This is a genomic window from Uliginosibacterium paludis (assembly GCF_039631355.1).
Lineage (GTDB): Bacteria > Pseudomonadota > Gammaproteobacteria > Burkholderiales > Rhodocyclaceae > Uliginosibacterium > Uliginosibacterium paludis.
Genome location: NZ_JBDIVF010000002.1, coordinates 730,160 through 786,173, shown reverse-complemented (window position 1 = coordinate 786,173; position 56,014 = coordinate 730,160). Strand labels below are relative to the sequence as shown.

Annotated in this window: 50 protein-coding genes and 1 riboswitch (2 of these 51 cut by a window edge); of the genes, 18 read left to right on the top strand and 32 right to left on the bottom strand. The window is 65.3% G+C overall.

From position 1 onward, the window contains the following. Positions 1–990: the 5' portion of an alpha/beta hydrolase family protein gene (locus tag ABDB87_RS08670; RefSeq protein WP_345925991.1), read on the bottom strand. It extends 240 nt beyond the left edge of the window; the window shows 990 of its 1,230 coding nt (coding positions 1–990); the start codon lies at positions 988–990; the stop codon falls past the left edge of the window. Between the two features lie 181 nt (positions 991–1,171). Here ABDB87_RS08670 and ABDB87_RS08665 point away from each other — a divergent pair, with 181 nt between their 5' ends. After that, complete coding sequence (locus ABDB87_RS08665; protein WP_345925989.1) at positions 1,172–1,609, top strand: DUF2214 family protein; 438 nt, start codon at positions 1,172–1,174, stop codon at positions 1,607–1,609. 4 nt (positions 1,610–1,613) lie between these two features. Here ABDB87_RS08665 and ABDB87_RS08660 read toward each other — a convergent pair whose 3' ends face one another. After that, positions 1,614–1,976, bottom strand: coding sequence for a CoA-binding protein (locus ABDB87_RS08660; RefSeq protein ID WP_345925987.1), 363 nt, complete (start codon positions 1,974–1,976; stop codon positions 1,614–1,616). A gap of 109 nt (positions 1,977–2,085) precedes the next feature. On the opposite strand from ABDB87_RS08660, the gene ABDB87_RS08655 reads away from it, so the two are divergent. Further along, entirely contained in the window at positions 2,086–2,784 is a 699-nt protein-coding gene (locus ABDB87_RS08655; protein ID WP_345925985.1) for a 5'-methylthioadenosine/adenosylhomocysteine nucleosidase, read from the top strand. 63 nt (positions 2,785–2,847) lie between these two features. Further along, positions 2,848–3,234, top strand: a complete 387-nt coding sequence (locus ABDB87_RS08650; protein ID WP_345925983.1) for a cupin domain-containing protein — start codon at positions 2,848–2,850, stop codon at positions 3,232–3,234. A gap of 39 nt (positions 3,235–3,273) precedes the next feature. Here ABDB87_RS08650 and ABDB87_RS08645 read toward each other — a convergent pair whose 3' ends face one another. Then, on the bottom strand, positions 3,274–7,395 hold the full coding sequence (locus ABDB87_RS08645; RefSeq protein ID WP_345925981.1) for a PAS domain-containing protein: 4,122 nt from the start codon (positions 7,393–7,395) through the stop codon (positions 3,274–3,276). A 143-nt stretch (positions 7,396–7,538) separates the two neighbouring features. Then, positions 7,539–8,276, bottom strand: a complete 738-nt coding sequence (locus ABDB87_RS08640; protein WP_345925979.1) for an FKBP-type peptidyl-prolyl cis-trans isomerase — start codon at positions 8,274–8,276, stop codon at positions 7,539–7,541. Positions 8,277–8,478: 202 nt separating this feature from the next. On the opposite strand from ABDB87_RS08640, the gene ABDB87_RS08635 reads away from it, so the two are divergent. The 3 genes from ABDB87_RS08635 to ABDB87_RS08625 are packed head-to-tail and all read left to right on the top strand — an operon-like array spanning position 8,479 to position 10,143. Next, positions 8,479–8,793, top strand: coding sequence for a YbjQ family protein (locus ABDB87_RS08635; protein WP_345925977.1), 315 nt, complete (start codon positions 8,479–8,481; stop codon positions 8,791–8,793). A gap of 31 nt (positions 8,794–8,824) precedes the next feature. Next, entirely contained in the window at positions 8,825–9,286 is a 462-nt protein-coding gene (locus tag ABDB87_RS08630) for a YbjQ family protein (RefSeq protein ID WP_345925975.1), read from the top strand. Continuing rightward, positions 9,283–10,143 carry a M48 family metallopeptidase gene (locus ABDB87_RS08625; RefSeq protein WP_345925974.1) on the top strand — a complete coding sequence of 287 codons (861 nt, stop codon included), beginning with the start codon at positions 9,283–9,285 and terminating at the stop codon, positions 10,141–10,143. The genes ABDB87_RS08630 and ABDB87_RS08625 overlap by 4 nt, the downstream gene beginning before the upstream one ends. An 81-nt stretch (positions 10,144–10,224) precedes the next feature. Here ABDB87_RS08625 and ABDB87_RS08620 read toward each other — a convergent pair whose 3' ends face one another. The 6 genes from ABDB87_RS08620 to ABDB87_RS08595 are packed head-to-tail and all read right to left on the bottom strand — an operon-like array spanning position 10,225 to position 16,399. Further along, positions 10,225–11,511, bottom strand: coding sequence for a sulfate adenylyltransferase subunit 1 (locus ABDB87_RS08620; RefSeq protein WP_345925973.1), 1,287 nt, complete (start codon positions 11,509–11,511; stop codon positions 10,225–10,227). Positions 11,512–11,551: 40 nt separating this feature from the next. Next, entirely contained in the window at positions 11,552–12,487 is a 936-nt protein-coding gene (cysD, locus tag ABDB87_RS08615) for a sulfate adenylyltransferase subunit CysD (RefSeq protein ID WP_345925971.1), read from the bottom strand. A gap of 45 nt (positions 12,488–12,532) precedes the next feature. Then, positions 12,533–13,291, bottom strand: coding sequence for a phosphoadenylyl-sulfate reductase (locus tag ABDB87_RS08610; protein ID WP_345925970.1), 759 nt, complete (start codon positions 13,289–13,291; stop codon positions 12,533–12,535). A 1-nt stretch (position 13,292) separates the two neighbouring features. Beyond that, a complete protein-coding gene (locus tag ABDB87_RS08605) occupies positions 13,293–13,910 on the bottom strand; it encodes a DUF934 domain-containing protein (protein WP_345925968.1) in 618 nt (205 codons plus the stop codon). A gap of 3 nt (positions 13,911–13,913) precedes the next feature. Then, a complete protein-coding gene (locus ABDB87_RS08600) occupies positions 13,914–15,596 on the bottom strand; it encodes a nitrite/sulfite reductase (protein ID WP_345925967.1) in 1,683 nt (560 codons plus the stop codon). 20 nt (positions 15,597–15,616) lie between these two features. Further along, positions 15,617–16,399 carry a sulfite exporter TauE/SafE family protein gene (locus tag ABDB87_RS08595; protein WP_345925966.1) on the bottom strand — a complete coding sequence of 261 codons (783 nt, stop codon included), beginning with the start codon at positions 16,397–16,399 and terminating at the stop codon, positions 15,617–15,619. 144 nt (positions 16,400–16,543) lie between these two features. On the opposite strand from ABDB87_RS08595, the gene cysB reads away from it, so the two are divergent. Beyond that, a complete protein-coding gene (gene cysB / locus ABDB87_RS08590; RefSeq protein ID WP_345925964.1) occupies positions 16,544–17,488 on the top strand; it encodes an HTH-type transcriptional regulator CysB in 945 nt (314 codons plus the stop codon). A gap of 108 nt (positions 17,489–17,596) precedes the next feature. Next, a complete protein-coding gene (locus ABDB87_RS08585) occupies positions 17,597–19,006 on the top strand; it encodes an EAL and HDOD domain-containing protein (protein ID WP_345925962.1) in 1,410 nt (469 codons plus the stop codon). A 74-nt stretch (positions 19,007–19,080) separates the two neighbouring features. Here the strand turns inward: ABDB87_RS08585 and ABDB87_RS08580 are convergent, their stop codons facing one another. Continuing rightward, positions 19,081–20,313, bottom strand: coding sequence for a phosphoglycerate kinase (locus tag ABDB87_RS08580; protein WP_345925960.1), 1,233 nt, complete (start codon positions 20,311–20,313; stop codon positions 19,081–19,083). Positions 20,314–20,490: 177 nt separating this feature from the next. After that, positions 20,491–20,573: riboswitch (cyclic di-GMP riboswitch) on the top strand. 77 nt (positions 20,574–20,650) lie between these two features. Between ABDB87_RS08580 and ABDB87_RS08575 the strand changes: the two genes are divergently transcribed. Next, positions 20,651–22,942, top strand: coding sequence for a S8 family peptidase (locus ABDB87_RS08575; protein WP_345925958.1), 2,292 nt, complete (start codon positions 20,651–20,653; stop codon positions 22,940–22,942). A 66-nt stretch (positions 22,943–23,008) separates the two neighbouring features. Here ABDB87_RS08575 and ABDB87_RS08570 read toward each other — a convergent pair whose 3' ends face one another. From ABDB87_RS08570 to ABDB87_RS08550, 5 genes are read right to left on the bottom strand one after another with little or no spacing between them, the layout of a single operon-like run. Then, a complete protein-coding gene (locus ABDB87_RS08570) occupies positions 23,009–24,283 on the bottom strand; it encodes a dihydroorotase (RefSeq protein ID WP_345925956.1) in 1,275 nt (424 codons plus the stop codon). 4 nt (positions 24,284–24,287) lie between these two features. Beyond that, positions 24,288–25,250 carry an aspartate carbamoyltransferase catalytic subunit gene (locus ABDB87_RS08565; RefSeq protein WP_345925954.1) on the bottom strand — a complete coding sequence of 321 codons (963 nt, stop codon included), beginning with the start codon at positions 25,248–25,250 and terminating at the stop codon, positions 24,288–24,290. Further along, positions 25,243–25,743 (bottom strand): bifunctional pyr operon transcriptional regulator/uracil phosphoribosyltransferase PyrR, encoded by a 501-nt coding sequence (gene pyrR, locus ABDB87_RS08560; RefSeq protein WP_345925952.1) that lies wholly within the window; start codon positions 25,741–25,743, stop codon positions 25,243–25,245. The genes ABDB87_RS08565 and pyrR overlap by 8 nt, the downstream gene beginning before the upstream one ends. Then, the gene (gene ruvX / locus ABDB87_RS08555) at positions 25,730–26,158 is read right to left on the bottom strand and encodes a Holliday junction resolvase RuvX (RefSeq protein ID WP_345925950.1); all 429 of its coding nucleotides are present in this window, start codon (positions 26,156–26,158) and stop codon (positions 25,730–25,732) included. The genes pyrR and ruvX overlap by 14 nt, the downstream gene beginning before the upstream one ends. Before the next feature lie 5 nt (positions 26,159–26,163). Next, positions 26,164–26,733, bottom strand: a complete 570-nt coding sequence (locus tag ABDB87_RS08550; RefSeq protein WP_345925948.1) for a YqgE/AlgH family protein — start codon at positions 26,731–26,733, stop codon at positions 26,164–26,166. A 152-nt stretch (positions 26,734–26,885) separates the two neighbouring features. On the opposite strand from ABDB87_RS08550, the gene ABDB87_RS08545 reads away from it, so the two are divergent. Continuing rightward, positions 26,886–28,322: a cryptochrome/photolyase family protein gene (locus tag ABDB87_RS08545; RefSeq protein WP_345925946.1), complete on the top strand. Its 1,437-nt coding sequence runs from the start codon at positions 26,886–26,888 to the stop codon at positions 28,320–28,322. 194 nt (positions 28,323–28,516) lie between these two features. Continuing rightward, positions 28,517–30,637, top strand: a complete 2,121-nt coding sequence (locus ABDB87_RS08540) for a pectate lyase family protein (protein ID WP_345925944.1) — start codon at positions 28,517–28,519, stop codon at positions 30,635–30,637. Between the two features lie 65 nt (positions 30,638–30,702). On the opposite strand, the gene ABDB87_RS08535 is transcribed toward ABDB87_RS08540, so the two are convergent. Together ABDB87_RS08535 and ABDB87_RS08530 are read right to left on the bottom strand one after the other, a co-directional pair. After that, entirely contained in the window at positions 30,703–31,899 is a 1,197-nt protein-coding gene (locus tag ABDB87_RS08535; protein ID WP_345925942.1) for an NnrS family protein, read from the bottom strand. Between the two features lie 149 nt (positions 31,900–32,048). After that, positions 32,049–32,354 (bottom strand): high-potential iron-sulfur protein, encoded by a 306-nt coding sequence (locus tag ABDB87_RS08530; protein WP_345925940.1) that lies wholly within the window; start codon positions 32,352–32,354, stop codon positions 32,049–32,051. A 142-nt stretch (positions 32,355–32,496) separates the two neighbouring features. Between ABDB87_RS08530 and ABDB87_RS08525 the strand changes: the two genes are divergently transcribed. Further along, positions 32,497–32,943 (top strand): GNAT family N-acetyltransferase, encoded by a 447-nt coding sequence (locus tag ABDB87_RS08525; protein ID WP_345925938.1) that lies wholly within the window; start codon positions 32,497–32,499, stop codon positions 32,941–32,943. Here ABDB87_RS08525 and ABDB87_RS08520 read toward each other — a convergent pair whose 3' ends face one another. Continuing rightward, positions 32,944–33,606: an HAD family hydrolase gene (locus ABDB87_RS08520; RefSeq protein WP_345925936.1), complete on the bottom strand. Its 663-nt coding sequence runs from the start codon at positions 33,604–33,606 to the stop codon at positions 32,944–32,946. Between the two features lie 210 nt (positions 33,607–33,816). On the opposite strand from ABDB87_RS08520, the gene ABDB87_RS08515 reads away from it, so the two are divergent. Next, complete coding sequence (locus ABDB87_RS08515; protein WP_345925934.1) at positions 33,817–35,442, top strand: pectate lyase family protein; 1,626 nt, start codon at positions 33,817–33,819, stop codon at positions 35,440–35,442. Between the two features lie 74 nt (positions 35,443–35,516). On the opposite strand, the gene rng is transcribed toward ABDB87_RS08515, so the two are convergent. After that, on the bottom strand, positions 35,517–36,971 hold the full coding sequence (gene rng / locus ABDB87_RS08510; RefSeq protein ID WP_345925933.1) for a ribonuclease G: 1,455 nt from the start codon (positions 36,969–36,971) through the stop codon (positions 35,517–35,519). Between the two features lie 116 nt (positions 36,972–37,087). Here rng and ABDB87_RS08505 point away from each other — a divergent pair, with 116 nt between their 5' ends. Together ABDB87_RS08505 and ABDB87_RS08500 are read left to right on the top strand one after the other, a co-directional pair. Continuing rightward, positions 37,088–38,266 (top strand): BaiN/RdsA family NAD(P)/FAD-dependent oxidoreductase, encoded by a 1,179-nt coding sequence (locus ABDB87_RS08505; protein WP_345925932.1) that lies wholly within the window; start codon positions 37,088–37,090, stop codon positions 38,264–38,266. Positions 38,267–38,541: 275 nt separating this feature from the next. After that, complete coding sequence (locus ABDB87_RS08500; RefSeq protein ID WP_345925930.1) at positions 38,542–40,077, top strand: pectate lyase family protein; 1,536 nt, start codon at positions 38,542–38,544, stop codon at positions 40,075–40,077. Positions 40,078–40,120: 43 nt separating this feature from the next. On the opposite strand, the gene ABDB87_RS08495 is transcribed toward ABDB87_RS08500, so the two are convergent. Then, the gene (locus ABDB87_RS08495) at positions 40,121–41,035 is read right to left on the bottom strand and encodes a LysR family transcriptional regulator (RefSeq protein WP_345925929.1); all 915 of its coding nucleotides are present in this window, start codon (positions 41,033–41,035) and stop codon (positions 40,121–40,123) included. A gap of 87 nt (positions 41,036–41,122) precedes the next feature. On the opposite strand from ABDB87_RS08495, the gene ABDB87_RS08490 reads away from it, so the two are divergent. Beyond that, entirely contained in the window at positions 41,123–42,112 is a 990-nt protein-coding gene (locus ABDB87_RS08490) for a sodium-dependent bicarbonate transport family permease (RefSeq protein WP_345925928.1), read from the top strand. Here the strand turns inward: ABDB87_RS08490 and ABDB87_RS08485 are convergent, their stop codons facing one another. Then, a complete protein-coding gene (locus ABDB87_RS08485; RefSeq protein ID WP_345926070.1) occupies positions 42,113–44,023 on the bottom strand; it encodes an ATP-binding cassette domain-containing protein in 1,911 nt (636 codons plus the stop codon). Positions 44,024–44,088: 65 nt separating this feature from the next. Here ABDB87_RS08485 and ABDB87_RS08480 point away from each other — a divergent pair, with 65 nt between their 5' ends. Next, positions 44,089–44,787 carry a hypothetical protein gene (locus ABDB87_RS08480; RefSeq protein ID WP_345925927.1) on the top strand — a complete coding sequence of 233 codons (699 nt, stop codon included), beginning with the start codon at positions 44,089–44,091 and terminating at the stop codon, positions 44,785–44,787. A gap of 71 nt (positions 44,788–44,858) precedes the next feature. On the opposite strand, the gene ABDB87_RS08475 is transcribed toward ABDB87_RS08480, so the two are convergent. The 10 genes from ABDB87_RS08475 to speB all read right to left on the bottom strand — a co-directional run bounded on the left by ABDB87_RS08475 (position 44,859) and on the right by speB (position 55,778). Further along, positions 44,859–45,671 carry a formate dehydrogenase accessory protein FdhE gene (locus tag ABDB87_RS08475; RefSeq protein WP_345925925.1) on the bottom strand — a complete coding sequence of 271 codons (813 nt, stop codon included), beginning with the start codon at positions 45,669–45,671 and terminating at the stop codon, positions 44,859–44,861. Positions 45,672–45,704: 33 nt separating this feature from the next. Then, a complete protein-coding gene (fdhD, locus tag ABDB87_RS08470) occupies positions 45,705–46,598 on the bottom strand; it encodes a formate dehydrogenase accessory sulfurtransferase FdhD (RefSeq protein WP_345925923.1) in 894 nt (297 codons plus the stop codon). A gap of 5 nt (positions 46,599–46,603) precedes the next feature. After that, positions 46,604–47,224 (bottom strand): formate dehydrogenase subunit gamma, encoded by a 621-nt coding sequence (locus tag ABDB87_RS08465; RefSeq protein WP_345925921.1) that lies wholly within the window; start codon positions 47,222–47,224, stop codon positions 46,604–46,606. Beyond that, positions 47,221–48,135, bottom strand: a complete 915-nt coding sequence (gene fdxH, locus ABDB87_RS08460) for a formate dehydrogenase subunit beta (protein WP_345925918.1) — start codon at positions 48,133–48,135, stop codon at positions 47,221–47,223. Before fdxH ends, ABDB87_RS08465 begins: the two co-directional genes overlap by 4 nt. A 10-nt stretch (positions 48,136–48,145) precedes the next feature. Next, positions 48,146–51,202 (bottom strand): formate dehydrogenase-N subunit alpha, encoded by a 3,057-nt coding sequence (fdnG, locus tag ABDB87_RS08455; protein WP_345926067.1) that lies wholly within the window; start codon positions 51,200–51,202, stop codon positions 48,146–48,148. 415 nt (positions 51,203–51,617) lie between these two features. Next, positions 51,618–52,406, bottom strand: coding sequence for an amino acid ABC transporter ATP-binding protein (locus ABDB87_RS08450; protein WP_345925916.1), 789 nt, complete (start codon positions 52,404–52,406; stop codon positions 51,618–51,620). Then, positions 52,403–53,056 carry an amino acid ABC transporter permease gene (locus ABDB87_RS08445; RefSeq protein WP_345925914.1) on the bottom strand — a complete coding sequence of 218 codons (654 nt, stop codon included), beginning with the start codon at positions 53,054–53,056 and terminating at the stop codon, positions 52,403–52,405. Before ABDB87_RS08445 ends, ABDB87_RS08450 begins: the two co-directional genes overlap by 4 nt. 11 nt (positions 53,057–53,067) lie before the next feature. Then, a complete protein-coding gene (locus ABDB87_RS08440) occupies positions 53,068–53,727 on the bottom strand; it encodes an amino acid ABC transporter permease (protein ID WP_345925913.1) in 660 nt (219 codons plus the stop codon). A 134-nt stretch (positions 53,728–53,861) separates the two neighbouring features. After that, entirely contained in the window at positions 53,862–54,710 is an 849-nt protein-coding gene (locus tag ABDB87_RS08435) for a transporter substrate-binding domain-containing protein (RefSeq protein WP_345925911.1), read from the bottom strand. Between the two features lie 96 nt (positions 54,711–54,806). Further along, a complete protein-coding gene (gene speB / locus ABDB87_RS08430; RefSeq protein WP_345925909.1) occupies positions 54,807–55,778 on the bottom strand; it encodes an agmatinase in 972 nt (323 codons plus the stop codon). A gap of 177 nt (positions 55,779–55,955) precedes the next feature. On the opposite strand from speB, the gene ABDB87_RS08425 reads away from it, so the two are divergent. Then, positions 55,956–56,014 carry the 5' end (the start) of a LysR family transcriptional regulator gene (locus ABDB87_RS08425; protein ID WP_345925907.1) on the top strand. The gene runs 859 nt beyond the window's last position, so only the first 59 of its 918 coding nucleotides appear in the window; its start codon is at positions 55,956–55,958; the stop codon falls past the right edge of the window.

The following is a 56,014-nucleotide window of genomic DNA, read 5'->3' as shown; positions in this document are numbered from 1 at the left end:
TCCCATGCCGCCTCCCGGTCCGCCGCCCATGCCACCGCCGGGACCACCGCCCCGGCCGCCGGGCCCGCCTCGGGACGAGGACTTGCCCTCCTCCGGCGGCTTGCGTGTCTCGCCCGCAAAACCAGCCCCCATGCCCTGACCACCCCCCACGACGGCATGCGAAGCCCAGCTGAGCTGGAGCAGGTATTTGTCGCCGGCCGGCAGGTTGTCGAACACCTGGCGGCGCAGGGCAGGCTGAGTCACGAAATCGAAACCGTCGACATCCTCCGCACTGCTGACGGCCAGGACCGGCACCCGCATCTCCGCATAGCGCGTCGCGAAGCTTTCACCGCCGGATTCCGCGTGGGGACTCAGCAGGATCAGCCCTCGCACCGACGCCGGCAGCGTGCGCCCGGCGACGCCCGGCCAATGCTCACCCGCAGCGGCCTGAACCGTCTGCGCGCCGATGTCGAAGCCGGCCAGGATCATGTTGCCGGTATCGATCCGGGCCAGGAGATCGACGGGCAGGCCTTCGCCGAGCTCACCTGCCTTCAGTTGCCGGAGCAGGGCGTCAAGCACACCGAGGCGCTGCCCGAGACGCTCCGCCGAATAGGCGCGGGCCGCGATTTCGCGCCCCTTGCGGCCGTCTCCCGCCCCGGCCATGACCGCCGGGCCATCGGCACTGGCCTGCACGGCCAGCACGGCGTGCCCGGCCTCGGCCCAGTGTTGCATCAGCGGACCGGCCGCATCGGCGGGCGCGCCCAGTCCCGCCAGGAAGAGCACCAGCGGATAGCGCCCCGGCATGCCCGGCACGCGCAGCACCAGTTCAAGGCGGTTGTCTCCGAGCTGCAGCGTGCTGCGGCGGAGCTCCACCGCATTCATCTGCGCCGACTCATAACCGGGATTGCGCGGCGGGGTAGCGCGGGCAGCGGGCTCGGGCGGCCGGGCGGCGCAGGCGCCGAGCAGGAGGCACAGCACGAACGACAGGGAGCGGAAGGCGGAAAAGGACATGGCAGCGGCACGGAAAACGATCCGCTCATTCTTGTCGCAAGGACTGTGAGCTGCGCTCAGCCGGGATTAAAACCGGGTCAAGACCGCCCGGCCGCAGAGTCTGTCAGCCCCTTTTTCGCCATGCCATACTGCACGGATTGCGGCCGACCCTGAGTGCTGCCTGAACACGGAGACCCGCGCCATGACAGATCTGCTTGTCCGCTATGCCCACTTCCTCGCGATCCTGATCCTCACCGGCGTGCTGTTTGCCGAGCATCTGCTGCTGCGCGATGAAATGAGCGCTGCCGAAATCCGCAGGCTTGCGCGCATCGACCGTTTCTATGGTCTGGCCGCGGCGGGGGTGCTGGCCGCCGGCCTCACGCTCTGGATGTCCGGCGCCAAGCCGGCCGCGTTCTATACCGCCAACCCGGTCTTCCATGCCAAGCTGGGGCTGTTTGCGCTCGCGGCGCTGATTTCGATCCACCCGACGGTCTTCCTCATCCGGCAAAGCCGGCTCGAAGCGCAGGTCGTGCGGGTGCCGCGCAGCGTGAGACAGGCCGTCCGCCTCGAGCTGGCCATTCTCATCCTGCTGCCCTTGCTGGCGGTATTGATGGCCCACGGCGTGGGCCTGCGAGGCTGAATCCTCAGAACTGCCCGGTCCGCAGCAGCACCAGGGTGCAGGCTTCCAGATGGGGAATGCCGGCAGCGTCCAGCCGGGCGTAGGCTTCCGGATTCTCGGTGCCGGGATTGAAGATCACGCGCCGGGGGGCGAGCGCCACAATGGCGTCGAGCAGCTCGGCCTGACGCGCCGGCCCTACATACATCGTGACCGTATCAACCTTCTCGGCCAGATCAGCCGGGCTCGCGACCGCCCTCCGGCCTTCGACCTCGCTGAGCGCCGGAGCCACCGGAAAGGTCTGGTGTCCGTATTCCGCCAGCATTTTCATGGCCTTGTTGGAATAGCGCTCGGGGTTGTTGCTGGCGCCGATGACTGCGACCTTTTCCATGTGCGACCTCCTGCGGTGAGCCAGGAACCAGCATGCCACGGCTCGCGCCCCGCGACCAGTCCGGATGCGCGATACTGCGGGGTTTCACGGAACGATACGGGGCACCGCCATGATCATCATCCTGGGCGCGATGGAAAACGAGATCGAGAGTTTTCTCGGCGCACTCGAAGAAACCAGCACGCATGAGTGGAACGGTTTTGCCCGGCACCGCGGCAGGCTCGGCGGGCATGAGGTGCTGATCAGTCGCAGCGGTGTCGGCAAGGTGATGGCCGCCATGGTGACGCAGAACCTGATCGACACCTGGAAGCCCCGCGCCCTGCTCTTCACCGGCATTGCCGGCAGCCTGCGCGAAACGATCGACATCGGTGACACTCTGCTCGGTCGCGATCTGGTCCAGCACGACATGGACACCTCCGGACTGGGCATTCCGCGCGGCCAGATTCCCTTCACCGATTACCGCTTCCTGCCCGCCGATCCGGCCTTGCTGGCGATTGCGCAAACCTACCGGCCGCCACAAGGCCAACTGCACAGCGGGCGGATCTGCACCGGCGACCAGTTCATTACCCATCGCGATCTCGACAGCCATCGCTACCTCTTCGACGAACTCGACGGCGACGGGGTCGAAATGGAAGGCGCGGCGGTCGCTCAGGTCTGCGCCCTCAACCGGCTGCCCTGCCTGGTCGCACGCACGATCTCCGACCGCGCCGATGGCAAGGCCGCTGAAAGTTTCGCAGCCTTCCTGCCGCGCGCCAGCCTCAACAGCCTGTCGCTGGTGCGCCACATCCTGGCCGCACTGCCGACGGCCTGAGCCCGGACCACCGCATCACGACACACGGGCTAACATGTAGCCCCTTTGCATGAGGAGTCATCCATGAGCAGCTTCACCAAGGTCACCCTTTTCACCGATACCGACGGCCGCGCCCGCTTCCGCGAAGAAAGCATCGCGCTGGACCAGGGCAATCCGCCGGCAGTGTGCCTCTCCGCTATTTCGCCAGCCAGCGGCGTGCAGTTCCGCGAAAGCCCGGTCGGTTTCCGTGCGCCGGTTCACTGCACCGGCGCCCCGCAATGGCTGTTCGTGCTCTCGGGTGCCATGGAGATCGGTCTGCTCGACGGCACGAGCCGCGTCTTCAAGGCGGGCGAGCATTTCTTCTCGGCCGACACGCTGCCGGAAGGCGCCACCTTCGATCCGGCCATTCACGGGCACTGGAGCCGTCAGCTCGGTGACGAGCCGCTGGTCACGCTCTTCGTGAAGGCCTGATCGCCACCACCGCCACGGCGCCGATGGCTGCCGTGGCGCTCAGTCCGCCAGCCCAGCCGGCAGGCGGACCACGAACTCGGCGCCGCCGCCCATGCGGTTGCGCGCATAGATGAGACCATGGTGCGCGCTGACGATTTCACGGCAGATCGCCAGGCCCAGCCCGGTGCCGCCGGCGCCGCTGCGGGTGTGGCTGCTCTGCACGAACTTGTTGAACACCGATTCGAGTTCGTCATCCGGAATGCCCGGCCCGCGATCGGAGACACGCAGTTCCAGTGCCATGCCGTGACCCGGCATGCCGGCGCGACCGGATTCCATCCGCGCTACGTCGAGCTCGATGCGTACCTCGCCCGCCTGCTGCGAGAACTTGAGCGCGTTGGAGAGCAGGTTGCGCACCACCTGGGCGAACAGCTTGGCATCCACGATCGCCATGGCCGGCGAAGGCCCCGCAACCTTCACCGCAATGCCGGTGTTGGCGGCAAGCGCCTCGAACTCATCGACCACCTGCTGTACCAGCGGGAAGACATCACGCCGGGCAAGACTCATCTCCATGCGGCCGGATTCGAGCTTGGCCAGGTCGAGCAGGTCGTCGAGCAGCCCCATGAGCCGCTCGCCGCTGGCCACGATGCGGCTGAAATAGCCCTGCAGGCGTTCCGGCGTGGCCGAGTCGCTGCGCTCGACGCCCAGCCGTGCAAAGCTCAGGATGCCGTGCATCGGCGTGCGCAATTCATGTGACATATTGGTCAGGAACAGCGACTTGGCAGCGTTGGCCCGCTCGGCTTCGTCCTTGGCGGCCGAGAGCCGCATCTCGGCCAGGCGCCAGGGCGTAACATCGAAGTTGGCGCCCACGATCACTGGCCGGCCCTCGTCATCCAGACAGCTGCCCTTGGCGATCACGCGGTAGCGCGGGTGCCCGGTGACCGGATGCGGACGGAATTCTTCCTTGAGCACCGAGTGGCCCGCCAGCACTTCGGCATCTTCGGCAAACACGATGCCGGACGTCACCGGATTCACCGCCGAAGGCCGGCCGATCAGGTGCTCGCGCGGCATGCCGCGATCCTTCGCGAACGCGGTATTCACCATCAGATAGCAGCTCTTCGCATCCTTCACGTAAACCGGCTGCGGGATCACGTCGATCAGGCGCTGCACATACTGCTGGATACGTTCGCGACGCGCCGTTTCCCGGCTCAGGGCCTCGGCCAGCTGGCGTTCGGCCAGGCGCCAGGGCGTCACGTCGAACACCGAGACCACGATCACGGCGCGGCCGGCCGCGTCTTCGCAGGAGGCCTTGGAAATGACGCGATAGCGATCCTCACCCGAGACCGGATGCGGCTTGTGTTCTTCCTTGACCACCATTTCGCCGCCGGCCAGCACTTCGCGATCCTCGTCCAGGCTGAGGATGGCCCCCTTCGGGTCACCCCGGCAGATATGCACCGAGGGCATGCCCTCGAGCTCGGTCTTGCTCAGCTTGCGGTCCCGCGCAAAGGCATCGTTGACGAGCAGGAAACGGCTCTGCGCATCCTTCACATACACCGGGTAGGGAATCACGTCGATCAGGCGCTGGATGTAGCGCTGGGTCAGTTCGTGATTGTGCTGCTCGCGCTCCAGCGCCTCGGTCAGCTCACGCTCGGCCTGCAGCCAGCGCGTGATGTTGAAGTTGGCGACCACGATGACCGGATTGCCCTCCGCATCGAGACAGCTGCCCTTGGAGACCAGACGATGGCGCTCGGGCCCGGCCGGGCCATCGAGCCGGTGCTCTTCCTTGATGATGACTTCGCCCGCCAGCACGGCGGCATCTTCCTCCTGCACGAGCCGGACGAGGTCGGGGTTGGAATCCTTGACCCAGGCATAGGAGTGCAGGCCGATCAGATCCTCGCGTGCCCGGCCCAGCTCGCGCAGGTGAGCGTCGTTGACGAGCAGGAAACGGCTCTGCGCATCCTTCACATAGACCGGCTGGGGAATCAGGTCGATCAGTTGCTGGACGAAGGCCTGGGTGCGCTCGCGCCGGGCCACCTCGCGATCGAGGGCTTCCTTGAGCTCGCGCTCGGCCTGGTACCAGCGGGTCACGTCGAAGCTCGCGACCACGATCACCGGTCGGCCATCGGCGTCCAGACAGGCACCCTTGCTGACCACGCGATGACGCTCCTTGCCGGTGAGCAGCCAGGGGCGGTGGTCTTCCTTGAGGATGCGGGCACCGGCCAGCACCTCGAGGTCTTCCTTGCGCACCATGTCACCGACATCCGGCTCGTTCTCGCCCACCCGGGCGATCGAGTCCATGCCGGGAATCGAGGCCTTGGGCTGGCGGAAGTCCCGCGCGAAGGCGTCATTGACCATGAGATAGCGACTGTCGGCCGACTTCACATAGACCGGCTCGGGAATCATGTCGATCAGGCGCTGGAAGAAATCCTGGGTGCGCTCGCGCCTCAGGGTTTCGCGCTCGAAGGCCTGCTGCAGACGTTCCTGGGCATGCTGAAGATCGGTCACGTCGGTCAGCACCACCAGGAGCACGCGCTCGCCGTTGGCGCCACGACCGGTGACCTTGTGAGTGAGGAAGTGACGGGGCCCGGCCACGCCGTTGCGGAGCACGAACTCGCCCTGGATCTGGCTGCCATCGGGCTTGGCGAGCAAGGCCAGCTCGTCGCGGTTGATCGGCGCGGCCTCTTCCTCGCCGATCAGGTCAGCCAGCGAGCGGCCGGTGAAATCCCCCACCTGCGGCACAAGCGCCAGCGCCGCGCGATTGACCATCAGGTAGCGCAGGGCTTCATCCTTGACCAGCACGGGGTTGGGCATGGCCTCGAACATGGTCTGGAGGAAGTCGCGCGTCCGGGCCACCGCCCGCTCGGCCTGCCGCCAAGGCGTCACATCGAAATTGGAGCCGACGATCACCGGCTGGCCATCGGCATCCAGGCAGGCACCCTTGCTGATGAGCCGGAAGCGCTCTTCGCCGGTGTACATGTGCGGCAGGCATTCTTCCTTGCTGATCGTCTCGCCGGCCAGCACGCGCTGGTCCTCGTCGCTGATGCGCCGCGCCAGTTCGCGGTCCGGTGCAAAACCATGCGAGGAATGGCCGACCAGCTCGTCGCGGCTGCGCCGGCGCTCGCGGCAGAAGGCGTCATTGACCAGCAGGTAATTGCTCTGCGCGTCCTTCACGTACACCGGCTGCGGAATCATGTCGATCAGCCGCTGCACATAGGCCTGCACGCGTGCGCTGCGCGCCTGTTCGCGCTCCAGGGCACGCTGCAGCGCGCGCTCGGCATCCCGCCAGCGCGACAGGTCAAAGCAGGCTCCCACGATCACCGGCTTGCCGCTCATGCCTTCGCAGGCGCCCTTGCTGAGCAGCATGTCGCGCCAGGGCTCGAGTTCGGGCAGATCCACATGCACTTCGCGCGTGAGGCATTGCCCGGCGAGTACGGCGCGATCCTCGCCGTCATCCAGCACATGTACCGGCGAAGGCGGCAATTCCGCCGGCATGCGGCCGGTCACCGCATGCATCGGCACGCCCAGCGCCCGCGCGTGGGCCTGGTTCGCCATCAGGTAATGGCCCTCGGCATCACGCACGAACACCGGATGCGGAATCACGTCGATCAGGCTCTGCACGAAGCGCCGGCTGCGGGCCAGGGCCTCGATCTGTGCCTGCGCGGCACCGGCCTCGCGGCTGCAATCGCTCAGCAACAGCAGGATCTGCGGCCGGCGAGCGGCGCCATCGAGCAGCTGCCCACGCAGCGCATACAGGGCCGGCGCATGGCCCGGACGCTCGAGCCAGACCTGCTCTTCTTCCGGCGCCCTGCCCGCCAGCAGCGCCGCGCACAGACGCTCGCGTGCCGGCGTCCAGTCAGGCGGCAGGACTTCGCTGGCCGGCGCGTCGAGCAGGGTGTGGCGTGGCCGGCCCAGCAGCGCCGCGAAACGCTCGTTGCAGGCACTCAGACGGCCGCACGCCGTCTGCACCAGATAGGGCAGCTCGCCCAGCGCCAGGGCAGCATGGGCCTGCGCCAGCTCGCGACGCAGGTTCAGGCAATACCGCAGCAACAGGGCCGGCAGCGGCAGCGCCGCCGCGAGCACGCTGCAAACGGGATCCAGTCCGTGTGCCCGTCCGGCGCTGAAAATCACCAGTGCGGCAGCCGCAGCTGCCCACCACGCCGCAAGTCGATGCTCACGCCCCATCATTGCCTGTCCGCACTTGAAATGTTCGCCACCAGCTTACCGTGTCGGCCCCCTGCCGCAACTGTGCAAAACCCGCCTTCCAAACGCATGACGCAAAAAAGCCGCCCGAAGGCGGCTTCCTTGCAACACCGTTACAACACTGGTGCTTACTTCTTGCTGCTGTCCTTGGAGGCGGCAGCCTTGGCAGCCGGCTTGGCGGCGGCGGGCTTCGGCGCTTCCGGCTTGGTCACTTCGAGGAGCTCCACCTCGAAAGCCAGCGTGGCGGACGGCGGAATCGGACCGCCCGGGGTGCCCTGGTCGCCATAGGCGATGGCCGGCGGGCAGATCAGCTTGGCCTTGCCGCCCACCTTCATCTTGGCGACACCTTCGGTCCAGCACTTGATCACGCCACCAAGCGGGAACTGGGCCGGCTCGTTGCGGGAATAGGAGGAATCGAACTCCTTGCCGTCAGGCAGGGTGCCGCGATAGTGCACCTTGACGATATCGGTCGCAGCGGGCGACGCGCCGGTGCCTTCCTTGACCGGGATGTAGATCAGGCCGGAAGCGGTCTTCACCGCGCCCTTTTCCTGCGCAGCCTTGTCGGCGAAGGCCTTGCCTTCAGCCTTGGTCTTCTCGGCGCGCACGGCGGCACGGGCCTGGGCCAGCTGCTGGATCTTGGGACCGTAGGTTTCCATCTCGACGGCAGACTTGGTGCCGGAAGCGGCGTCGGTCATGCCCTTCTTGATGAATTCCAGCTCGGCCGGCGTGGCATTGAAGGAATTGGACACCTGCTGACCCAGCACGGTACCGAGCGCGTAGAAGGTTTTCTGCTCGTCGGTCATGTCGGCCGCGAATACCGCCGGCACCAGCACGATGCTTGCCAGCGCGAAAGCGAATTTTTTCATCGATCTTCCTTTGACTGTTTGAGTCCGCGCCCGAAGACGACGCGGAGGGCCTTGAAGCATACGGCATTCGGACCTCAAAGGCTGCAAGGCGGTGCGAACGTTTGTCGGCCACCCGCTCGCGAACCGGGTTTCCGGTCCGGAAACCCCTCCACTGGCTTTACAATTCTTCACATCCTTACCCTGCCCCTCTCTGGAGACCTGCATGCTCATCAGCAACATGGAAATCGTTCCCGGCAAGACCGTGGTGAAACATCTCGGCCTGGTTCAGGGCAGCACCGTCCGCGCCAAGCATATCGGCCGCGATCTGATGGCGAGCCTGAAGAACATCGTCGGTGGCGAGCTCAAGGGTTACACCGAACTGCTCGAAGATGCACGCCGGGAGGCCGTCGAGCGGATGACCGCGCAGGCCGAATCCATCGGCGCCAACGCGGTGCTGAACGTGCGCTTCTCCACCTCTTCCGTCGCCCAGGGTGCGGCCGAGCTCTTTGCCTACGGCACCGCCGTGGTGCTGGAATGAGCCGCCTCACACCCCTTGCCGGAGGCATGCGATGACCGGGCAGATTCTCAACCTCATCCTTTTCCTCGTCCTGCTGCTGGTGGGTTTCATCGCCGGCAGGCTGGCCGAATCCAGCCACTACCGCTCGATCCGCGCGCGTGAAAAAGCCCTGGCGAAGATCCTCGTCTTCTCGGAGCGCCTGCCGCCACCGATGCATCCGGCGCCCGCAAGCCGGCTGGTCAGCGGCTCGGCCGTGATCTCGGTGGATTACTTCAAGCGCTTCGTCGCCGGCCTGCGCATGATTTTCGGTGGTCGCCTCGGCAGCTACGAAACCCTGCTCGATCGCGCCCGCCGCGAAGCCGTGTTGCGGATGAAGGAAGAGGCTATGCGCAAGGGCGCCATCCAGGTCTGCAACGTTAAGTTCGCCACCTGCCCGATTTCGTCCGGCACCAAAGACGGCGTGAAATGCGTCGAGGTGCTGGCCTACGGCACCGCGCTGATCCCCCGCCGATGAGCCTGCAGGGCGGAGCGGACCCGCGCTACAGCAATCCCGAGCTCCCGGAAGGCATCAACGCGTCGGAAGAACATCCGCTGCGTGAATTCGCCTGGCTCGGCACCGGCGCGGTGGCGCTGGTGCTGGTCATCGTGTTCGCGCTGGGCTGGGCAGGACAATGGATGGGCGCGCTGATTCCGTTTTCCTTCGAAACCCGGCTCGCGGCCAGCGTGGCCAGTCCGCTGCGCGAAGCGGCCGACAGCCCCGCGCGCGAGGCCCTGCAGAAGCTGGCCGACCGGCTGGTCAAGGCAGATCCGCTGCCGGAGGGCATGCGGATCACCCTTCACCTGGCCGACAGTGCGGAGCGCAATGCCTTCGCCACGCTGGGCGGCCATGTGTTCGTCACCCGGGGGCTGCTCGACGCCTTGCCCAGCGAAAACGCGCTGGCCATGGTGTTGGCGCACGAGATCGGGCATGTCCGCCAGCGCCATGTCATCCGCAGCATCGGACGCGGCCTGCTGGTCAGCCTGGCGCTGGGCGTGCTGACCGGCACCGGCCAGGATGATCCGGCCAGCGGCGCGCTCAGCCAGGCGGGGCTGACCAGCGCACTCGGTTTCAGCCGGGATCAGGAGCGCGAAGCCGACCAGCTCGGCCTGCACGCGCTGCAGGCGCTCTACGGCCATGTGGCTGGCGCGGCCTCACTGTTCGAACTGCTGGAAAAGGAGCACGGCCTCCGCGCGCCGGAATGGTTCAACAGCCATCCCGACAATGCCGCCCGCATCGCTGCGATCGAGATGCACGCCCGCACCGCGGGCTGGCCACTGCAGGGCGCACAATCACCGATGCCATCAGCATTGGCCGCCGCTGCCGCGCAATGAAACCGGGGCCTGTCCCCTTGCGGCGACAGGCCCCGTGAGCTCTGGCCGGGCAAGCTCATGCCGCCCGGGTAACGCGGCAACTCAGAGAATCATGCCGGCGCCAACGGTGTTGTTGTTGCTCTCGTCGATCACGATGAAGGCGCCGGTCGCGCGGTTTGCGCTGTAGGCGTCGGCAAAGACCGGCTGGGCGAGCTTGAAGCCGACCTTGGCGATGTCGTTCATCGCGAGCTGAGCCGCCTCGACATGCGCCTGAGAGTTCACATCCACCTTGAAACCGATGCCGGTGAGCTTGGCCTTGGTGGTGCGCGTGGTGTGGCGGATCAGGTAAGTGCGGGCCGGCGACAGCGGCGTCTCGGAGAGCCAGCACAGCATGGCCTCGATCTCCTTCTTCTGCTCGGGGACTTCGGCCGACTTCACCAGCATGTCGCCGCGCGAGATGTCGATTTCATCTTCGAGCAGGAGCGTCACCGATTGCTCGGTCACGCCTTCGGCAATGTCCACGCCACCGATCTGCACCGCCTTCACGCGGCTCTCGCGGCCGTTGGGCAGTGCGGTCAGCAGATCACCGACCTTGACCGAACCGGACTCGATGCGCCCCTGGAAGCCGCGGTAGTCATGCAGCTCGGGGTTGGCGGAATCCTGCGGACGGCAAACGTACTGCACCGGGAAGCGGAAGGCCTCGGCGTGACCGGCATGCGAGCTCGGCGCAGCTTCCAGCAATTCGAGGAGCGTCGGGCCGGTGTACCAGCTCATCGCTTCGGAGCGGTCGACCAGATTGTCGCCATTGAGGGCGGACATCGGGATGAAGCGAATATCGCGTCCATCGGCAAACAGCCCCATCTTCGCGATGAAGGCCTGATAGTCGGCCACGATGGCATCGAACTTCGCCTGGTCATGATCGATCAGGTCCATCTTGTTCACCGCCACCACCACATTGGGGATGTTCACCAGATGCGCGAGATAGCTGTGACGACGGGTTTGCGTCAGCACACCCTTTCGCGCATCGATCAGGATGATGGCCAGATCGGCGGTGGACGCGGCCGTCACCATGTTGCGGGTGTACTGCTCGTGGCCAGGTGCATCGGCAATGATGTACTTGCGCGTGCCGGTGGAGAAATAGCGGTAGGCCACATCGATGGTGATGCCCTGCTCGCGCTCGGCCTGCAGGCCGTCGGTCAGCAGCGAGAGGTCAACCGCCTCCATGCCGCGGCGGGCGGAGGTTTTCTCGATGGCGTTGAGCGTATCGGCAAGGATGGCCTTGGTGTCATACAGCAGGCGCCCGATCAGGGTGCTCTTGCCGTCATCCACGCTGCCGCAGGTCATGAAGCGCAGCAGGCCGTTGTCGGTGATGTTTTCGTGTGCAGACATGTTCTGGTTCCGTTCCGTACATTCCGTCGGCATGCGCCGCTCAGAAGTAGCCTTCCTTCTTGCGCTGTTCCATCGATGCTTCCGAAGTCTGGTCGTCCAGACGCGTGGCGCCGCGCTCGGTGATCGTGGTGGTGGCCGTTTCAATGACGATCTTCTCGACCGTGTCGGCATCCGAGAGCACCGGCGCGGTACAGGGGATGTCACCCACGGTGCGGAAACGTACGGTCTGCGAAATCACCTCTTCGCCAGGCTTTGGCACATTCAGCACTTCACCGCTGGCGAGTTGCACGTTCACCGGCATCATTGCGCCGCCGCGCATCACCACATCGCGCTGGTGCGAGAAGTAGATCGAGGGCAGCTCGAGCTTCTCGCGCTCGATGTATTGCCACACATCCATCTCGGTCCAGTTGCTGATCGGGAAGGCGCGGATATTCTCGCCCTTGTGCACGCGGGCGTTGTAGAGACTCCACAATTCCGGGCGCTGGTTCTTCGGGTCCCATGAGCCGAATTCGTCGCGGAAGCTCATCACGCGCTCCTTGGCGCGGGCCTTCTCTTCGTCGCGACGCGCACCACCGATACAGCAGTCGAACTCGAACTCGGCGATCGCTTCGAGGAGCGTCACGGCCTGATGCTTGTTGCGCGATTCGTCAGCTGACTTCAGCACCACGGTGCCGCGCTTCATCGAGTCCTCCACCGAACGCACGATCAGGCGCTCGCCCAGCTCGGCCGCGCGGCGGTCACGGAAATCGATCACTTCCTGATAGTTGTGGCCGGTGTCGATGTGCATCAGCGGGAAGGGGAACTTGCCGGGGCGGAAGGCCTTCTCGGCCACCCGCAGCATGCAGATGGAATCCTTGCCGCCCGAGAACAGCAGCACCGGGCGTTCGCACTGGCCGGCGACCTCCCGCATGATGTGGATGGCCTCGGCTTCGAGCCAGTCGAGGTGAGAGAGGGTTTGTTTGGTCAGGGTCGTCATGGTTGGATCATCAGCACTTCGCCCGGCAGGGCCGGACTCGGGAAATCATTTCTTGTGGAGACCGCATTCCTTGAGGGTCGGGTCTTCCCACCACCAGCGGCCGGCACGTACGTCTTCGCCGACGGCAATCGCGCGCGTGCAGGGCGCGCAGCCGATGCTGGGGTAGAACTGGTCGTGCAGCGCGTTATAGGGCACACCGTGGATGCGGATGTAGGCCCAGACGTCCTGCTCGCTCCAGTCGGAGAGCGGGTTGTATTTCTCCAGCCCGTTCGCCTCGTCGAACTGGCGCACCGGCAGATCGGTGCGGGTGGCACTCTGTGCGGCGCGCATGCCGGTGATCCAGGCCGCTTTGCCGGCGAGTGCACGACGCAGCGGCTCGACCTTGCGGATCGCGCAGCAGCGCTTGCGGAGCTCCACCGAATCGTAGAAGGCGTTGATGCCCTCGGTCCGCACATACTGCTCGACGGCGCTGGCTTCCGGGAAGAAAACCTTGAGCTTCGCGCCATAGTGCTTCTCCACCTCGCCCATCAGCGTGTAGGTGTCGGCAGGCAGGCGGCCGGTATCGAGCGAAAAGATCTCGATCGGCAGCTTTTCGGACAGGATGAGATCGGTCAGCACCATGTCTTCGGCGCCGAAGCTGTTGGCGAAGGTCACCTCGCCATGCGCTTCGGTGATCGCATGCAGCAGCTCGAGCGCGTTCGCCCGCCGGGCCGCGATATTGATGCGCACCACCTCGTCGATGACCGGATTCGTCGCCGGATTGGTCGCGCGCGGCCGGTTGAGGAAAGAGACGGCCTCTGCCATGTCAGCCCCGTGCATGCCGACGCCATACCGGCTGGTCGATCACGACCGCAGCCTGGTAGGGCTCGGAAAAGTCACCCAGCGACGCGATCGCGTCAGACGCGGAACGATCGGCGCGGATCTGGTAGGCATCAAAGCCGCAGCGCTTCATGAAGAAGAGCTGGTCGCGCAGCACGTCACCAAAGGCCCGCAACTCGTTGCGATAGCCGAAGCGGCTGCGCAGCAGGCTGGCGCTGGAGTAGGCACGGCCATCGGCAAAGCGCTCGATGAACACGGCGATCAGCGGGAACACGTTGAGATCTGCCTGCGCTTCGGCGAGCGTCTCGACCAGCTCGCAGGTTTCCAGCCACACGCCGACTTCGCCGGCCGCCAGGCGCGACTCGAACTCTGCCCGGCGTGCGATGAACACCGACAGCGGCAGCACGACCTTGCCGCTGGCCGGCACGGCGGTGGCGGCGATCTGCTCGGCAGTCGCGGCTTCCACCCCGGTCAGGCGGAACTGCACGACCTTGCCGGCCTGTTTCTTCACTTCGGCTTCGCCTGCCGGCAGACGCACGATCTGCCAGCTGTCGTCGGCCACGATCACGGCGCTGCCGTTCTGCAGCTTGATCAGATTGCTCATGGCTCAGGCCTCCACTTTCTTCTTGGCCGGCTGGCGGTCGGCATACACGCGCTCCTTGAAGGGCGCAGGGCCGAGACGGCGCACGGTATCGATGAAACGCTCTTCCGGCAAACGCGCCTCCACATAGACGTCGATCAGGCGCTTGACCACGCCGGCGACTTCGTCGGCCGCAAAGGACGGTCCGATCACTTCACCGAGGCTGGCGTCATTGCCCTGCTTGCCGCCGATGCTGACCTGGTACCACTCGGAGTCGTTCTTATCGACGCCGAGAATGCCGATGTGGCCCACGTGGTGGTGACCGCAGGAATTCATGCAGCCGGAAATGTTGAGCTCGAGATCGCCAATGTCATGCTGATAGTCGAGGTCATCGAAGAGCTGCTGGATGGATTCCGCAATCGGAATGCTCTTGGCATTGGCGAGATCGCAGAAGCTGCCGCCCGGGCAACAGATGATGTCGGTGATCAGCCCGATATTGGGCGTGGCAAGGCCGGCAGCGCGGGCTTCGAGCCACAGCGCATGCAGGTCGGCCAGCTTCACGTCGGAGAGCACGATGTTCTGCTCGTGGGTGGTACGCAGCTCGCCGAAGCTGTAGCGCTCAGCCAGATCGGCAACGATGTCGAGCTGGCGATCGGTTACGTCTCCGGGGGCGATGCCGGTCACCTTCAATGACAGCGTCACGGCGCGATAGCCCGGCTGGCGGTGGGCGTGCACGTTGCGTTTCACCCAGTTGGCAAAGGCTTTCTCTTCAGTCAGCTTCGCGGAAAAACCGGCGTCGTCTTCAGGCAGCGACTCGTAGGCCGGTGCCGTGAAACACTTCGCGATGCGGTCAAACTCGGCCTGGGTCAGCGTGTTGACGCCATCCTTGTGATGCGCCCACTCGGCCTCGACCTGACGGCGGAATTCCTCGATGCCCAGCGCCTTCACCAGAATCTTGATGCGGGCCTTGTAGAGGTTGTCGCGACGGCCCCAGCGGTTATAGACGCGCAGGATGGATTCGCTGTAGCTCAGCATGTGCTGCCAGGGCAGCGCTTCCTCGATTACTTCGCCGAGGATGGGCGTGCGGCCCAGCCCCCCACCGACCCAGACCTTGATGCGCAGCTCGCCGGCCGCGTCGCGGAAGAACTCCAGACCGATGTCATGCATCTGGACCACGGCGCGGTCATTGACCGAACCGCTCACCGCAAACTTGAACTTGCGGGGCAGCAGTGCGAATTCGGGATGGAAGGTGCTCCACTGACGCAGGATCTCGGCCAGCGGACGCGGATCGACGACTTCATCCGGCGCGATGCCGGCGAACTGGTCGGTGGTCACATTGCGGATGCAGTTGCCGGAGGTCTGGATGGCATGCATCTGGACACTGGCCAGCTCGGCCAGGATGTCCGGCACGTTCTTGAGTTCGGGCCAGTTGTACTGGAAGTTCTGCCGGGTCGAGACGTGGGCATAGCCCTTGTCATAGGTCCGCGCCACATGGGCCAGCTTGCGCGCCTGCTTCGCATTGAGCAGGCCATAGGGCACGGCCACACGCAGCATCGGGGCATAACGCTGGATGTAGAGGCCGTTCTGCAATCTCAATGGCTTGAATTCGTCATTGGTCAGCTCACCTGCCAGATAACGGCGGGTCTGGTCGCGAAACTGCGCCACGCGCTCGTCCACGATCCGCTGGTCATATTCGTCGTAGATGTACATCGTCGGTTCTCTCTGGTGAATCAGTTTGCCGCGATCAGCTTGGAGCCGATCAGGAGCAGCATGCCGGCAAGAATCGGGCGAAGGATCTTTTCCGGCACGCGTGCCGACACCTGGCTGCCGATCCAGATTCCGGGCAGGGAGCCCACGAGCAGGCTGCCTAGCAGGTACCAGTCGACGCTGCCGACCAGCCAGTGGCCGGCGCCTGCCACAAGCGTGAGGGGCACGGCATGAGCGATGTCGGAGCCCACGATGCGGTGCGCGGGCAGGGAAGGATACAGGAAGAAAAGCGCCGTCACACCCAGCGCACCAGCCCCTACCGAGGAGATGGAAACCAGCACGCCAAGGATGGCACCGGTCAGCACGGTGAGCCAGAAGGTGCGGCGCGGATTCGGCGTGGCCGGGGCACGATGCGCGCCGAAAGCCTGGATCTGCCTCCGGAAGATCAGCGAAATGGCGGTCAGCACCAGCGCGATGCCCAGCGCAAAGGAGATCAGGCGCGACGCGCCGCCGATGCCCCCCGGGAAGAAATGATGGACCAGGAACAGGGTCAGCGCCGCGGCGGGAATCGAGCCATACGCCAGCGCCCGGGTGATTGACCAGTCGACCGTCCCCTTGAGACCATGGGCCAGCGTGCCGCCGGCCTTGGTGACCGAGGCGTAGAGCAGGTCGGTACCGACGGCCACGGAGGGCGAAACGCCGAACAGCAGAACCAGCAAGGGGGTCATCAGCGAGCCGCCGCCCACGCCGGTCAAGCCGACAATGGCGCCGACGGCAAAGCCGGCCAGGGGATACATGAGGTCCATCAGAAATCTTCCGTCAGGAAAGGCAGTGTCAGGGGATGGGGCGATTCTAGGGAGCAGGCCTGCTCGCCGACCCCCGGGTTCCCACGGATGCTTAGAATTATTCGTGATATAGAATTCATAAAATCTTCAGACTGTCCGCTTCGCATGAACCTTCAGCAACTGCGTTATGTGCTTGAAATCGTCCGGCACAAGCTTTCCGTCTCGGACGCCGCCAATGCGCTCTACACCTCGCAGCCCGGTGTCTCGAAGCAGGTGAAGCTGCTGGAGGAAGAGCTCGGCATCGAAATCTTCGTGCGCCATGGCAAGCGCCTCACCGCGGTCACCGAGCCGGGTCGCCAGGTCATGGCGATTGCCGAGCGCATGCTGCGCGAGGCCGACAACCTGCGTCAGGTGGGCCAGGACTTCCGCAACGAGGATGCCGGACGGCTGGTGATCGCCACCACCCACACCCAGGCACGCTACGCCCTGCCCCGCGTGGTGGCGGACTTCATGCGCCGCTTTCCGAAGGTCCAGCTTCATATCCACCAGGGCAATCCGCGCCAGATCTGCGAGCAGGTCCTGGCCGGCGAGGCGGATATCGCGATCGCCACCGAAGCGGCGTCCGACCTGGGCGATCTGGTGCTGCTGCCCTGCCATCAGTGGAACCGCAGCGTGATCGCACGCAAGGGTCACCCCATCCTGCGCGAGCATCCGCTCACGCTGGAGGCGATCAACCGCTTCCCGATCATCACCTACGACCCGGCCTTCACCGGCCGCAGCCAGATCAACAAGGCCTTCCTCTCCCGCGGCCTCAAGCCCAACGTGATCCTGACCGCGATCGACTCGGACGTGATCAAGACCTATGTGAACATGGATCTGGGCATCGGCATCATCGCCAGCATGGCCTTCGATCCGCTGGTCGACCGGGAGCTCGCGGTGATGGACGCGGCCCACCTCTTCGAATCCTCCACCACCCGCATCGGCCTGCCGCGCAACGCCTGGCTGCGCGGCTATGCCTACGCCTTCATCGAGATGTTCGCGCCGCACATCAGCCGCCATGTGGTGGACGCCGCACTCGCCGGCACCGAGGGCAGCGACCCGGGCCTCTAGACCGCAGGCGGCCGTGACGCAGCGCACGGACAGGGTCAGCGCTGACTCAACCCCGCGCCGGCCGGGCCGTTAAACCGGACGTACCCTGTCGCCTCTCGCTCCGGTTCCATGCTTGGCAAACTGATTTCTTCCTTCCAGCGCTGGCTCGCGGACGAGCCCGCCGTGCAGCGCGCAGCCCCTGCCGCGACAGAAGCCGTTTCCGGCAGCGCGCCGGTTTTCCCGTCGGCCGGGCAGGCCGGCACGGCCCCCGCGCTGCCTGCCGGAACGGCGCCGGAGGCCGGCGAACCCGTTCTGGTCCATCGCGAAGTGCTTGATGAGCAACTGGATATCCGCGGCGTGGAATTCTTCATCCGCGGAGAGCTGCGCGACAAGCTCAACACCCAGCGCAGCAGCATGCGCCGCTTTCTCGACAGCATGCTGGTCGACCAGCTCGCCAGCCTGCGCCACGCCCCGATGCGGCACCGCCAGATCTGGCTCCAGCTGTCGGACACCAGCCTGCAACGTCTGGGCACCGGCAAGCTGCCTGCGCGCACCTGCGTGCTGCTGAGCTGTGAGACCCCGTTCTCGCCCGCGCCGGCCGAAACACGGGAGGCACTCGCGGTGCTGCATGAAGCCGGGCACGAAGTCTGGCTGGACGACGCCATCGGCACCCCCTGGTTCAGCAGTCTGGCCGAGCAGGCGGACGGCGCGATGCTGCGCCTCGCCCTGCGCACACCCTTCGAGGCGGACGAGCTCTTGCGCATGGCGCGGGAGGCACGCCCCGGGCTGCGTCTGGGGGCCTGGGATGTGAACACGCCGGAAGATTTCGATCTCGCCCGCCGGCTGCGCTGCACGCGCTTCTCCGGCAGCTTCGTGACCCGTCGTGAAGACTGGAGCGGGCGCGAACTCTCACCCCAGATGCTGACCGTAGCCTCGCTGATCAACCAGATACGCGAAGAGCTCAACTACCGCGAAGTGGCACGGGTGCTCAAGCAGGATATGGCAATGTCCTACCGCCTGCTCCGCTACGTGAATGCCGCGGCGCATGGCCTCACCCAGCGCATCTCCGGCATCGAGCAGGCACTGATGATTCTCGGTCAGGAGCAGCTCGACCGCTGGCTCACCCTGCTGCTGCTCTCGGGCGGCGCCATGGGCGACTCGGCGATCACCGAAATCGCCCTGACCCGCGCGCGCTTCCTGGAACTCTGCGCCGCTGGCCGGCTGAGCGCCGAACAGTGCGACAAACTCTTCGTGCTGGGCCTGTTCTCGATGCTCGACGTCGCACTGAAGGTACCGCTGGAAGCCGCAATCCGGCCCTTGCGCCTCGCAGACACGATGAATGCCGCGCTGCTCGCCCGCGAGGGGCTTTTCGGCACCTATCTCTCGCTCGCGGACGCCTGCGAGCGCGGCGTGGCCAGCGAGATCATCCGTCATGCCGTGCAGCTCGGCCTGACCAGCAGCAAGGTCAGCAGCCGCCGCATCGAAGCCATCAACTGGGTGGCCGACATCGCCAGCCAGCCGGAGCAGCGCGTGGCCTGACACCCGTCAGGGTCGCACCGAAAAACAAAAGGCCCGCCAATCCGGCGGGCCTTTTTCATGAAGCCTTGCTGCGATTACTTGTCGCTCAGCGCTTCCACGCCCGGCAGCGCCTTGCCTTCGAGGAACTCCAGCGATGCACCACCACCGGTGGAGACGTGCGAGACCTGGTCCTCCAGACCGGCCTTTTCCACAGCCGCCACGGAGTCACCACCACCGACCACGGTGATCGCGCCCTTGGCGGTCGCTTCGGTCAGCGCGTTGGCCACGGCGTAGGTGCCAACAGCCGAAGCGTCGATCTCGAACACGCCCATCGGGCCGTTCCACAGCACGGTCTTCGCGCCACGGATGATGTCAGCGTAGAGCGCAGCGCTCTTGGAGCCGATATCGACGCCTTCCTGATCCGCCGGGATGGCGGTGGAAGCGACTTCGACGAGGCCATCCAGCGTGCGGGCGCCGAAGTCCAGCTTCTTCGTGACCATGGTGTCGATCGGCAGCACCAGCTTGTCGCCGGCCTTGGCCATCAGGCTCTTCGCGAGTTCAACCTTGTCGTTCTCGCACAGCGAGTTGCCGACTTCATAGCCTTGTGCCTTGAGGAAGGTGAAAGCCATGCCGCCACCGATCAGGAGCTTGTCGACCTTCGGCAGCAGCGCTTCGATCACATCGATCTTGCCGGAGATCTTCGAGCCGCCAATGATCGCCACCAGCGGGCGCACCGGCTTGTTCACGGCTTCACCGAGGAAATCGAGTTCCTTCTTCAGCAGCAGGCCGGAAGCGCGCGGCAGATTGATGCCGACCACCGAGCTGTGTGCGCGGTGCGCGGTGCCGAAGGCGTCCAGCACGAACACGTCGCCATGACGCGACAGCGCTGCGCGGAAGGCTTCGATGGCTTCCGGCGTGGCCTTGGTGACGTTGCCTTCCTTGTCCTTGACCTTGCCTTCTTCTTCCAGGTGGTAGCGCACATTTTCGAGCAGCACCACTTCGCCGGCGGCGAGCTTGCTGGTCACGGCTTCGATTTCGGCGCCGACGCAGTCGGACAGGAACTTCACCGGGCGGCCCAGCAGTTTTTCCAGACGCTCGGCCACCGGGGCCAGCGTGCACTTGGCGACGACCTTGCCATCGGGGCGGCCGAGGTGCGACATGAGGACGACGGAAGCGCCCTTGTCCAGCGCGTACTTGATGGTCGGCAGGGCGGCACGGATGCGCTTGTCGCTTTCAACAACGCCGTTGTTCACCGGCACGTTGAAGTCGACGCGCATCAGCACGCGCTTGCCGGCGAGATCGAGATCCTCGATGAAAAGCTTGGTCATGGTCAGTCCTGTTGTGAGATTGGAAGGCAAGGGGATGAGCCCCCCATTCTACAAACAATCCTCGGGAATGGCAGCGAGCATGGGCGCCCGGCGGCCTTCATGGCGCAAGCCACTGATTTTTGTCAATTTTTGTAGCTGCCTTGCCTTCGGAAAAACCGCTTGCTAGCTTGGGTTGCACATCGAAAAAGGCACACCCGTCGAAAGGCGGGGCCGCAAAGTTACCGGTCTAAAGCGCAAGCCATGACAGCGGGACCGCCGGAATGCTCCAGCCAACTGGTCTGGGCCTCCTGTCGTCCTGCCCGCACGCCCGCGCGACGGCCACCGAAGAGGAGAGACCATGGCTTCAACGCACGCACGCACCCGCCCCCCCGTTCGCAAACCTGCCGTCCTGCTGCTGGCGCTGATCCTGCCGGCCGGCGCGGCCAGCGCGGCGACCTACGCGCCCTGGCTCAGGCAGATCGGCGTCAGCGATACGGTGATGTCCGCCGCCAACTGGGGCACCGGGCAGATGCTGGGCGTGGTCGACACCGGCATCAATCCGACCCACCCGGTGTTCGCGAGCGGCCAGGTCTCGCAAGCACTGAGCAGCTGTGCGGCGGTCAGCTTCCGCTGCAGCAATGGCTTCCGCGATGACAATTCCCACGGCACCGCCGTCGCCGAGATCGCGGCGGGCAATGCCAAATTTGCCTGGACCACCAGCTATGGCGGCTACACCACCACCGCCGGCAGCGTGATCAGCGTGGCACCGAATGCCAATATCCTGGCCGAGAAGGTGCTCAACGCGGCCGGCAGCGGCTACAGCACCGACGTGGCCAATGGCGTGCGCAAGGCGGCTGACGCCGGCGCGATGGTGATCAATGTGTCGATCACCTATGGCAACACGGCCGACATCGTGTCGGCGATCAACTACGCCACCTCGAAGGGCGCGGTGATCGTCTGGGCCGGTGGCAACAGCAATGTCGCGCTGCTCAACGGCGCGAACACCACCGGCCTGACGGCACAGGCGATCAGCCGGCTGGTTTTCGCCGGCTCGGTGAGCCCGACCAACACGAAATCCTCCTTCAGCAACACGCCGGGCAGCGGCAAGCTGGTGAATACGGCAGGCCAGGCCACGAACTATTCCGCACGCTGGCTGGTGGCGCCGGGCGAAGCCATCCTCGCGCCCTACACTACGGCCGGCACGAGCGCCTGGTCCTACTGGTCGGGCACTTCGATGGCAGCACCAGTGGTAAGCGGCTCGCTGCTGCTGGTGCAGTCCGCCTGGCCCATCCTGCGGACCCGTGGCACCGCCATCGATCTGCTGCTGGCCACCTCAACCGATCTGGGTGCAGCCGGTGCGGACGGCACCTATGGCATGGGTCTGGTGAATCTCGCCAAGGCTTTCCAGCCGGTCGGCACGCTCACCGTCACCCGCGCCAACGGCAGCACGATCGCGGTCAGCAGCCTCACCGGCGCGCTGATCACCGGTGGCGCGCTGGGCAGCCTGTCGGCCGTGCAGGCGAGCCTCGCGAACTACACCGCGCTGGACAGCTACGCGCGCAATTTCAGCGTCAATCTGGCGGGGCTGATCCGCTCGCCCTCGACGGCGGCCAGCCTCAACGCGCTGCCGAGCAATGTGAACACCGGTCCCCGGCGCGTCACGCTGGCCGATGGCCGCGAGCTGGCCTACTGGCAATCCGGCGTCGACCGGGCGGCGGATCATCGCGGCGAGTTCGGCTTCAACGAGGAGCGCGTCAATTTCCGCCAGCAGGGCTTCGCCTTGCTGGCCGACCCACGCAGCGGCAATACCCTGGCCTTCGGTCAGGGCTATCCGGCGCAGTACGCCTGGACCCGCGCGCTGACGGAGGACGCCGGCCTTGCCCTGCTGGCGCACGATGCCGCCTCGCCCGGGCTGGTCAGCCTGGCCCAGGGCGGCAGCCTGGTCGCCGCCGGCATGCGCCTGAACGAACGCACACGCTTCGCCCTGAGCTGGAGCAGCACCGCCAGCCCGGCGGGTGATGTGGCGAATGCCTGGAACATGCCGGAAGGACGCAGCCTGCGGGCGGGCCTGGACTACCGTCTCAACCGCTTCCTTGATGCCGGGGTGATTGTCAGCACGCTGAGCGAACCCCACGGTCTGCTCGGCAGCACCTATGACAGGAGTTCGGCGATCAGCCTCGGCCGCAACGAAAGCCTCGGCTACGGCGCCTCGCTGGGCCTGCGCCTCAACGAGCGCCGCCGGATGCTGCTCGAAGGCGGCGTGGTCAGCACCCGCAGCAATCAGTCCAGCGGCATGTTCGCCGGCACCGATACGCTGCGCAGCACGCACTGGAGCCTGAGCTATCAGGAGCAGGAACTGTGGCGCAAGGGGGATCGCCTCAGCTTTGGGATCAGCCAGCCCCTGCGCGTCAGCAGCGGCCGCATCGGCGTGGTCTCCACGCAGATCGCGGAAGACGGCGAGCCCTTCCAGCAGACCGACTGGGTCAGCCTCGCACCGACCGGGCGCGAGCTGGATCACCGCATCGGCTACCGCATGCCCGCAAGCCACCAGAGCGAACTGCTGCTGCAGGCGAGCTACCGGCAGGATGCCGGCAATCTGCGCGGTCATGATGACGCCGGCGTGAGCGCCCGCTGGAATACCCGCTTCTGAGCCGACGCTGGAAACGGAAAGGGGCGCCCGTCGGGCGCCCCTTTTTCATGCCGGCTTCAAACGGTTTCAGCCGAACATCACGCGGCCTTCAACCAGGGTGTGGCGCACCACGCCCGGCAGGGGCATACCGAGGAAGGGCGTGTTCTTGCCCTGGCTCTTCAGCTGCTCGCGACTCAGGACCTGCTCGCCTTCGGCATCGAAGATCACCACGTCCGCGCGGGCGCCGACGCCAAGATGACCGCCCTTGGTAATCCCCATGATGCCGGCGGCATTGGCGGTGACGCGGGCCAGCGCATCGGCCAGCGGCACACGGTCTTCGCGCGCCCACTTGATCACCAGCGGCAGCAGCAGTTCAAGGCCGGTCATGCCTGGCTCGGATTCGGCAAAGGGCGCCTGCTTGCCATCGTCATCCACCGGCGTGTGGTCGGAGCAGACCGCGTTGATCTCGCCGGATGCGAGGCCCGCACGCAGCGCGGCGCGGTCGCGCTGGCCGCGCAGCGGCGGCACCACATAGCACTGCGGGTCGAAATAGCCGATGTCCATGTCGCACAGATGCAGATGGTGGGCGGCGATGTCGCAGGTCACGTCCAGCCCTTCCGAACGCGCACGGCGAATCGCTTCCAGCGCGGAGGCAGACGAGATGCGGGTGATGTGCAGCTTCACGCCGGTCAGGCGCGCAAGGCGCAGGTGCTTGTCGAGCTCGATGGTCTCGGCTTCGACCGGAATCGCGGTCAGACCGAGGCGGGAAGCGACTTCGCCGTCATGCGCCACACCGGATTTGCCCAGCCAGGGATCCACCGGCTGAAGCCAGACGCGGAAATCGAAGGTCGCCGCATACTGCATCGCCCGCATCAGCACCTGGGTATCACGCACCGGCGTGTTGGCCTGACCGAAGGCCACGCAACCGGCTTCGACCAGCTCGGCCATCTCGGTGATGCGTTCGCCCTTGAGCCCGTTTGTGAGGGCGCCGACCGGATAGACGTGGGCACAATTGAGCTTGCGGGCACGGAAGCAGAGCATCTCGACCAGACCCGGCTCGTCGAGCACCGGATCGGTGTCCGGCGGGCAGGCCAGGCTGGTGATGCCGCCGGCCATCGCCGCCTGCATTTCGGACTCCAGTGTGGCGCGGTATTCGAAGCCCGGCTCGCGCAGGCGAGCCGACAGATCCACCAGTCCGGGCGCCACGATCAGGCCTTTGGCATCGATCACCCTGTCGGCGGCAAAACCGGCCGGGGCAGCGCCCAGCGCGGCGATCTTGCCGTCAATGATGAAGACGTCCTGCAGCGCATCGATCTGGTTGGCCGGGTCGATCACGCGGCCGTTTGCAATCTGGATATTCATCAGTTCAGTTCCCCGCCGCCAGCATGCTCATCACCGCCATCCGCACCGCGATGCCGAAAGTCACCTGCGGCAGGATCACCGCATTGGCGCCGTCAGCCACCGCCGAATCGATTTCCACACCGCGGTTCATCGGCCCCGGGTGCAGGACGATGGCATCTTTCGCGGCCAGCGCCAGCTTCTCTTCGGTCAGGCCGTAGAACTTGAAGTACTCCTGGCTGGAGGGGAGCAGCGCGCCCTGCATGCGTTCGTTCTGCAGGCGCAGCATCATCACCACATCCACACCCCTGAGGCCTTCTTCCATGTTATGGAAGACGCGCACGCCCATGCGCTCGACATCGGTCGGCAGCAGCGTTTTCGGCCCGATTACGCGCACTTCCGGCACGCCAAGCGTGGTCAGCGCGGCGATCTCGGAACGCGCCACGCGCGAGTGCAACACGTCGCCCACGACCGCCACGGTCAGATTGGTGAAGTCCTTCTTGTAGTGGCGGATGGTGTACATGTCGAGCAGCCCCTGGGTGGGGTGCGCATGGCGGCCATCGCCGGCATTGACCACGCTGATGTGCTCGCGCCCGGTGTTGCGCAGATGCTGGGCCAGCAGGTAGGGCGCGCCGGAGGAGGCATGGCGCATCACGAACATGTCTGCGCCCATCGCGCAGAGGTTGTCGACCGTGTCGAGCAGGGTTTCGCCCTTGGAAGTCGAGCTGGTCGACACGTTGAGGTTGATCACGTCAGCCGAGAGGCGCTTAGCCGCGATCTCGAAGGTGGTGCGGGTGCGCGTGCTGTTCTCGAAGAACACGTTGAACACGCTCTTGCCGCGCAGCAGCGGCACCTTCTTGACCTCGCGCTCGGCGACCTCGGTGAAGGGTGCGGCGGTATCGAGAATCTGCGTCAGCACCGACTTGGGCAGGCCGTCGAGCGTGATCAGATGCTTGAGGCGGCCATCGGCCGACAGCTGGGGATTAAGCATGCTTCAGCTCCAGGGAAAGTTCGCCGGAAGCAGCGCGAACGAGCGCGAGCTTGCTGCCGGCCGGAAGGCGTTCTTCAAGCACCCAGGCGCAGTAGGCGGGTGCGATCGGCAGCTGGCGCTCGCCGCGGTCTGCCAGCACCGCGAGCTCGATGTTGCCGGGGCGGCCGTAGTCGAAGAGCTCGTTGAGCGCGGCGCGGGTGGTGCGGCCGGTGTAGAGCACATCGTCGACCAGGATGATGTGGCGCTCCTGCACGTCGAAGGGAATATCGGATTTCTGCGGGCTGGCATGCAGGCCGCGCGAGCCGTAGTCGTCACGATAGAACGCCACGTCGATGCTGCCCAGCGGGGCCTGGATGCCCAGCGCGGCGTGCAGGTATTCGGCCACCCAGGCGCCGCCGGAGTGGATGCCGACCAGCGCGGTATCGGGCCGCAGGCAGGGTTTGATCAGCGCTGCGAGTCGTTCGCAGAGCTGTTGGGCGTCAGGCAGGTTCATCGTGTGCTTTCGAGTCGAGATAACTTTGCAGGATGCGCTGGGCCGCGAGCGCGTCGAGATTCTGCTTGCGCTCGCGCCAGCTGCGGGTGACCTCACGCAACATTTCCTCGGCTTCGGCCGAAGACAGGCGTTCGTCCACCAGCGACACCGGCAGGCCGAAACGGCCATTGAGCTGGTTGGCGAAGCGCTTGCAGCGCGCCGTCATGTCGGTGGCGCTGCCGTCAAGCGCGGTGGGCAGGCCCACGACGAGACCGACCGGCTGCCATTCGGCGATCAGCTTGCCGATGGCGCCAAAACGCAGGTCATTGGCTTCGCCGTGGATCACGGTCAGCGCCTGCGCCATGCGGGTTTCGGTCTCCCCGGTGGCCACGCCGATGCGCGCCGTGCCGAAGTCGAAGCCAAGCAATGTGCCCATCGGGTTCAGGCGTGTCCCGCGGTATCGGAAAGATTCGTGAAGTCGATGCCGAGCAGTTGCATTGCGGCATTCAGACGGCCTTCGGGCGGCACGTCGAAAATCACGCGTGGATCGGCCGGCACGGTGAGCCAGGAATTCTGCGCGAGCTCTTCTTCGAGCTGCCCGGCACTCCAGCCCGAATAGCCGAGCGCGATCAGCACCTCTTCCGGTTCGCCCCGCTCGGCCAGCGCGTGCAGCACATCCTTGGAGCTGGTCAGCGCCAGCTCTTCATTGACGCGCAGGCTGGACTGCCATTCGCCCAGCGGACGATGCAGCACGAAGCCACGGTCGGTCTGCACCGGGCCGCCCAGATAAACGAGTTCGTCACCGCGCTCTGCCTTCTGCAGCGGAATGTCGACGCGCTCGAGCAGCTCCTTGACCGAGAGTTCGAGCGGGCGGTTGATCATCACGCCGAGCGCCCCTTCCTCGTTGTGCTCGGCCAGATAGACCACGGCACGCTCAAAGGGGGAATCTGCCAGCCCGGGCATGGCAATCAGGAAGTGATGGGTGAGGTTGGTGTTCTGCACGGTCGCCATTTTACCCTGTTTGCCCGGCCGAACGCCGCTGCGCCCGGCCCACTGTCAGTCAAGCAGAGATCGCAAGGCGGCGCGAGGCCCGCCGTCAGGCGGTCTGCCCGTCGCCGGCTTGCGGCATACTCCGGGCTCCGCCACTGCCCGCCCGTGCTGCCATGAGCCGTGATCCCGCCGCCCTTGTCTGGTTCCGCCGCGATCTGCGCGACTTCGACCACGCCGCGCTCTCGCACGCCCTGCAATCTCACCGCAAGGTGTATTGCGGTTTCGTGTTTGACCGCGCCATTCTCGACGGCTTGCCGCGCGACGATCGCCGGGTGGCCTTCATCCACGCCAGCCTGGTCGAGCTGGACACCCGCCTGCGTGAGCAGGGCGGCAGCCTGATCGTGCGCCACGGCCTGGCCATTGACGAGATTCCCCGGCTGGCTGCCGAGCTCCGGGTGGTCAGCGTGTTCGCCAACCATGATTACGAGCCGGACGCCGTCACCCGCGACGCCACCGTGGCGGCCCGGCTGAAGGATCAGGGCATCGTTTTCCGCAGCTTCAAGGACCAGGTCATTTTCGAGCGGCGCGAAATCCTGACCCAGTCCGGCAAGCCTTTCGGCGTCTTCACGCCTTACCGCAACGCCTGGCTCAAGGCCCTGCAGCCGCGCGACACCGGCGCCTGGCCGGTCGCTGACTTCACCGCCGGCCTGGCGGTCGCACCCTTCGAGCATCGCATGCCGGGTCTGGCCGAGATCGGTTTTGCCGCCAGCGACCTGCGCCTGGCCGCCGGCATGAGCGGCGCCCGTGCGCTGTGGGACGATTTCCGGCCACGCCTCAAGCACTACCATGAAGCGCGGGATTTCCCCGCGGTGAAAGGCGTCTCCTACCTCTCCACCCACCTGCGCTTCGGCACCCTGTCAATCCGCGAGCTGGTGCGGCACGCCCAGGCCTGCGGTCATGCAGGGGCCGACACCTGGCTCTCCGAGCTGGTCTGGCGTGAGTTCTATCAGCAGTTGCTGGCCAACCACCCCCAGCTCGTCAGCCATTGCTACAAGCCGGAGTTCGACGCGCTGTGCTGGGACAGCGGTCCGGCCGCCGACGCGCTGTTCGAGGCCTGGTGCGAAGGCCGTACCGGCTATCCGCTGGTCGACGCGGCTCAGCGCCAGCTGGTGCAGAGCGGCTACATGCACAACCGCCTGCGCATGGTATCGGCCAGCTTTCTGACCAAGGATCTGGGCATCGACTGGCGCCGCGGCGAAGCCTTCTTCGCCCGCTGGCTGCTGGATTTCGATCTGGCCGCCAACAACGGCGGCTGGCAGTGGGCCGCCTCCACCGGCTGCGACGCCCAGCCCTGGTTCCGCATCTTCAACCCGATCACCCAGTCGGAAAAATTCGATCCGCAGGGCAGGTTCATCCGCCGTTATGTGCCCGAACTCGCAGCGCTGCCTGACAAACTGATCCACGCTCCCTGGAAGATGAAGCCAGCCGAGCTCGCGGCCACCCGGCTGCGCCTGGGCGAAGACTACCCCCTGCCCGTCGTGGATCACGCCGAAGCCCGCGAACGCACGCTGGCCCGCTTCCGGGCGGCGGGTGGCAACACCGGGGCGTAAGCCCCGCTCGCCCCCCATGCCGAAGTCATTCCGGCAAAAAAACAACAGGATTTGACGTTTTTTACGGATCCGGTGCTTGACGCCGAACATTCGGTTGCGCCCTACCGAAACTCCTTCTTAGGATTGCCAGACTTGTAGGACAAATACTTACAAGAAAACAACAAAACTATCCGGCATCCGGAGGAGACAACATCATGCAGCACCATCACCATGCGCGACAGGCCGCAGCCCTGATCGCATCCCTGTTTCTCGTATCGCTGGGCGCCTGCGGGGGAGGCGGGGGCGCCGGCGAAGCGGAGACCAAAGCCGGCGCCACGGCCTCGGGCGGCAGCACCTCTGCCGGAACAGCCGGCAGCACAAGCAGCAATTCCAGCGCGACGGGTACGACATCAAGCAGCGCCAGCAGCGTCAATGCTTCCAGCAGCTCGAGCGTATCGAGTGGCGCGGCGGGCAACGCTGCTTCCTCTGCAGGCAGCAGTGCCTCGTCGGCGGTCCCGGTGAGCAGCACGCTGTTTACCGAAAGCTTCGACAGCGCCACCTCCACCACACTGTTCAGCACCTATCGCACGCTGAGCACGAACAGCAGCCAGTCGATGTTCATCAACAAGTCAGGCACCGTCACGCTCAACAACGGCGTCGTGTCACTCGACGGCGCCCGCATGACGATCGGGGCACTGAGCAGCGCAGACACCACCAGCGGCAGCACGCCCGGCGGTGAGCTGGATCTCAGCAAGCCCTACAGGATCACCATCGAGATTGCCTCGGTCAGCGGCACCTCCACCAAGGCGTTCCAGGTCTACGTAGACAACAACACCACCAGCTCGAGCGCCTCGCCGCGTGGATCCGACTCCAAGCTCTACAGCTCCGCGATTTCGCTGTTGAGCGCCGGCAGCACGATCACCATCACCGACTCGATCGGCTCCAGCGCTTCCTTCCTCAGCCTGCGTACCGAATCCGGCGCGGTGGTGGGCATCAACTCGATCCGGGTTGAATACACCGGCGGTACGGCCAGCAGCTCGGCGAGCTCCGCGGCATCGACCAGCACGTCGTCATCGGCCGCCTCCTCGTCCAGCACCGCAGCGTCGAGCGCCGCATCGGCCTCCACGTCCAGCGCTCCGGCAGGCTCCGGCAGCATCGCGGTCGCCGCGACGCAATCGACCACGGCGGGCGGATTCGCGCAGCCCGCAGCAGGCGGTCTGCCGGTATTCGACAGCAACGGCAAGGTCATCGGCAGCACGCTCGCGGGCGCCCGCGTCAAGTACGCGGCTTCGCTGGACGACATGAATGCCATCATCACCGCCGCGCGGACTGACGACACGGGCAAAAAGGTCACCGCAGGCGCCTATCCGCTGCTGATCGTCTACAGCGGCAATGAAGACGCACTGATCGCCAAGATCGTGGCGGACAGCACCATCGACGCCAACCACAACTGCCCGGCGGGTCACTGGGCCGACGCCTACCGCGAGGTGCCGCTGAAGGACTACACCGCCGGCATCACGATCATCGGCACCGACGGCTCCTCGGCGAACTTCGGCATCACCGTGGTCAATGCCGGCAACGTGATCATCCGCAACATGAAGATCGGAGCGCTGGGCGGCGCAAGCAATGACGCCGACATGATCCGGATCGACAACTCGTCCAACGTATGGGTCGACCACAACGAGCTGTTCGCGGTGAACAACGAGTGCAACGGCTCACCCGACAAGGACCTGACCTTCGAGTCCGCGATCGACATCAAGAAGAACGCGCAGAACATCACCGTGTCGTACAACTACATCCATGACAGCAAGAAGGTCGGCCTGGATGGTCACACCCAGAGCAGTGGAACGTCCGACTACCAGCGCACCATCACCTACCACCACAACTACTACCGCAACGTGAACGCGCGGCTGCCGCTGCAACGCTGGGGCTGGATCCACGTCTACAACAACCTGTATGACGGCATCACCAGCTCGGGCATCAACGTGCGTGCGAGCGGTCTGGCCCAGATCGAAAACAACTGGTTCCAGAACGCGCTCAACCCGGTGACCTGCCGCTACGACACGACTGGTTGCGGCCGCTGGTATCTGCGCAACAACAATGCCACCAGCTCGGCGGACAATGCCACCTACAACATCACCTGGGACAATGATGGTGGTGCCGCCGGGACGCTCAATGCCGACACGTGGACGAGCACGGCCACCTCGGCTGACATCGATTCGCTCGCCGGCAAGATCACCTACGCCTACTCGCCTGCCGCCGCGCAATGCGTGAAGGACAACCTGAGCAAGGTTGCCGGCGCCGGCAAGGGTTTCGCCGCGCTGACCTGCAACTGAGGCACGGCGTCTTCCCATGAAAATGGCCACCCTCGGGTGGCCATTTTCTCGTTGGGATGTATCGATCAGCCCTCCTGACCGTCCACCCGCGGCCGCCACAGGATCGGGGCGTATTTCCACAGGTAAAGCGCGAAGCACAGCGCCCAGCACGCAGCCGACAGTTGGAGACCGGTGAGGTAATGCTGCGGCAGGACGAACTGGGGCAGGACGCGCAGCAGCAAGGCCGCCTGCAGCAGCAGGTAGCAGGCGGTCTCGATCCGCCCGGCCTTGAGCATGCGGCCGGTATGGCCCAGTGTCGTGCGCGTGATCATGCCGAGGATGAGGCCCGAGATCAGGCCCACGGTCAGCAGGTGCACCACCGCACTCACCGGCAGCAGGCCAGCGCTGGCACCCGCCAGCACCAGCAAGGCCACGATCAGCCAGCCGTGCGACAGGTGCAGGATCCACAGCAGCGGCGTGCGCAGCGTGGCCCAGGGGCGCCAACCATTGCAGCGCACCGCCTGCAGTAGCGAGCTCACCAAGGCCAGCGGGCCGACCAGAATCGCCGGGCCGTCGAGTGCCCACAGCACGAGGCTCGCGACCGTGCCGGCAATCGCCAGCTGATCCACCCGCGCATGCCGCCAGGGCACCGTCTTCAGCGCATTGGCGGTAAAGCTCGGCACGATCCGGCCGGCAATCGCGGTGCACAGCGTGGCGATCATCGCGATGGCCAGGTGCAGCCCGGTGAGCGGTGACACCGCAAACCAGCCCTGGGCACCGGCATGGCTCAGCACATTCGCCGCAGTGAGGACCGCGAGCAACACCAGGATGAAATAGTTGCGGCGGCTGCCGGCGCGGATCAGCACGCGGGCAAGCAGAATGGCTGCCACCGGCAGGAAGGCCAGATCGATCAGAGCGGCCGGCAGCGCGGGCAACAGGAAAGGGGCGATGCGCCCGGCCAGCCACAGTGCGGCCAGCCAGCCCAGCGGCGCGCCGTTCGGCGTGGCCAGGCCGGTCCAGTTCTTCCCGGCGGTAAAAAGGAAACCGACGATGATCGCGGCCGCAAAACCGAAGATCATTTCGTGGCCATGCCAGAGCAGCGGCGAGATGCCGGCATCGATCCGCAGCAGGCCGCCCAGCAGCAGGATCCAGAGCGGCACAAGCAGCGCGGCAAGCCCGGCGCCAAGCAGGTAGAAAGGGCGAAAACCCAGCGCCAGCGCGGCACAGCCGGAGGGTGGCACAAGCGGTTTGCGGCGGGGTTCGGCAATCGGAATGACCGGCATGATGAGCACGCTCTGCTACAGGGGATGCCTTCATTGTGGCCAATCCGCCAGCATGCGTGCCTTATCACGCATCAAGTGCCCGGATTGCCTGCCCCGCAAGAAAAACGGCCTGCACGCGGCAGGCCGTTCCGGTCAGGCGGTGAAAAGGCTCAGGCCTTCTTGACCCAGGCCGAGCACCAGCCCTTGGCGGCAACCAGACGATTGCCCAGCGCCATGCAGGTCCCTTCGTTGGCATTCGAGCTCTTGTAGAAATTGCAGTTGGCGCAGGTATTGCCCTTGACGTAGGTCTTGTACTTGGCAGCATCAACCTTGCTGGCATCTTCCTTGTAGCCGAGCGCCGTGGCGGTCGGATCGGATTCGGGAACGCGAGCCTGGGCCAGGGCGTCACGCATGGCGGTCAGGCCGAAGGCGAATGCCGGGGCGGCAAGCAGAATGGAACGGCGGCGGCTATCCATATCAAACTCCTGTCATCTGTAGGGTCAATCCGCAAGAATCGCCGGGATGCACGTCTTGCGTCAAGCTGGGCTGCGCTGCAGTTTTCGCATGAGGAACATGTCTGCAGCACAATGACGATATGTGATTTTTCACGGCAACACCATGAGTCTGTTCATCCGCGTCCTGACTGATGCCGATCTGCCTGATCTGCTGGCGCTGTATCGCGAACTGCATCCGGCAGACGGCGCAACCGAGGAAAATGTCGCCCGTCAGGTGTGGCAGCAGATACAGGCCACGCCCGGCCTGACACTGCTCGGCGGCTTCGCCGGTGAGCAGCTGGCCGCGTCGTGCATGCTGGTGCTCGTTCCCAATCTCACGCGCGGCGCTCGCCCCTTCGGTCTGATCGAGAACGTCGTCACCTCGGACGCCTTCCGGCGCCGGGGTTACGGTCGCACGCTGCTCCAGCACGCCACCCTGCTCGCCCGGGAGGCCGGCTGCTACAAGCTCATGTTGCAGACCGGGCGGCTTGATGCGGCCACCTTCGCGTTCTACGAGGCCTGCGGCTTTTCGCGCCATGCAAAGCAGGCCTTCCTGATGCGCCTGGAGTGATCAACCCTGCAGGGCGATCAGCACCTCCTTGAGTGAAGGCACGATCGGCACGCCATAACGGCGGATGTCCGCGTCCGGCTGCAGCAGGTCGGGCACCATCACCGCCCTCATGCTGGCCGAGACGGCCGCACGGATGCCGACATTCGAATCCTCAAGCGCCAGACAGTCCCGCGGCTCGGCACCGACCCGTTGTGCGGCCAGTTCGTAGATGTCCGGCGCAGGCTTGCCACGCAGGATTTCGTCCCCGCAGGCCATCGCGTCGAAGCGCTGCAGCAGATGCGCCCGGGCAAGCTTGGCTTCGGCCCGCTTGCGGAAGGTCGAGGTCGCCACGGCGCGCGGAATCCGCGCCGCCTCGAGCCAGTCCAGCAGCTCGCGGACCCAGGGCTTGAGGGGAATGCTGCCTGCGGCAACCTTTGCGTCATAGATCTCGCTGAAGCGCTCGCGCAGGGGTTCGAGCGGAAAAGCCTCGCCGAAGGCGCGGGCAATGATGGTGTCGCAATCCCGCGCGCTGCGTCCAACCAGCGAGAGCCCCAGCTCGCGCGTCCAGGGCGCACCGAGTGCCGTGGCCGCCTCTTCGAAAGAGGCCAGCGCGACGCGCTCGGAATCGAGCAAAAGACCATCCATGTCAAAAATGACAGCCTGGGGACGCGGAATGTTCAGCATGAGGGATTGGCAAACCTGTCAGCTCCCGATGAGCGGGAAGAGCCTCATTCTATCGCCTGTGATCCGCAGTGCTCCGTCCATCGGACGGCGTCGCACGGTGGCCAGAAAGCGGTTGTCGGGTAAACCCCGGGATGTCTCAATCCCATCCGGTTCGGGCGCGGGTGCGCCACGCATGTCACGTTCATATATTCCAACGCAGGAGTGATCCGGATGAAAACCATTGTGAAGGCGACCGCCCTGGCTGTCGCACTGATGAGCAGCCAGAGCTTTGCCGCGTCGACCGGTGGCTTTGCCACGGCGGACGGCAATATCGCCTCGGCCCGCAAATTCACCGCCGCGACGTATCAGGAAATCAACAGCATCATCGAGAAGGCACGTTACAACGACGCCGGCACCAAGGTCGCCACCGGTGCCTATCCGCTGCACATCACCTACACCGGCAATGAAGACGCGCTGATCGCCCAGATCGTGAAGGACTCGACGATCGACGCGAACCATAACTGCCCGAACCCGCACTGGAGCGACGCCTATCGCTATGTGGAGGTGAAGAACTACACCGCCGGCATCACCATCGAAGGCAAGGATGGCTCCTCCGCCAACTTCGGTATCGTGATCAACGGCGGTTCGAGCAACGTCGTGGTCAAGAACATGAAGATCGGCGCCCTGGGCGGCGCATCGAATGATGCCGACATGTTCCGTATCGACAGCGCCTCGAACGTGCTGATCGACCACAACGAAATGTTCGCGGTCAATAACGAGTGCAAGGGCTCGCCCGACGGCGACCTGACCTTCGAATCCGCCATCGACATCAAGAAGGATTCGCACAACATCACCGTGTCATACAACTTCATTCACGACAGCAAGAAGGTCGGTCTGGATGGCTCTTCCGCCTCCGACATCGGCAACGGTCGCGAAATCACCTATCACCACAACTACTACAAGAACGTGAACGCCCGCCTGCCGCTGCAGCGCGGTGGCTGGATCCACGTCTACAACAACCTGTACGACGGCATCACGGATTCCGGCATCAACGTGCGCACCGGCGGCTACGCGCTGATCGAAAAGAACTGGTTCCAGAACGCGAACAACCCGGTCACCTGCCGTTATGACACCGCCAACTGCGGCAAGTGGGACCTGCGCAACAACAACGCAACCAGCGCTGCAGACAACGCGACCTACAACATCACCTGGAACGACGCTGGCTCGGGTGGCATCAATGCCAACAACTGGACGACGACGGGCGTCTTCCCGAAGACGCTGAGCTACACCTATGAGCCGGTTACGCCGCAATGCGTGAAGGACAAGCTGCCGCTCTACGCCGGTGTCGGCAAGAACGGCGCCCAGCTGACCGCTTCGGCCTGCAGCGGCTCGAGCAGCTCGGCCAGCTCGTCTGCCGCTTCCAGTGCTGCGGCCTCCAGCTCGTCCAAGTCGAGCGCATCCTCCAGCGCCGCTGCTTCGAGCGCCGCCAGCAGCAAGGCAAGCAGTTCGAGCAGCAGCGCCAAGGCCAGCAGCTCCAGCAGCAGCGCGAAGTCGAGCTCGAGCAGCTCCAAGTCGAGCTCGTCATCGAGCGCCGCCAGCAGCGCGTCCTCGTCGTCCTCTTCCTCGTCGGGCGCTCCGGTGCTGTCGGGCACGGGTGACTACCCCAACAACTTCAGCAAGTGCGCGGATGAAGGCAAGACCTGCACGCCGTCCCGCGGTACCGGCTGGGTGGCTTTCGGTCGCAAGGGCAAGTGGGTGACGAAGTACGTGGGCGTGGACAAGAGCATCGCCTGCACCGTTTCGGCCTTCGGCTCCGACCCGGGCGGCAACCCCAACAAGTGCTCCTTCCGCAACTGATCGCGGCAGCACCAGGAAAAAGCCCCCGTCCGGCAAAGCCGGCGGGGGCTTTTTCGTTGCAGGCCCGAAAGACCTCAGAGCAGCACGATGTCGAATTGCTCCTGCGTGTAGCTGGTTTCGGCGTGAAAGGAAATCGGCTTGCCGATGAAGTCCTGCAGATTGGCAATCGCCTGGGCTTCTTCCTCATGGAAGAGGTCCACCACGACGGGTGCCGCCAGGATGCGGAACTCACGTGCATTGAACTGGCGTGCCTCGCGCACCACTTCACGCATGACTTCATAGGCAATCGTGCGCGAGGTCTTGACCTCACCGCGTCCGCCGCAGGTCGGGCAGGTTTCGCAGAGCACGTGTGCCAGGGATTCGCGGGTGCGCTTGCGCGTCATCTCGACCAGGCCGAGCGAGGTAAAGCCGCCCACCGAAACCTTGGTGTGGTCACGCGCCAGCGCGCGGGTCAGCTCGGCCAGCACGGTCAGCCGATGCTCCTCGTTTTCCATGTCGATGAAGTCAAGCAGGATGATGCCGCCGAGGTTGCGCATGCGCAGCTGGCGTGCGATGGCCTGGGCTGCTTCGAGATTGGTCTTGAAGATCGTGTCGTCGAAGGTCCGCGCACCAACGAAACCGCCGGTATTCACATCGATGGTGGTCAGCGCTTCCGTCTGATCGATGATCAGGTAGCCGCCGCTCTTGAGATCCACACGTCTGGCCAGTGCCTTCTGGATTTCCTCTTCGACGCCATGCAGATCGAACAAGGGCCGCTCGCCTGAATAATGCTCGAGCATGCCAGCCATGCGCGGCATGTAATCCCCCGCAAACTGCGAGAGCTTCTGGAAGTTTTCGCGCGAGTCGATCACGACTTTCTCGGTGTCGGCGCCCACCAGATCCCGCAACACGCGCTGGGCAAGGCTGAGATCGCGATAGAGCAGTGCCGGCGGTGCGCCGCTCATGCGCTGGCTCTGGATTTCGGCCCAGAGCTTGCGCAGGTAGCTCACGTCCGCCGAAAGTTCTTCGTCACTGGCCTGCTCGGCCTGGGTGCGAACGATGAAGCCCCCTTTTTCGTCTGCCGGCAGCAGGCCCTGCAGCCGCGCCCGAAGCGCCTCGCGGCCTGCTTCGCTCTCGATGCGCTGGGATATGCCGATGTGCTTGTCCTGAGGCAGATACACCAGCAGGCGGCCGGCGATGGAAAGCTGGGTCGACAATCGCGCGCCCTTGGTGCCGATCGGATCCTTGAGCACCTGCACGACGATGTTCTGCCCCTCCGCGAGAATGCGCTCAATCGGTCGCGGGGACTCGCCCGCCGCCCGGTCTACCCAGATGTCCGCGACATGCAGGAAAGCGGTGCGCTCGAGGCCGATGTCGATGAAGGCCGACTGCATGCCCGGCAGCACGCGCACCACACGGCCCAGATACACATTGCCGACGAAACCGCGCGCACGCTCGCGCTCGATGTGCAGCTCCTGCACGACACCGTTGTAGAGCAGCGCGACACGCGTCTCCTGCGGTGTGAAGTTGATGAGATAAGCCTCGCTCATGGGGCACCCGGAATTCGTTGTGTGCCGACATTCTACCGGCAAGGCTGGCGGCGCTCGCGATCCCGCCGGGGCAAATGCCGCAAGGGGCTATCATCTGCGCCCGAAGGAGACCCCTGATGAGCCAGAAATTCGATGCAGTCGTGATTGGCGCCGGTGCAGCCGGCATGATGTGCGCAGCCGTGGCAGGCCAGCGCGGGCGCAATGTGCTGCTGATCGATCACGCGGCAAACCTGGCCGAAAAGATCCGCATCTCGGGCGGCGGCCGCTGCAACTTCACGAACCTGCAAGCCGGTCCGGCCAACTACCACTCCGCCAATCCGCATTTCTGCCGTTCCGCGCTCTCCCGCTACAGCCCGCAGGATTTCCTGGCGCTGCTCGCGCGCTACAACATTCCCTGGCATGAAAAACACAAGGGGCAACTCTTCTGTGACCGCTCCGCGCAGGACATCATCGACATGCTGCGGGCCGAGTGCGCGCTCGGCAATGTAAGCTGGCGCCAGCCCTGCACCGTGCAGGCGGTACGGCACGACAATGCGGGCTGGCTCATCGAGACCGACGCCGGCCCGGTCGAATCGACCAGCCTGGTCATCGCAAGCGGCGGCCTCTCCATTCCGAAGATCGGCGCGACGGACTTCGGCCATCGCATCGCCCGCCAGTTCGACATTCCCGTCATCCCGCCCCGCCCGGGTCTGGTCCCCCTCACGTTCGACGCGGCAAGCGCGCCGTTTGCAGAGCTTGCCGGCATCGCCCTTGAGGTCGAACTGCGCTGCCGGGACGGCTTCTTCCGCGAAGACCTGCTGATCACCCACCGGGGCCTGTCCGGCCCGGCGATCCTGCAGATCTCCTCCTGGTGGCAACCCGGAGACACCCTGAGCATCGATCTGTTGCCGGACCTGGATCTCGAAGCCGCCCTGCTGGCTGCCAAGCAGGGGGCACGCCAGCATGTAGTGAGCGTGCTCGCCCAGTGGCTGCCGCGCCGCATGGCTGAGCTCTTCGTGGCGCAGGCAGGCCTTGGCGCGCGCCCGATCGCCGAAGCGGGCGACAAGGCGCTGCGGGCGCTGGCCGCCCGGATCAAGCGATGGGAACTAAAGCCTTCCGGTTCAGAAGGCTATCGCAAGGCGGAAGTCACGCTGGGCGGCGTGGATACCCGCGCGCTTGACCAGAAAACCATGATGGCCCGCCAGCATCCTGGCCTCTACTTTGTCGGGGAAGTCATGGACGTCACCGGCTGGCTCGGGGGCTACAACTTCCAGTGGGCATGGGCCAGCGCTCATGCCTGCGGGCAGGCATTGTGAAAAAGGCCCGAAAAAGGGCCTGATGTGTCTGACAACACAAGAAAACTCCGGATATTTGCATGACAAATGATTCCGGAAACATGCCTAATTGGGAATAAGGACGAATTATCACCGTCCGTCCGTCTTATTCCACCCCGAAATCTGCCCAGAAGTCTTGTTTATTTGCCGACAAATTGCATTAATTCGGCACCCGCAACATACGCGGCGTCGCCAAGTACCCAAACGAATGCATGAGCGGGTCCTGGCGAATATCAATACGACTCAGGAGACAGACCATGCGTTTCACTCTCAAGGCTACAGCGGCCCTTGCCGCGATGATGGCCGGCACTGCTTTTGCTGCCTCGACTGGCGGTTTCGCGACCGCCGACGGCAACATTTCCACGGCGCGCAAATTCACCGCGTCCACCTACTCGGAAATTGCCACCATCATCGCGAATGCACGCTACAACGATGCCGGCACCAAGGTCGCCACCGGCGCCTACCCGCTCCACATCACCTATACCGGCAATGAAGATGCGCTGATCGCGCAGATCGTGAAGGACTCGACGATCGACGCGAACCACAACTGCCCGAACCCGCACTGGAGCGATGCCTACCGCTATTTCGAAATCAAGAACTACACGGCCGGCATCACCATCGAAGGCGCCAATGGCTCTTCCGCCAACTTCGGGATCGTGATCAACGGCGGCTCGAGCAACGTCGTGGTCAAGAACATGAAGATCGGTGCCCTGGGCGGCGCATCGAATGACGCCGACATGATCCGTATCGACAGCGCCTCGAACGTGCTGATCGATCACAACGAGCTCTTTGCGGTCAACAACGAATGCAACGGCTCGCCCGACGGCGACCTCACCTTCGAGTCGGCCATCGACATCAAGAAGGCTTCGCACAACATCACCGTGTCATACAACTTCATTCACGACAGCAAGAAGGTCGGTCTGGACGGTTCGTCCTCTTCCGATATCGATGGCGGCCGTGAAATCACCTATCACCATAACTATTACAAGAACGTGAACGCCCGCCTGCCGCTGCAGCGCGGTGGCTGGATTCACGTCTACAACAACCTGTATGACGGCATCACCAGCTCGGGCATCAACACCCGTCAGGCTGGCTACGCCCTGATCGAACGCAACTACTTCGTGAACGCCGTCAACCCGGTGGTCTGCTTCTATGACAGCGGCAGCAACTGCGGCTTCTGGGATCTGCGCAACAACAACATCCTGAGCACCGCTGACTTCGCGACCTACAACATTACCTGGACCACGCCGGCAAGCGGCGACAAGAGCGCGTCGGCCTGGACCACCACCGCCGTGTTCCCGAAGACGCTGACCTACACCTACGAGCCGGTCTCGGCCCAGTGCGTGAAGGACAAGCTGCCGAGCTATGCAGGTGTGGGCAAGAATGGCGCGACCCTGGTCGCCTCGGCCTGCGGCACGAGCAGCTCTTCGTCCAGCACGGCCTCAAGCAGCTCCTCGTCCAAGGCTTCGTCCTCCTCTTCGTCGGCAGCAGCGTCCTCGTCGAGCAGCGCGGCTTCATCGAGCAGTGCCGCTTCGTCCAGCAGCTCTTCGAGCAGCTCCTCCTCGGGTGCGCCGGTCCTGACCGGCACCGGTGACTATCCCGATGGCTTCAGCAAGTGCGCGGATCTGGGCGGCACCTGTGCGGTCAGCAAGGGCACCGGCTGGGTCGCCTTTGGCCGCAAGGGCAGCTGGGTGACGAAGTACGTCGGTGTGGGCAAGAGCGTTGCCTGCACCGTGGCCGTCTTCGGCTCCGACCCCGGCGGCAACCCGAACAAGTGCTCCACGCAGAACTGAGCGCCCCGGCATGTCACTAACCCCCGCCCTCCGGCGGGGGTTTTCATTTCCGGGGCGGCACGGGCTCTGATGGCTGGTCCGCCGCGGCTTTCAGATGCTGCAGGAAGACGCTGGCGATCGGCGACAGACGCTTGCCACGCGGATAGACGATGTACCAATGCGCCGGCAGGGGAAAGCCGGCCACATCCAGCTCGGCAAGCAGGCTCTCATCGGCCTGTCCGAGCGCATGCCGCGACAGCAGCGACAGCCCCATGCCGCCCGCCACCGCCTGCTTGATGGCCTCGTTGCTGCCAAGCTCGAGCCTCACACGGGGCTGGAATCCGCAGGCCCGGAAGTGTGCGTCCCCGGCTTGCCGCGTGCCCGACCCGGCTTCGCGCAGGATGAAGCGCTCACTGGCCAGATCGCCCAGCTGAAGCCCCTTTTCCGACACCAGCGGATGCCGCGCGGGAGCGACCAGAACCAGTGGATTGTCGAGAAACTCATGGCATTCGATATCCAGGTCCCCGGGCGGAATCGACATGATGCTCAAGTCATCAAGATTCTCGCGCAGGCGCGCCAGCACACCATCGCGGTTGAGAACCTCCAGCGAAATATCGATTTCGGGATGACTTGCGCAGAATCCGCCCAGCAGGCGCGGCACGAAGTACTTCGCCGTGCTCACCACCGCCACCCGGAGCCGGCCGCGGGTCAGCCCTTTCATCGCGGCCATGCGCTGTTCGAAAGCCTCCCACTCATCGGCCATGGCGCGCGCCGTGCGGGCCAGCTCCTCGCCCGCCGGTGTCAGGAAAACCTTGCGGCCGATGACTTCATGCAAGGGCAGCCCGACCGCATCGGCCAGCTCGCGCAGCTGCATCGACGCCGTCGGTTGGGTGACATGGCAGGCCTGGGCCGCAGCGCTGACGCTGCCTTTCTCGGCCAGGGCAAGAAAGAGGCGAAGCTGGCGAAAACTGGTATTCATAGATTTTTATCTATGTGATATCGACTGAATATCTATTTTACCTGATAGCAGGACATCCCTAAGCTTGGCGCAAACCAAGGAGTCCCCATGTCCGTCCTGCTCGATCCCAGCATCCTGTTTTTCCTCTTCGGCGTGATCGCCGGCCTGCTCCGTTCCAATCTGGAGATCCCGCCCGCGATCTCGCGCTTCCTGTCGCTCTATCTTCTGATGTCCCTCGGGCTGAAAGGCGGCTTCGCGCTGGCCCATTCCGGCTTCAGCGCCTCGGTGTCCGCCAGTCTGGCGGCCGCGCTGCTGCTGGCCGTCGGCGTGCCCTTGCTGGGGCTGCCGCTGCTGCGCCGGCTCTGCGGCCCCTTCGATGCGGCAGCACTCGCGGCAACCTACGGCTCGGTCAGCGCCGTGACATTCATTACCGCGACCCAGTACCTCGAAACACGCGGTCTGGCCTTCGGCGGCCACATGGCGGCGGCCATGGCGATGATGGAATCCCCGGCGATCCTGCTCGCCGTGCTGATGGCCAACCGCCTGCGGCGTTCCGCAGCCGGCCTCCAGGCCAACGGCAGCCTGACGCTGGCCACACCCCCGGGCGGCGGGCTCGGCAAGCTGCTGCATGAATCCTTCACCGATGGTGCGCAGTTGCTGCTGCTCGGCGCAATGCTGATCGGCCTGCTGACCGGCGAAGCCGGCAAGGCCGCCATGCAGCCTTTTTCAGCCGATCTCTTCAAGGGCATGCTGGCCTTTTTCCTGCTGGACATGGGCCTGATGACCGCCCGCAAGCTGCCTGCCCTGCGCGGCCAGCCGCCGGCGCTGATCCTGTATGCACTGCTGGCCCCGCTGGTCCATGCCGCGCTGGCTTTCGGGCTTGCCCGGCTGCTGGGCCTGCCGGCTGGCGACACCAGCCTGCTGATGGTGCTGGCGGCCAGCGCCTCCTACATCGCGGTGCCCGCGGTGCTGCGCGAGGCGGTACCGGAAGCCAGCCCCTCGCTGTATCTGGGCATGTCACTGGGCCTGACGCTGCCGCTGAATCTCTTCGTCGGCATCCCGCTTTACGTGAGCGTGGCCCATCGCTTTGCCAGCTGATCAGACCTCGCCGATCGCTTCCAGCTCGGTCTGGATCTCCAGCCAGCGCTCCTCGGCCGCTTCGATGCTCGCGGCCAGCTCGCCCTGGCGTTTGAGCAGACTCTGCACCAGCGCGCCGTCGCCACTCGCGTAGAGCGCCGGGTCGGACACGCGCTCGTCTAGCAGCTTCTTCTCGCCCTGCCAGCCGGAGAGCTTGCGTTCGAGTTGCTCCAGCTCCTTGAGCAAGGGGCGGCGGCGCGTGATGCGCGCCTGGCGATCGGCCTTCTCGGCCTCACGGCTGGCAATGCGCGCTGCCTTGTCGTCAGCGGCCTGCACGTCGACACGAGCCGCCGCCTCGCGCGAACGACGCGCTTCGAGCCAGACGAGATAGTCATCGACATCGCCGTCGAAGGGCTTCGCAGCACCGTCGGCGACCAGCAGGAAATCATCGCAGACGGTCCGCAGCAAGGCGCGATCGTGGCTGACCAGCACCATGCTGCCTTCATATTCGGACAGCGCCAGGGTGAGTGCGTGGCGCATCTCGAGATCGAGGTGGTTGGTCGGCTCATCAAGCAGCAGCAGATTCGGCTTGTGCCGGATCAGCAGCGCCAGTGCGAGTCGGGATTTCTCGCCGCCGGAGAAGGGGCCGACCTTCGCGTCCGCCATCGGGCCGCGGAAATCGAAGCCGCCAAGGTAGTCGCGCAGATCCTGCTCGCGCGTCATCGGCTCCTGCCGGACAAGATGCTGCAGGGGAGATTCGTCCGGCCGGAGCTGTTCGAGCTGGTGCTGGGCGAAGTAGCCGAGCACCACGCCCTTGCCCAGCAGCGCCGTGCCGCTCTGTGCGTCAAGCTCGCCCGAGAGCAGCTTGATCAGCGTGGACTTGCCCGCGCCGTTGGGGCCCAGCAGGCCCAGACGGGCGCCGGGTCGCAGCTCCAGCTTCACGCCGTCGAGAATGGTTTTCTCGCCATAGCCGAGCTTCACGTCGCGCAGGGTCACCATCGGGTCCGGCGCGCGGTCCGGCACCGGAAAGGAAAAATCGAAGGGGGTGTCGACGTGCGCCGCGGTAATCCGCTCCATGCGCGCGAGCGCCTTGATCCGGCTCTGCGCCTGACGCGCCTTGGTGGCCTGGGCGCGGAAACGGTCGATGTATTTCTGCAGATGCGCTACTTCACGCTGCTGCTTCTCAAACAGCGCCTGCTGCTGCGCGAGTTGCGCGGCATGCTGATCCTCGAAGGCGTCGTAGTCCCCGGTGTAGAGAGTCAGCCGCTGCTGATCGAGATAGGCAATGTGGGTCACGCAGGCGTCAAGGAAATCGCGGTCGTGCGAAATCAGCAGCAGCGTGCCGCGGTAGGCCGCGAGCCATTTTTCGAGCCACACCACCGCGTCGAGATCCAGGTGGTTGGTCGGCTCGTCGAGCAGCAGCAGGTCGGATCGGCACATCAGCGCCTGCGCCAGATTGAGGCGCATCCGCCAGCCGCCGGAGAAATCGGACACCGGCCGGGCGAAGTCGGCATCCGCGAACCCCAGCCCATGCAGCAGCGTGCTGGCGCGGGCATTGGCGGAATAGCCGTCGATTTCCTGCAGACGGGTGTGGAGTTCGCCGATGCGATGGCCGTCCTGCGCGGCCTCGGCCGCTTCCAGCTCGCGCTGCACGCGGCGCAGCTCGGCATCCCCTTCAAGGATGTAATCGAGCGCACTCATGGCCAGTGCCGGCGTTTCCTGCGCCACATGCGCAATCGTCCAGACGGCGGGGATTTCCAGCTCGCCCTGGTCCTGATGAAGCTCGCCGCGCAGCAAGGCAAACAGGCTGGACTTGCCGGTGCCATTGGCGCCGACCACGCCAATACGCCAGCCCGGATGGATCTGGAGGGAAAGATCGTCGATCAGGCGACGCGCACCCCGTGCGAGTGCAAGCTTGCGGAACTGGATCAAGGCGGAAGGGTCTGGGACAATGGGATCGAACCGCATTCTACAGGCCACCGTGGCCCTGCTCCTCCATGCCGATCAAGAAGCCTGCACTGCTGCTCCTGCTGCTCACAGCGTTCCGCGCCTTTGCCGAAGGCCCGACACCTTCGCCCGGCCTGCCGCCGGAGCCCGCCACCTTCGCCGAAGCCGAAGCCAGCGAACACCGGGCGGCCGACATGCGTCGCGAGGCGGACCGGCTCCGTGCCGAGGCGGAAGCCATCCGCAAGCGCGACGACGCCGCCTGCTACGCGAAGATTCTGGTGAATGCGTGTCGTGACCGGGTCCGCAAGGAAAACATCGATCGCATGAAGGTCGTGCGCCAGCTCGATATCGACGCGAACCAGATCGATCGCGTGGCGAAAGCACGCAAGGTGGAGCTGGACATGATGGAAAAGGCCGAGCCCAAGCCCACCGCCCGGCCGCTGCCGGCCGAAGCCGAGCCCGACCGGAAACCGGCGGCCCCGACGGCGGACTCGGTGCCCCCCGTTCCGGCGCGACCGAAGAGCGCCCCGCCGGCCAGGGTTGATCCTGGCAACCAGGCCAAGGCGGATGCCGAACGCGCCGAACGCGTGCGCAAGGCCGAAGCGGACCGCAAGGCACGCAACGACGCCGCGGCGGCACGCGCTGCCCAGGCCCGTCAGGATGCGGAGCGCTATGCCCGGCACGAGCAGGAATACCTGGAAAAGAAAAAGAAGAAGGCGGCCGAAGCGGCATCCAGCGCGCCACGCTGAGCGACGCGCCTTCCCGCACTGGCAATGACAGTCCGGACGCACGGCGGAAAGCGCCGGCGCCCCGCTGCGTCTCAGACCGCTTCGCCGGCGACCAGGAGCAGATTCGGCGCGCCGCGGGCGAAACCTTCCTCGCCAACCAGCACATCGAGCACCAGCGTCGCGAGATCATCGGCGACCGGGTCGATGCCGGGGGCGCGGGCTTCGAAGAAGAGCTTGATGTAGCCGGTGCAGGCCGCACAGGTTTCAGCCTGCACTTCTCCGGCAGTGCCTTCCAGCCCGAGGTAGGCCACCTCGCCGGTGCTGTCGCACAGGCTGCAGTGGGCCCGCACCACATGCCAGCGGGTGGCGCAGAGCGCGCATTCCAGATAGCGCAAACCGCCCCGGCCATCCCCAGCCATGACCACGCCTCCGATCGCCGCGCTGCCACAGCAGGGGCACTGCTCGCGGTGCGTGATCGCCGGCAGTGCCTGCGCGCAACGCTGGCGCGAGGCCCGGGCCCAGGCCACCTGCAGCGCGGCGGCCACCATGACATCCGTCTGGTCACGACCTTCACCCGCCTCCCGCCCTGCGGCGAAGGCGAGGCAGTGGTCGACGCGGGCCTGCAGCGCTGCATCCTCGTTGCCGGCCGGCCGATCCAGCGCGGCGCAAAGTTCGTCATACATCGCTCGCCAGGCCGTCAGGGGCTCGGCCTGCACTTCCGGGGCGCGCTCAAACATCTTCTGTTGGCAGTCGGACACGCTGGCCAGCCACTCCATCCAGCGGGCCATCGGATGCCCTGCACTCAGCTTGCGCAGGCGTTCCGCACGGCGTGCAAACAGCCGGTCGGCCGGCGGCAGGACCCGTGGCGGCGCAATCGAGGAAGGCAGGGTCTGGGGCAGATTCATCGGATCTCTCTCCGTACGCGGTACAAGCCCGCGTTACATGAAGGTACGGGACGCGTCGGCGGACGGCAGCTCGCCGCTCAGGCGTTCCGCATCGGTATAGGCAACAAGCTGGCCGGGCCGGGCAAAGCCGGCCAGCAGGATTCCGGCGGCCGCGGCGGTGCGGATGGCCAGCGCGGTCGGTGCAGAGACCGCGATCAACGCGGTGGCGCCGATGCTGGCCGCCTTGTGCACCATTTCGTAGGAGGCGCGGCTGCTGGTCAGCACGAAGCCCTCGGCGACCGGCAGGCCACTGCGCAGCAGGGCGCCGCCGAGCTTGTCGAGCGCGTTGTGACGACCGGCATCTTCGCGCACCAGACGGATCTGCCCGCCCGCATCGACCCAGGCCGCCGCATGCGACGCGCCGGTCAGCTCGCGCAGAGGCTGCCAGTGCGGCAGCTGGCGCAGGGCTTCATCAATCGCCGCAAGCGCGATCGGTGCGCCGGCCTTCGGCCGCTCCGGCACGGGCCGGATGGCCTGGGCCAGGCGCTCGACGCCACAGAGGCCGCAGCCGGTGCGCCCGGCCAGGGTGCGCCGGGCGTCCTTGAGCGCAAGAAAGCGCGGGGTGGCGATCCGCATCTCGATCACGATGCCGTCCGGCCCCGGCAGGATCTCCATGTCATGGATTTCCTGCGGCGCCGACACGATGCCTTCACTGATGCTGAAGCCCAGCGCGAAGTCTTCGAGATCGGACGGCGTAGCCAGCATCACGGCATGCGAGACGCCGTTGTAGCTCAGCGCCACCGGCACTTCTTCCAGGACTTCGTCTTCCACCGCCGTGCGCCCGGCCGCACGCATCCGCACGACCTGCAGCACGGCACTGGGCGCGGGCGGCCGAAGCTCTCCGTCCGCCCCGGCATCGCAGGGCGGAAGCCGGCAGGAATCGCTCATCCGGATTATTTCCCCGTCATCTGGCGATACCAGCCACGATGGTGCTGACGCGCCCAGGCCCGGGTGACCGTGCCGTACCACATCGCACGGATCGTGCCCTTCACCCAGATCGCGGCATACACATGCACGAAGATCAGGCCGATCATCACCGAAGCGGTCGCGGCATGCACCACGACCGCCACGCGGACCAGCTCGGTCGGCACATGGATCATGCTGCGCCACATCAGCAGGCCGGATACCGTCATCAGCAGCATGCACACGCCCAGCGTCCAGAACAGCATCTTCTGGCCGCCGTTGTACTTGCCCTGCTCCGGCATGTCATGGTCATTGCCGTCGACCATGTTCTTCGCTTTCTTGAGCCACTCGATGTCCGCCGGCGTCACGAGGTTGAGGCGGAAGAAGCGCACGAAGATGATGAGGAAGGCCAGCGCCATGATCACGCCCACCCAGGGATGCAGGATGCGCGTCCACACCGGCCCGCCGAACAGCTGGGTGAGCGGGAAGAAGGCCGGATGGAAGAAGGCCAGGCCGGAGAGCGCGAGCAGGATGAAGCTGATGCCCACGATCCAGTGATTGGCCCGCTCGGAGGCGTTGTAACGCTTGAGGTCTTTCGGATCGCGGATCATTTTGCACCTTCCTTCCGTTCACGTTCGAGGCGGTCTTCTTCCTCGATCTCGTCTTCCGTCTGCTTCGAGACTTCGTTCGGGCCCTTCATGACATAGTGGAACAGGCTGCCCAGCGCCACCCCGGCCAGTGCCAGCGTCGCCAGCGGCTTGGCCACGCCCTTCCACAGCGACACCATCGGGCTGATCGAGGGATTGGCGGGCAGACCGCTGTAGAGATCGGGCTTGTCGGCATGATGCAGCACATACATCACATGCGTGCCGCCGACGCCTTGCGGATCGTAGAGCCCCGCCTTGTCATAGCCGCGGGACTTCAGATCGGCGATCCGGGTCTCGGCGTAGTCCTTCATGTCTTCCTTGCTGCCGAACTGGATCGCACCGGTCGGACAGGTCTTCACGCAGGCCGGTTCCTGCCCCACCGCCACGCGGTCGGAGCAGAGCGAACACTTGTAGGCCTTGCCGTCCTCCTTCGAGATGCGCGGCACGTTGAAGGGGCAGCCGGTCACGCAGTAACCGCAGCCAATGCAGTTTTCCTCGTGGAAATCGACGATGCCGTTCTTGTACTGGATGATCGCGCCCGGCGACGGACAGGCCTTCATGCAGCCGGGGTCGGCGCAGTGCATGCAGCCGTCCTTGCGGATCAGCCATTCGAGGCGGCCGTTCTCCTCCACCTCGTTGAAGCGCATCACCGTCCAGGCCTTGGCCGAGAGGTCGGTGGGGTTGTCATAGACGCCGATGTTGTGACCGACTTCCTCGCGGATCTCGTTCCATTCGGAACAGGCCACCTGACAGGCCTTGCAGCCGATGCAGGCGCTCACGTCGATCAGCTTGGCCACCTCGGTGGTGTTGCGGACCTGCGTGGAGGGCGTGGTGGTCGCCGAGCGACGCAGGATGTCCAGGGATTGCAGTGCCATCGTCAGCTCCTCACGCCTTTTCCAGATTCACCAGGAATGCCTTGTACTCGGGGGTCTGCGTGTTGCAGTCCCCCACCGCCGGCGACAGGATGTTGGTCAGGTAGCCCTTCTGCGCCACCGTCTCCCAGCCCCAGTGCAGCGGAATGCCGATCTGGTGCACCGTCTGCTTGTTCACGGTGAGCGGTTTCATGCGCTTGGTCACCACCGCCTTGGCCTTGATGAAGCCCCGCTTGGAGCTGATCTTGACCCAGTCACCGGCCACGATGCCTTTCTCCTTCGCCAGCACCTCGCTGATCTCGACGAACTGCTCGGGCTGGGCAATCGCGTTGAGCCGCACCGACTTGGTCCAGAACTGGAAGTGCTCGGTCAGGCGATAGGTCGTGCCGACATAGGGGAACTCGGTGTGCTTGCCCAGACGCTCGCGGTCGCTCTTGAAGATGCGCACCGCCGGGCTGTTGACCACTTTCGGATGCAGCGGGTTGGTGCCCAGCGGCGTTTCCATCGGTTCGTAGTGCTCCGGGAAAGGCCCGTCGACGAGCTTGTCGGTACAGAACAGGCGGCCGAAACCTTCAGGGTTCATGATGAAGGGGTTCATGCCGGCCTCGGGAGGTGAATCCACCTTGAAGTCGGGCACATCGGCACCGGCCCAGCGCTCGCCGTTCCAGGCGATGAGCTTGCGGGTCGCGTCCCAGGGCTTGCCGGCCGGATCGCAGGACGCACGGTTGTAGAGGATGCGCCGGTTGGCCGGCCAGGACCACGCCCAGCCCGGCGTGTTGCCCAGACCGACGTCGGTGTTGTCGCGCCGTGCCATCTGGTTGCCGGCCTGCGTCCAGCAGCCGGAGAAGATCCAGCAGGCGCACAGCGTGCTGCCGTCGTCCTGCAGCGCCGCGAAGCCGGGCAGCTGCTCGCCCTTCTTCACCAGCACCTTGCTCTTGTCGGCCGGATCGGGAATGTCGGCGAGCGCGCGGCCGTTGAGCTCCTTCGCCAGCTCTTCCGGCGTGGGCGCCTTCGGATTGGCATAGGGCCAGGACACGTTCAGCACCGGCTCCGCGCCCTTGCCGCCTTCCTTGCGGTAGAGATCCCGCAGCGCCACGAAGAGCTCGCCGATGATCTCCTGGTCGCTGTGTGCTTCGCCCGGGGGCTCGGCGCCCTTCCAGTGCCACTGCAGCCAGCGGCCGGAGTTCACGATCGCACCGTCTTCCTCGGCGAAGCAGGTGGAAGGCAGGCGGAAGACTTCGGTCTGGATCTGCGAGGGATCCACATCGTTCGACTCGCCGTGGTTCTGCCAGAAAGTGGAGGTTTCGGTGGCGATCGGGTCGATGATCACCATGTACTTGAGCTTCGAGAAGGCATCCCGCACCTTGTGCGCGTCCGGGAAGGAAGCCAGCGGGTTGAAGCCCTGCACGACGAAGCCATTGATCTTGCCCTGGTACATCAGCTCGGTGATGTGGAGCACGTCGTACATCTTGTCCCACTTCGGCAGCCAGTCGTAGCCCCAGTTGTTCTCCTTCGTGGCCTTGTCGCCCCAGAACCACTTCATCATGCTGATGAAGAACTTCGGCGTGTTGCCCCAGTAATTGAGCTGGCCGTCACGCAGGGTCTTGGGGGTATTGGCGGTCAGATAGGCGTCCAGCGTGGTGTGCTGCTTTTCGTTCGGCAGCGGCAGATAGCCCGGCAGCGAGGTCGACAGCAGGCCCAGATCAGACAGCCCCTGGATGTTGGAGTGGCCGCGCAGGGCATTCACACCGCCACCGGGCATGCCGATGTTGCCCAGCAACAGCTGGATCATCGCCATGGTGCGGATGTTCTGCGCGCCGGTGGTGTGCTGCGTCCAGCCCAGCGCGTAGAGGATGGTGCCGACCTTGTCGGGCGTGCAGGTCTCGCCCAGATGCTTGCAGACCAGCTCGAAACCCTCGATCGGGCTGCCGGTGAGGTCCGCGACCACTTCCGGCGTGTAGCGCGCGTAGTGCTGCCTGAGCAGATTCCAGACGCAGCGCGGATGCTGCAGCGTGGGGTCCACCTTCGCGATGCCCTTGTCATCGAGCTCATAGTTCCAGGTCTTCTTGTCGTAGGCGCCCTTCTCGGCATCGAAACCGGAGAACAGGCCTTCGTCGAAGCCATAGCCTTCCTGGATGATCGCGCTGGCATTGGTGTAGGCCTTGACGTAGTCCCACTGGATCTTGTCGTTCTTGATCAGCCAGTTGATGATGCCGCCAAGGAAGACGATGTCGGAACCGACGCGGATCGGCACATAGTGGTCTGCCACCGCGGCGGTGCGGTTGAAGCGCGGATCGACCACGATCAGGCGGGCGCCGCGCTGCTTCTTCGCCTCGATCGCCCAGCGGAAGCCGACCGGGTGCGCCTCGGCGGCATTGCCGCCCATGACCAGAATGAAGTCGGCATTCTTGATGTCGACCCAGCTGTTGGTCATCGCACCGCGGCCGAAGGTGGAGGCCAGGGCCGACACCGTGGGGCCGTGGCAGACGCGGGCCTGGGCGTCGGTCGCCACGATGCCCAGCGAGCGCATGAACTTCTGCGTCAGGATGCCGGTTTCATTCGACGAAGCCGATGCCGTCAGCATGGCGGTCGAGAGCCAGCGATTGACCGGCACGCCTTCGGCATTCTTCTCGACGAGGTTCGCGTCGCGGTCCGCCTTCATGTGTTTGGCCACGCGGTGGATCGCTTCTTCCCAGGAGATGCGCTTCCATTCCTTGCTGCCGGGCTCGCGCACCTCGGGATACTTCAGGCGGCCAGGCGAATGGATGAAGTCGAGCAGGCCCGCCCCCTTGGGGCACAGCGCGCCGCGGCTGACCGGATGATCCGGATCGCCCTCGATGTGGATGATTTCGGCTTTCGCGTTCTTCGCGCCATCGCCCAGGCTGTACATCAGCACACCGCAGCCGACCGAGCAGTAGGTGCAGGTGTTGCGCGTTTCGCGCGCTCGCGAGAGCCGGTAGGCGCGCACTTCGGCATGCGCCTCGCCGGAATAGGCCCCCATCATCACCAGGCCCGAGGTGCCGAGACCGGCCGCCGATATCTTGAAGAACTGGCGCCGGCTCATCTGCATGCCACCTGCCGCCGGACGATTCGCTGTGTCCATGAAAACCTCCAGGTTGGGGCCAGTTCCGGATCTGCCCGACTCCACCGTGCGGCGCAGCGCGGTGCAAGCGGAGAGAGGTCTGCTTGCAGCTGTCATTCGTCTGCAAGCGAAACGCTTCGGCTAGCACGCGCCCGGGTAATCCATCTGACCAGGGTCAAACAGTATGTCACGAAGGTGAACTTAAACCCACAACGCGCGGCTGGCTATTCGTAGTCGCCCCAGCCTCCCGGACGTCGGCAGGCCCCGTCTTCACGGGGTGCTGGCATGCACGGTTCCGACTTCAAGGCAGCCGGTCACGCGCGGCTCGATGCAGGCGGGAAGGTGCGGCCCCTGCCCGGCGCCTTGCGGATCACGCCTGCCTGAGCGCGCCGCAGCGCAGCAATCAAGGCGCCAGACTGCGCTCGAGCCAGGGCTTCAGGAACTGCTGCAGGCGCGGTGTGCGGCTGTGGCCGAAGAGCTCGCCCGGCGGGCCGCTTTCGACGACCAGACCGCCTTCCATGAACACGACCCGGTTCGAGATCTTCGCGGCGAAGCCCATCTCGTGGGTCACCATCACCATGGTCATGCCGTCCTGCGCGAGCGAGCGGATCACGCCCTGCACTTCCTCGACCAATTCCGGATCCAGCGCCGAGGTCGGCTCGTCGAGCAGCATCAGTTCCGGCTCCACTGCGAGTGCGCGGGCAATGCCCACCCGCTGCTGCTGGCCGCCGCTCAGGCGCGCCGGATAGGCTTCCGCCTTGTGCGCCATGCCGACCCGCTCCAGGGCAGCGAGCGCCTTGCGCCGTGCTTCGTCCTTCGCCATGCGGCGGGCCAGGATCAGCGGCGCGGCCACATTGGCCAGCACACTCATGTGCGGCCACAGGTTGAACTGCTGGAACACCATCGCCACCGGGCGCCGCACTTCGGCTATCGCGGCCTCGCTGTCGCGCGTGCGGCGGCCCTGCTCGCCGGTGCTGTAACCCAGCAGCTGGCCCTTGATCCAGATCTCGCCCTCGTCATAGGCCTCGAGAAAATTCATGCAGCGTAGCGCGGTGGTCTTGCCCGAGCCGGAGGGGCCGATCAGGGTCACGATTTCGCCGCGCATCACATCCAGATCGATGCCCTTGAGCACGCGGTTCTCACCGTAGGATTTGCCGACCGCGCGCAGCTTGAGGATGGGCAGGGTACTCATGAGGGCGTCCTCAGGAAGGGAATGCGCCGGGCCGCCTGCTGCGCAAGCCAGGCGACCGACTGGGTCAGCAGCCAGTAGCCGGCGATCAGCAGTGCATAAGGCATGACATAGGAATAGGTTGAGGCAATGATGTTGCTGGTCGTCATCGTCAGCTCAGGCACGGTGATGATCGACGCCACCGCGCTCTCCTTGATTACCAGGATCAGCTGGTTCGCGAGCAGCGGCAGGGCGAAGGCGAGCGCCTGCGGCAGCTCGATGTGGCAGAAGCGCGCGCGGGAAGTCATGCCGAAGGCATGCGCCGCCTCGATCTGCCCGCGCGGAATCGCGGCCCAGCCAGCGCGGAAGATCTCGCTGAAATAGGCGGCCGAATAGAAGGCCAGCGACACCACGGTCGCTTCCGGCGCGGAGAGCCTCAGGCCCAGCACCGGCAGACCGAAATAGACGATGAAGAGCTGGGAGAGGAAGGGCGTGCCGCGCAGCAGCCACACATAGACTCCGCAACCCAGCGCAAAGACCCGCCCGCCGCCCAGCCGAAAGAGATGCAGCAGGAAGCCGCCGGCAAGCCCCAGCGCGGCACCTGCGAGACTCAGTTCGAGCGTGAGCAGCGCTGCAACGGCAAAGCGGGGCAGGAGTTCGAGGAATTCTTGCATGCCGGCGCCCCCTATCGCCTCGCCAGCCGACGCTGGCAGACCCAGGCCGCCAGGCTCAGCAGGGAGGTGAGGGCCAGATAGCACAGCGCCGCCATCGAATAGACCTCCAGCGGCCGGTAGGTGGACGACGACAGCTGCTGGCCGACCCGCATCAAGTCGGTAACCGAGATCACCGAGACCACCGCGGAGGCCTTCACCACATCGATCATTTCCGACACCAGTGCCGGCAGCGTGAGGGCAAGCACCTGCGGCACCTCGACATGCCACAGCGTCTGGCTGCGGCTGAGGTTGAAGGTGCGCGCGGCCTCGATCTGGCCACGCGGGATGGCCGCGAAACCGGCCCCGAGAATCTGCGACTGGTAGGCCGCGGAGTTGAGCGAGAGCCCGATCGTGGCGGCCAGCAGGCCGGGCACCTCCACTCCGAGTGCGGAAGGCAGATAGAAACAGACCAGCAACTGCACCAGCACCGGCGTGCCGCGAATGATGCTGACATACACCCGGGCCGGCCGCGAGAACCAGGGATTCGTGCTCGACAGCAGCCGGTGCAGCAGGATGCCGGCGAGAAATCCGCAGCCCACGCCCACGCCCGCCACCCACAGGGTGTTGAGCGCGCCGTCCAGCAGCGCGGGCAGATAGCCGAGGCAGCGGGTGAAGAGATCGGGCGTATCCATGGAGGCGGTTCAGCGTGAGGCCGGTAGCGGATTCGGGTGCGGCAGGGCAGGGATTCCGGCCGGGTCCGTCGCCACCGTCAGCGCAGCAACGGCAGCAGGGCGATGGTGCGAGGCCGGAATCATCCTGCAGCGCCTTACATCGAAGGTTCAGGCAGCGCGTCGACCGGCAGGTCCATCGACATGCCGAACCACTTCATCTGCAGCTTCTTCATCGTGCCGTCCTTGTTGGCGCGCGCGATGCCTTCGTTCATGGCCTTCACCAGTGCGGCGCTGTCGGCGTCCTTGCGCGCCACCCAGGCGAAGTAGCTCTTCGGGCCGATGGTCTGCGGCAACACCGCGAACACGCCAGGGCGCGACTTCATCAGCGGGCCGAGGTTGGAGAGCGACTGCGCCACCGCGTCGAGCCGGCCGGTCGCGAGATCGGCATAGGCTTCGTCATAGGCCACGTATTCCTTGATTTCCTTCAGGCCGGCGCCGCCCGCTTCCTTGAGCTTCTTGTCCAGTGCCTTGAGCGCATCGGTCTGCACCGAGCCGATCTGCGCGCCGGCCACCTTGCCGTTGAGATCGGCCGGGGCCTTGATGCTGCCGGCCGAGTCGGCACGCGTCAGCACGCCGATGGTGGCTTCGGCAATCGGCAGCGTGAAGGCGAACTTGCTCACACGCTCCCTGTTGGCCGTGACCGCGGCGATGATCATGTCGAAGCGTTTGGCATCCAGGCCAGGCAGCAGGCCCTGGAAGGGCAGATCCAGGGTCTTGTTCTTCACGCCGGGCAGCGCGCCGGCCATCACGTACTGGAGCAGGTCAACGTCATAACCGACGATCTTGCCGCCCTCCACATATTCGAAGGGCGCATAGCGCGCTTCGGTGGCCACGGTGATCTGTTTGCCCGCCTTGACCTTCGCCAGCAGGTCTTCGGCCAGACAGGCCTGTGAGACGACAAGCCCGGCAACGGATGCAAGCAGCGTACGGAGAAGCATGTTCATTTGAGTACCTCGACGGGAAGAAGGATACAGGGGAAGGAAGCCGGTCGTTGCAGGGAGGGCTCGAACCGGCCGGGCGGGAAACACATTCATCCGGCATCAGCCCCGGCGCGAGCGGAGGCTGTCGGCGATCACGCAGAGCAGCTCATAGAGCAGCGTGGCGCCGACGAAGGCGGTGTTGCCGCTCGGATCGAAGGGCGGCGACACCTCGACCAGATCGCCACCGATCAGGTTCAGGCCGCGCAGGCCGCGGATCAGGTTCTGCGCCTCCCAGGTGGTGAGGCCGCCGATCTCCGGCGTGCCGGTGCCGGGGGCGTAGACCGGGTCGAGCGCGTCCACGTCAAAGGTGACATAGGCCGGCGCATCGCCCACCACGCGGTGGATCTCGCTGATCACCGCCGGTACGCCCAGCGCATGGAATTCGTCGATGTCGATCACGCGGATGCCCTGGCGCTCGCCCCAGTCATTCTCGGCATCGTTGTACTGCGCACCGCGGATGCCGATCTGCACCACCCGCTTCGGGTCCAGCAGGCCCTCCTCGATGGCACGGCGGAAAGGCGTGCCGTGGGTGTAGAGGCTGTCGCCGAAGTAGCGGTCCCAGGTGTCGGTGTGGGCGTCGAAATGCACCATGCCGACCGGGCCATCCTTCGCAATCGCACGCAGCACCGGCAGCGAGACGAGGTGGTCGCCCCCCACCGACAGCGGCACGATGCCGTGCTGGTGGATCGCTTCATACATCGCGGTCACCCGCGCCAGGGTGTCCAGCAGATCCACCGGATTCACCGGCGTATCGCCGAGGTCGGCGCAGTTGCAGCAGGCGAAGGGATTGATGCCGCTGGCGCGGTTGATGTTGCGCGTCATCGTGGAGGCATCACGCACCTGGCGCGGGCCATGCCGCGCGCCGGGCCGGTTGGTGGTGCCGCCATCCCAGGGAATGCCGACAAGGCCGATGTCCACCGCCTCGATGTCGGCGTCGTTCAGCGCGACGTAGGGCAGGCGCATGAAGGTGGCGATGCCGGCGTAACGGGGCAGGACGGTGCCGGTGACGGGGCTGAAGCGGGAGTCGGTCATGAAGCGTTCCTTCGCATCGCCGCGCGGCGGAATCACCGGCGGCTCAGGTGGATCGTTTCATGCTTGCACCGGAGGATGAATAGCGAAGTTCGCAAGCTTACTTCCGGAAATGCATAACTACCGCCCGCCCTCCCCCTGCCCGGCCCTCACCCGGTCTGCCACGCGCCGAGGCCTGCCATGCTGAGGATCTCGGATTTCGATTTCCGCCAACTGCGGGTCTTCAAGGCGGTGGTCGA

Coding starts and splice junctions, on each gene's coding strand:
- ABDB87_RS08665 (WP_345925989.1), top strand. CDS start 1,172: ATGACAGATCTGCTTGTCCGCTATGCCCACTTCCTCGCGATCCTGATC.
- ABDB87_RS08660 (WP_345925987.1), bottom strand. CDS start 1,976: ATGGAAAAGGTCGCAGTCATCGGCGCCAGCAACAACCCCGAGCGCTAT.
- ABDB87_RS08655 (WP_345925985.1), top strand. CDS start 2,086: ATGATCATCATCCTGGGCGCGATGGAAAACGAGATCGAGAGTTTTCTC.
- ABDB87_RS08650 (WP_345925983.1), top strand. CDS start 2,848: ATGAGCAGCTTCACCAAGGTCACCCTTTTCACCGATACCGACGGCCGC.
- ABDB87_RS08645 (WP_345925981.1), bottom strand. CDS start 7,395: ATGATGGGGCGTGAGCATCGACTTGCGGCGTGGTGGGCAGCTGCGGCT.
- ABDB87_RS08640 (WP_345925979.1), bottom strand. CDS start 8,276: ATGAAAAAATTCGCTTTCGCGCTGGCAAGCATCGTGCTGGTGCCGGCG.
- ABDB87_RS08635 (WP_345925977.1), top strand. CDS start 8,479: ATGCTCATCAGCAACATGGAAATCGTTCCCGGCAAGACCGTGGTGAAA.
- ABDB87_RS08630 (WP_345925975.1), top strand. CDS start 8,825: ATGACCGGGCAGATTCTCAACCTCATCCTTTTCCTCGTCCTGCTGCTG.
- ABDB87_RS08625 (WP_345925974.1), top strand. CDS start 9,283: ATGAGCCTGCAGGGCGGAGCGGACCCGCGCTACAGCAATCCCGAGCTC.
- ABDB87_RS08620 (WP_345925973.1), bottom strand. CDS start 11,511: ATGTCTGCACACGAAAACATCACCGACAACGGCCTGCTGCGCTTCATG.
- cysD (WP_345925971.1), bottom strand. CDS start 12,487: ATGACGACCCTGACCAAACAAACCCTCTCTCACCTCGACTGGCTCGAA.
- ABDB87_RS08610 (WP_345925970.1), bottom strand. CDS start 13,291: ATGGCAGAGGCCGTCTCTTTCCTCAACCGGCCGCGCGCGACCAATCCG.
- ABDB87_RS08605 (WP_345925968.1), bottom strand. CDS start 13,910: ATGAGCAATCTGATCAAGCTGCAGAACGGCAGCGCCGTGATCGTGGCC.
- ABDB87_RS08600 (WP_345925967.1), bottom strand. CDS start 15,596: ATGTACATCTACGACGAATATGACCAGCGGATCGTGGACGAGCGCGTG.
- ABDB87_RS08595 (WP_345925966.1), bottom strand. CDS start 16,399: ATGGACCTCATGTATCCCCTGGCCGGCTTTGCCGTCGGCGCCATTGTC.
- cysB (WP_345925964.1), top strand. CDS start 16,544: ATGAACCTTCAGCAACTGCGTTATGTGCTTGAAATCGTCCGGCACAAG.
- ABDB87_RS08585 (WP_345925962.1), top strand. CDS start 17,597: ATGCTTGGCAAACTGATTTCTTCCTTCCAGCGCTGGCTCGCGGACGAG.
- ABDB87_RS08580 (WP_345925960.1), bottom strand. CDS start 20,313: ATGACCAAGCTTTTCATCGAGGATCTCGATCTCGCCGGCAAGCGCGTG.
- ABDB87_RS08575 (WP_345925958.1), top strand. CDS start 20,651: ATGGCTTCAACGCACGCACGCACCCGCCCCCCCGTTCGCAAACCTGCC.
- ABDB87_RS08570 (WP_345925956.1), bottom strand. CDS start 24,283: ATGAATATCCAGATTGCAAACGGCCGCGTGATCGACCCGGCCAACCAG.
- ABDB87_RS08565 (WP_345925954.1), bottom strand. CDS start 25,250: ATGCTTAATCCCCAGCTGTCGGCCGATGGCCGCCTCAAGCATCTGATC.
- pyrR (WP_345925952.1), bottom strand. CDS start 25,743: ATGAACCTGCCTGACGCCCAACAGCTCTGCGAACGACTCGCAGCGCTG.
- ruvX (WP_345925950.1), bottom strand. CDS start 26,158: ATGGGCACATTGCTTGGCTTCGACTTCGGCACGGCGCGCATCGGCGTG.
- ABDB87_RS08550 (WP_345925948.1), bottom strand. CDS start 26,733: ATGGCGACCGTGCAGAACACCAACCTCACCCATCACTTCCTGATTGCC.
- ABDB87_RS08545 (WP_345925946.1), top strand. CDS start 26,886: ATGAGCCGTGATCCCGCCGCCCTTGTCTGGTTCCGCCGCGATCTGCGC.
- ABDB87_RS08540 (WP_345925944.1), top strand. CDS start 28,517: ATGCAGCACCATCACCATGCGCGACAGGCCGCAGCCCTGATCGCATCC.
- ABDB87_RS08535 (WP_345925942.1), bottom strand. CDS start 31,899: ATGCCGGTCATTCCGATTGCCGAACCCCGCCGCAAACCGCTTGTGCCA.
- ABDB87_RS08530 (WP_345925940.1), bottom strand. CDS start 32,354: ATGGATAGCCGCCGCCGTTCCATTCTGCTTGCCGCCCCGGCATTCGCC.
- ABDB87_RS08525 (WP_345925938.1), top strand. CDS start 32,497: ATGAGTCTGTTCATCCGCGTCCTGACTGATGCCGATCTGCCTGATCTG.
- ABDB87_RS08520 (WP_345925936.1), bottom strand. CDS start 33,606: ATGCTGAACATTCCGCGTCCCCAGGCTGTCATTTTTGACATGGATGGT.
- ABDB87_RS08515 (WP_345925934.1), top strand. CDS start 33,817: ATGAAAACCATTGTGAAGGCGACCGCCCTGGCTGTCGCACTGATGAGC.
- rng (WP_345925933.1), bottom strand. CDS start 36,971: ATGAGCGAGGCTTATCTCATCAACTTCACACCGCAGGAGACGCGTGTC.
- ABDB87_RS08505 (WP_345925932.1), top strand. CDS start 37,088: ATGAGCCAGAAATTCGATGCAGTCGTGATTGGCGCCGGTGCAGCCGGC.
- ABDB87_RS08500 (WP_345925930.1), top strand. CDS start 38,542: ATGCGTTTCACTCTCAAGGCTACAGCGGCCCTTGCCGCGATGATGGCC.
- ABDB87_RS08495 (WP_345925929.1), bottom strand. CDS start 41,035: ATGAATACCAGTTTTCGCCAGCTTCGCCTCTTTCTTGCCCTGGCCGAG.
- ABDB87_RS08490 (WP_345925928.1), top strand. CDS start 41,123: ATGTCCGTCCTGCTCGATCCCAGCATCCTGTTTTTCCTCTTCGGCGTG.
- ABDB87_RS08480 (WP_345925927.1), top strand. CDS start 44,089: ATGCCGATCAAGAAGCCTGCACTGCTGCTCCTGCTGCTCACAGCGTTC.
- ABDB87_RS08475 (WP_345925925.1), bottom strand. CDS start 45,671: ATGAATCTGCCCCAGACCCTGCCTTCCTCGATTGCGCCGCCACGGGTC.
- fdhD (WP_345925923.1), bottom strand. CDS start 46,598: ATGAGCGATTCCTGCCGGCTTCCGCCCTGCGATGCCGGGGCGGACGGA.
- ABDB87_RS08465 (WP_345925921.1), bottom strand. CDS start 47,224: ATGATCCGCGATCCGAAAGACCTCAAGCGTTACAACGCCTCCGAGCGG.
- fdxH (WP_345925918.1), bottom strand. CDS start 48,135: ATGGCACTGCAATCCCTGGACATCCTGCGTCGCTCGGCGACCACCACG.
- fdnG (WP_345926067.1), bottom strand. CDS start 51,202: ATGCAGATGAGCCGGCGCCAGTTCTTCAAGATATCGGCGGCCGGTCTC.
- ABDB87_RS08450 (WP_345925916.1), bottom strand. CDS start 52,406: ATGAGTACCCTGCCCATCCTCAAGCTGCGCGCGGTCGGCAAATCCTAC.
- ABDB87_RS08445 (WP_345925914.1), bottom strand. CDS start 53,056: ATGCAAGAATTCCTCGAACTCCTGCCCCGCTTTGCCGTTGCAGCGCTG.
- ABDB87_RS08440 (WP_345925913.1), bottom strand. CDS start 53,727: ATGGATACGCCCGATCTCTTCACCCGCTGCCTCGGCTATCTGCCCGCG.
- ABDB87_RS08435 (WP_345925911.1), bottom strand. CDS start 54,710: ATGAACATGCTTCTCCGTACGCTGCTTGCATCCGTTGCCGGGCTTGTC.
- speB (WP_345925909.1), bottom strand. CDS start 55,778: ATGACCGACTCCCGCTTCAGCCCCGTCACCGGCACCGTCCTGCCCCGT.